We start from the raw sequence: 55,721 nt of genomic DNA on the forward strand, positions 1-55,721 counted from the left end.
GCCTGCAGTGACTTGCCGTTGACCTCGAGCCTGCCCTGCACCACGTGCACATAGGCCAGCCGCCCCGGCGCCAGCGGCAGCACGGCCGATTCCGCGCCATCGAACAGGCCGGCATACAGCGTGGCGTCCTGGTGGATGGTGACCGAGCCATCGCGGCCATCGGCACTGGCCACCACGCGCAGGCGGCCGCGCTTGTCGGCTTCGGCAAAGGCCTTCTGCTCGTACGACGGGGCGATGCCCTGCTGCTGCGGGAAGATCCAGATCTGCAGGAAGTGGGTGGTGCCGGCGTGGGCGTTGAATTCCGAATGCACCACGCCGGTGCCGGCGCTCATGCGCTGCACTTCGCCGGGGCGGATGGTGCCCTGGTTGCCGAGCGAATCGCGGTGGGCCAGCGCGCCGTTGATGACGTAGCTGATGATCTCCATGTCGCGGTGCGGATGCGGATCAAAGCCGCCACCGGCGGCCACGCGGTCCTCGTTGATCACCCGCAGCGGGCCGAAGTGCACGTGGGCCGGGTCCTGGTAACCGGCGAAGGAAAAGCTGTGCCAGGAATCGAGCCAGCCGTGGTTGGCATGGCCGCGTTCACCGGCCGGGCGCAGGGTGAGCATGGGCAACTCCAGGGAAGGGGGTTGCGCACAGTCTGCGTGGGCGGCGGTGGCGGGGAAACACCACGGCCACCACGAATCGTTCCAGAGGCGCTACAGCCAGCCCTTCTGCCGCGCGATGCGGTAGGCCTCGATGCGGTTGGCCGCGCCCAGCTTGCCGATGCACTCGGACAGGTAGTTGCGCACGGTGCCGTGCGACAGGCCGAGCTGCTCGGCGATCTCGTTGGCCGAGCGGCCGTCGCCGGCCAGGCGCAGCACGCGGCGCTCGCGGTCGTTGAGCGGATCGGCTTCCGACCACGCTTCCAGCGCCAGTTGCGGGTCGATCGCACGGCCGCCGTTCATCACCTGGCGCAGTGCTTCGGCCAGCTTCTCGGCCGGAGCGTCCTTGAGCAGGTAACCGGACACGCCCGCATCCAGTGCACGGCGCAGGAAGCCGCTGCGCGCGAACGTGGTCACGATCACCACCTTCACCGGCAGGCCGTGGCGCTGCACGCGCTGGGCCAGCTCCAGCCCGGTCAGGCCGGGCATCTCGATGTCGGTGACCAGCAGGTCGGGTTTGAGCCGCTGCAGCTCGCGCCAGGCGGCCTCGCCATCGGCGGCGGTGCCCACCACGTCCAGGTCGGCTTCCAGGTTGAGCAGGGCCGACAGCGCGCCGCGCACCATCGCCTGGTCCTCGGCCAGCAGGATCCGGATCATGCGGCCGCTCCGTGCGCCGGCAGGTCGGCCGAGGGCGTAGACCCGGGCGTGTCCGGCGCGGCCTGCGGCTGGCTGATCGGCACGCGCACGGTCACGCGCGTGCCCTGCCCGCGGGGTGATTCAATTGCCAGCGTGCCGCCGAGCGCGGCCACCCGCTCGCGCATGCCCGACAGCCCGTTGCCGTGTACCGAGGCACCGCCGCGGCCGTCGTCGACCACTTCCAGCAGCACCTCCCTGGCATCGACGCGCAGGCTGAAGGTGGCCTCATTGGCCTGGGCGTGGCGGGCGATGTTGGTCGCCGCCTCGCGCAGCACCATCGCCAGGCCATGCTCGATCCACGCCGGCACCGGCGGCGGCGGGTCGTAGCGCATGTGCACCGAGGACGATTCCAGCAACAGGTGGGCCGAGGCGAGTTCGGCGGCAAGGTCGACGGCGCGGAAACCGGTGACCGCGCTGCGCACCTGGGCCAGGGCGTCACGCGCGACCTGTTCGGCTTCGGCCAGCTCGCGCTGCGAGCGCTCGTCGTCTCGGCCATGCAGCTTGCGCGACAGCTCCATCTTCAGGGTGATCAGCGACAGGGTGTGGCCGAGCAGGTCGTGCAGGTCGCGGCCGATGCGCTCGCGTTCGGCGGTGGCGGCGAGCCGGCGCACTTCCTCGTGCGACAGCCGCAGCGCGGCGTCCTTCTCGCTGCTGGAGCGTTCGACGTTGACGATCAGGCCGATGATGATCGAGATCACCGGCACCCAGGCGATCACCTGCCACGGATAGCCGATCCACATTGCCAGCACCGCGAACACCGCGTTGAGCGCGAGCAGTTCCAGCAGGTAACGCAGCGTGGAGGTGGCGCGGTTGGTGCGCAACATCACGCAGCCGAAGATGAAGTAGGTCAGGCCCGAGGGATACACACGCAGCAGGACGACCGCCAGCACGATCATGCCCAGCGCGTACAGCCGGGCAACGCGCCGCGACGACACCAGGGTCATTGCGTACAGCAGCAGGAACAGCGGGTACGACCACGCGGTGTAGTACAGCCAGCGCAGGGTGTAGCCGTCTTCGAACAGCGGGGTGATGAAGATCCACACCGTCCACAGCAGGTGCACCGCGTCCAGCCACGCCCACTTGCCGAGCTTGATGTTGTCGGCCACCACCGAATCCGGTGCCGGGGTCAGCCAGTGGGGTAGATAGCGACTCAAGACACGGCTCCTGTGCGTGGCGTGCGCATGATGCCTCAGCCCATGCGCCGCAGGCGACGGGCAGCCAGCGCGGTGACCACGACGGTGAACACGGCCAGCCACGCCACGTGCGGCCACGGGCTGCCGGGCTCGCCGAAGCCGACCGCCGACTGGGCCAGCATGTTCAGGTGGTGGCTGGGCCACACCGGCGCCATCCAGCGCAGCAGCGGCGGCATGATCGACAGCGGGAACCACAGGCCCGACAGCAGCGCCATCGGGAGGTACACCAGGTTGACCACGGCCGGCGCGGCCTCGCCCTTGACCACGGTGCCCAGCAGCAGGCCGAGCGCGCAGAACGGCAGTGCGCCCAGCGTGCAGGTCACAGCCAGCCGCAGCGACTGGGCGGGGGACAGCTGCACGTCGGCCGCGAACACCGCCAGCATCTGCAGCAGCATGACCACCACCAGCGCCATCAGCATCGCCATCACCATCTTGGCCAGCAGGTAGGCGGCCGGCGGCATCGGCAGCGCACGCTTCAGCGTAAGCAGACCGTTGTGGCGTTCCAGCGCCAGCGACACGCCGAACCCGAACAGGGCCGGGGCCATCACCCCGAACGTGGAATAGGTACCGAGCAGGAAGCGCGCACCGTCGTTGCCACGGCCCATGCCCACCACCACCGCGAACATCAGGTAGAAGGTGGCCGGGAACAGCACCGTTGGCAGCACGAAGCCGGGACTGCGCAGGTAGCGCAGGATCTCGGCGCGCATTTCCTGCAGGTAGGCGCCGGCCAGGCGCGAGGCGCCCATGCCGTGGCCGGCAGATTCGGTGGTGGAAGCGATGGCGTTCATCAGGCGGCCTCGGCAGCAGCGTGGGAGTGGGTGAGATCGCGGAAGGCTTCCTCCAGCCCGGCCGGGCGGACCTCCAGCGCGGACAGTTGCGGGTCGGCCTCGAGCAGGCGCCGCACCACCGCTTCGACCTCGTCGCAGGCCAGCTGCAGGCCCTGGCCCTGCCGCACGGCACTGCGCACGCCCGGCCATGCCGCCACCTGTTCGACATCCAGCTGCGAGCGGCAACGCACGCTGCGCACCTGCACCCTCGAACGCAGTTCGTCGACGCTGCCATCGCTGACCACGCGGCCGCGCAGCATCACGCAGATGCGGTCGGCAAGCTGTTCGGCCTCCTCCAGGTAATGCGTGGTCAGCACCACCGACACGCCCTCGCCAACCAGCGTGCGGATGGTCTGCCACAACTGGCGACGCGCATCGATGTCCATGCCCACGGTGGGTTCGTCCAGGAACAGCAGGCGCGGGCGGCCGCAGATCGCCAGCGCGAACTGCACGCGGCGCTGCTGGCCACCGGACAGCCTTGCGTAACGGCGCAACAGCAGGTCCTGCACGCCGGCCAGCGCCGCGCATTCTTCCAGCGGCCGCGGGGACGGGTAGTAGCTGCAGGCCAGGCGCAGCAGCTCACGCACGCTCAGCGTCTCCTGCAGCTGCGCTTCCTGCAGCATCACGCCGATGCCGCGACGCGCGGCCAGCTGCTGCGGATCGCGACCGAACAGCCGCACCTGGCCCGCATCGGCGCGCAGCAGGCCCAGCAGCAGGCCGATGGTGGTGCTCTTGCCGGCGCCGTTGGGGCCGAGCAGCGCCAGCACCTGGCCGGCGTGCAGGTCCAGGTCCACTCCGTCCAGCGCCTTCACCGCGCCGTGGTTCCTGTGCACCGCGCGCAGGCTGGCGAGGATGTTGCCGTCGTTGTCCATTTACTGCCTCCCGTTGATCAACGTCGCAGACGTTAGGCGGCGCCGGCCAGGCCCGGCAGTGGCCTAGGTCAAGCAAAGTGAATGACAGTCGTCAGGTGCACGGGCGACAGGGCTTGCCTAGACTGCGTCCCTGTCGCAACGGACCGGCCGACACACGCCACCGGCGAAGTTCGGCTACCGTCCGTCACATTCCCGCACCGGCACCGTCTGGCATCCACATGAATGCATCCGCAGAACTGCTGAAGGAACTCCGCATCGACCGCAAGGCGCCGCCCCCGCCGGCGCCGCGGCGCTGGCCATGGATCGTGGCCGTGCTGGTGGTGCTGCTGGCCCTGGCGGTCGCCGCCTGGGCGCTGCTGGCCCGGGCCAAACCGGTGGAGGTCAGCACCGCGCCGGTGGTCGCGATCGGCCAGGGCAGCGCCAGCAGTTCGGTGCTCGATGCCAGTGGCTACGTGGTGGCGCGGCGCATGGCCACGGTGTCGGCCAAGATCACCGGCAAGGTGCGCGAGGTGATGATCGAGGAAGGCATGCGCGTGGAGGAGGGCCAGGTGATGGCCACGCTCGACCCGATCGACGCCAACGCCCAGCGCAGCCTCAACGCCGCGCAGCTGGCCGCCGCGCGCAGCCAGACCGAAGGCCTGCACGCGCAGCTGCGCCAGGCCGAGGCCGACGCCACCCGCCTGCAGGAACTGGTGGACCAGCAGCTGGTGTCGCGCTCGCAGTACGACCAGGCCATCGCTGCGCGCGACAGCCTGCGCGCGCAGCTGCAGACCGCCCGGCACAACGCGAAGGTCGCGCAGGACGCGCTGGCGATCGCCGACCTGGGCGTGGACAACAACGTGGTGCGCGCGCCGTTTGCCGGCGTGGTCACGGCAAAGGCCGCGCAGCCGGGCGAGATCGTCTCGCCGCTGTCGGCCGGCGGCGGCTTCACCCGCACCGGCATCGGCACCATCGTGGACATGGATTCGCTGGAGGTGGAAGTCGAGGTCGGCGAGGCCTTCATCGGCCGCGTGCAGCCGAAGATGCCGGTCGAGGCGGTGCTCAACGCCTACCCGGACTGGAAGATCCCGGGCGAGGTGATCGCCATCATTCCCACCGCCGACCGCGGCAAGGCCACGGTCAAGGTCCGCATCGCACTGAAGCACAAGGATCCGCGCATCGTCCCGGAGATGGGCGTGCGGGTGAGCTTCCTGGAGACGGCCTCGCAGCAGGAGGAACAGCCCAAGGGCGTGCGCGCCCCGGCCGCGGCCATCGTCGAGCGCGAGGGCAAGCCGGTGGCGTTCGCGGTCGGCCGCGAGCAGAAGGTCGAACTGCGCGAGGTGCGCACCGGCATCGCCCTGGGCGAGGACCGCCAGGTGCTGTCGGGCCTGTCGGCCGGGGACATGGTGGTGGTGGATCCACCGGCCACGTTGAAGGACGGCGACAAGGTCACGGAGGCAGCGGCAGGCAAGTGAACGCGGCGAGCGCCGCGGCGGCGGCGCCACCGTGGATGGCCGGGCAGCCCTTGGCGCCGCCATCGCAAAAGATTTTGAAGTGTCGATCTGATTGGTCTTCGTTCGTCGACATTGCAGCGACCATTTACTCCCACTTCGTCGTTGCGCTCCCGCTTCCCCGCTTGATCGCTCGCCGCTTGCTGCTAGTCGTTAGCGTCCGCCGTTCCCGTTTCCCGTTTCCCGTTATCTGTTTTTTCGTTCTTCGTTCTTCGTTCTTCGTTCTTCGTTTTTCGTTCTTCGTTCTTCGGTCTTCGGTCTTCGTTTTTCGTTTTTTCGCCTGTCGCCTCACGTCGTTGCTTTGCCGTTGCCGTTGCTCTGGCTGTTCCATCGCCGTGGAGCGAGCCGAGCACCGCAGTGGATCGGGGGTTCAAGGCGCACGTGTCTGAGCGCAGCGAGTTGTGCGCCGGCCCCCGATCCGCGAGGAGCGGAGGGGACCGGCGGGCGTAGCCCGGCGGCTCGTGACCGGCCGTGCTTTCTTTTGGCTAGCTTTTCTTTGCACGAGCAAAGAAAAGTAGCTCGCTCCCTGCAAGGGAGCGAAAGCCTTTGCAGTTGTCGTTGTTGTTGCTGTTCACCTTGTCACCAATCCTGGGCCAAACCAGTGAACGCGGAACAAGCAAATGCCGGAGCAGGAGCAAAAGCTTTCGCACCCGCTGCGCGGGGCGCGAGTCACTTCTCTTTGCTCGTGCAAAGAGAAGTAACCAAGAGAAAACACGGCCGGACGCACGCCGGTGCGATGAAACCGCACCGGTCCCCTGCGCTCCTCGCAGGACAGGGGCCGGCGCACAACTCGCTGCGCTCAGACACGTGCGCCTCTTCGCCCCTGCCCTGCTCCGGTGCTCGGCTTGCTTTACGGCATTGGGTTGGAGCAAAAGCAACTGCAACGACAACTGCAATTGCGACGGCGACGGCGACGGCGACGGCAACGACAATGACAACGGCAACAGGGGCAGCAGCAACAGCAACACCAGCGCCAGCGCCAGGAAGGCCAAAGCACGGGCGCAGCCGGAGCAAGGCGAAGCAGCTCGCTGCGCTTTCTGGTCACAACGCCCCGCCTGCGTCCGTCTGCACATTTACGCAGTAGCAGCACTACTCATCCGGCCGGCGGCGACTGTCGCGGCACCCATCCCATCGTTGAGGAACACCCATGAGTACCCTCGTTTCCCTGCGCAACATCACCAAGACCTACCAACGTGGCCCGGAGAAGGTGCAGGTGCTGCACGGCATCGACCTGGACATCGCCGCCGGGGACTTTGTCGCGCTGATGGGGCCGTCCGGTTCGGGCAAGACCACCCTGCTCAACCTGATCGGCGGTCTGGATACCGCCAGCAGTGGCGAGATCGAGATCGAGGGCGAGCGACTGGACCGCATGAGCGGCGCGCAACTGTCGACCTGGCGCAGCCACCACGTCGGCTTCGTGTTCCAGTTCTACAACCTGATGCCGATGCTGACCGCGCAGAAGAACGTCGAGCTGCCGCTGCTTCTGACCCGGCTCAACGCCGCGCAGCGCCGCCGCAATGCCGAGATCGCGCTGACCCTGGTCGGCCTGGCTGACCGCCGCAGCCACCGGCCCAACGAACTGTCCGGCGGCCAGCAGCAGCGCGTGGCCATTGCCCGGGCCATCGTCTCCGACCCGACCTTCCTGATCTGCGACGAGCCCACCGGCGACCTTGACCGGCAGTCGGCCGAGGAAATCCTGCAGCTGCTGCAGCAGCTCTGAGCCTGGAACGGCAGATCGCCGGAATCGATGGTGTGCGCGCAGCCTCCTACGGCAACTGGTTCGGCGGCATCTACCAGGATCCGAAGAACTTCTTCCCCAACTTCGTGATCGGCCCGGGCTACCTGCAGCTGTATCCGGAATACCGCATCGACCGGGCGCAGCTGGAAGCCTTCGAGGCCGACCGCACCGGCGCGGTCGTCGGCGAATCGCTGGCCAGGCGCTTTGGCTGGAAGATCGGCGACACCATTCCGCTGGAGGCGACGATCTTCCCGCAGAAAGACGGCAGCAACAGCTGGCCGGTGACCCTGCGCGGCACCTTCGCGGTGGAGGACAGCAAGCGCAAGGGCGAGGAGAACGCGCTGTACTTCCACTGGAAGTACTTCGACGAGGCCAATGCCTACATGAACGGCAGGGTCGGGTTCTACGTGGTGTCACTGCGTGATCCGGCGCAGGCCGACCGCGTCTCGCGTGCGATCGACGCGCTGTCGGCCAACTCGGCCAACGAGACCAAGACCCAGACCGAACAGGCCTTCAACCAGGCCTTCCTCAAGCAGTTCGCCGACATCGGCCTGATCGTCAGCGCAATCATGGGGGCGGTGTTCTTCACCCTGTTGCTGCTGACCGGCAACACCATGGCCCAGGCCGTGCGCGAACGCATCCCCGGAGCTGGCGGTGCTCAAGACCCTGGGATTCACCAACGGCACCGTGCTGGGCCTGGTATTGGCCGAAGCGGTGGCGCTGATCGTGCTCGGTGGCCTGATCGGCCTGGGCATCGCCGCGGCGCTGATCCCGGTGGTCAGTGCCGGCAGTGGCGGCGTGATCCAGTTGCCGACCGTGCAGCCGCAGACCTGGGGAATGGGCCTGGCCCTGATGGTGGGCATTGGCGTGGTGGTGGGACTGCTGCCGGCGATCCGCGCGATGCGCCTGAAGATCGTCGACGCACTGGCTGGCCGCTGAGCCGGGAGGACAAAGATGAAGATCAAGCAATGGCTGTGGAACGCGCTGACGGTGCTGGCGCTGGTGGTGGGCCTGGGGGTGTGGATCGCCCTGCCCTGGTACGCAGTGCTCGGCCTGGCGGCGCTGCTGGCGCTGTGGCTGGGGCTGACCCGCAGTGGCCGGCTGGCGCTGGCGGCGGCACGCATCGGCGTGTCCAGCCTGCCGCAGCGCTGGGGCGCCTCGTCGGTGATCGTGGTCGGCATTGCCGGCGTGGTCGGCGTGCTGGTGGCGATGCTGGCGATGGGCGAAGGCTTCGAGGCCACGCTGCGCCAGACCGGCAGCCAGGACACGGCGATCATCCTGCGTGGTGGCTCGCAGGCCGAGGTGAACTCGGTGATCAGCCGTGACCAGCTGCCGCTGATCGCCGCGCTGGGCGGGATCGCGCGCGATGCGCAGGGCCGGCCGGTGGTATCGGGGGAACTTTCGCAGGTGGTCAGCCTGCCGACCCGCGGCAGTGGCGAGGATGCCAACGCGCAGTTCCGCGGCGTCAGCGATGCGGCGTGGCTGATCCGGCCGAACCTGCGCATCGTGCAGGGCCGGCGCTTCACTCCCGGGTTGCGCGAGCTGATCGTCGGCCAGGGCGCGATGGGCCAGTACGGTGGGTTGGAGCTGGGCAAGCCGGTGCGGCTGGGCAGCGACGAGTGGACGGTGGTGGGCGTGTTCGCCTCCGGCGATGCGCATGATTCGGAGCTGTGGACCGACATCGACACGCTCGGCTCGGCGTTTCGCCGCACCTCGTTGCAGTCGGTCAGCGTGAAGCTGGAGAACGCGCAGGCGTTTGAGGGTTTCAGGGCCGCGCTGGCCGAGGACCCGCGGCTCAAGCTCGACGTGCTGACCACCCAGGACTACTTCGCCAAACAGTCCGAAGGCCTGACCAAGCTGATCCGGATCCTGGGCACGGTGATCGGCACGATCATGGCCATTGGTGCGGTGTTCGGCGCGCTCAACACCATGTACGCGGCGGTGGCCGGGCGTGCGCGCGAGATCGCGACCATGCGTGCGATCGGCTTCCGCGGCCTGCCGGTGGTGACCTCGGTGATGCTGGAGACGATGCTGCTGGCCCTGCTCGGCGGCGTGCTCGGCGGCGCGCTGGCCTGGGTGATCTTCAACGGCTACAGCGTGGCCACGCTGGGCGCGAACTTCAGCCAGGTGGTGTTCCAGTTCAAGGTCACGCCCGAACTGCTGTGGAGCGGGCTGAAGTGGGCCCTGGGTATCGGCCTGGTCGGCGGGCTGTTCCCGGCCCTGCGCGCGGCGCGGCTGCCGATCACCACCGCGCTGCGCGAGGTCTGACGACACACGCCACGGTCATCGCACGTTGAAAGGGCGGCTCCTGCCCGGGGCAGCCCGGTTTAAGCCCGCAATCAACGCGGGCGGCGCTGCAGCCGCCACATGCCTTCGCCGGCATACAGCAGCAGGCCCAGCCAGATCGCGGCAAAGCCCAGCGCGCGGCCGCCATCGAACGGCTCATGGAAGAACAGCACGCCCAGCAGCAGCTGCAACGTCGGGGCGATGTACTGCAGCAGGCCGACCAGCGACAGCGGGATGCGCTTGACCCCGTAGGCAAAGCCGATCAGTGGCACCGCGGTGACCACGCCACCGAGGATCAGCAGCGCATCGTTGCCCCAGCCCCAGCCGCTGATGAAGCCACCGCCATGGCCGCTCTCGCTCCACAGCGCAAAGCCAAGCGCCGGCAGGAACAGGTACAGGCTTTCCAGCCCGAGCCCGCCCACCGCATCGACCGCCACCAGCTTGCGCAGCAGCCCGTACAGGCCGAACGAGCTGGCCAGGCCCAGCGCAATCCACGGCGGGGTGCCGGCATCGATGGTCAGCCACGCCACGCCGAGCGCCGCGCATGCCACCGCCAGCCACTGGATGCGGCGCAGCCGCTCGTGCAGCACCAGCACGCCGAGCAGCACGTTGACCAGCGGATTGATGAAGTAGCCCAGGCTGGTCTCGATCACGTGGCCGGCGTTCACCGCCCAGATGTACAGGCCCCAGTTGAAGGCGATGGCGATGCTGGACAGTGCCAGCATCCACAGCGCGCGCGGCTGCGCGGCAATGGCGCGCAGCCAGCCCAGGCCGCTGGAGAACAGCAGCCAGGCCACCACCAGCAGGGTGCTCCAGATGATGCGGTGGGCAATGATCTGCGCCGACGGCACCTCCCTGAGCAGGTGCCAGTACACCGGCACCACGCCCCACAGCACGAAGGTGCCGGCAGTGATCGCCAGGCCGCGGCGTTGTTCGGCCAGTGCGTGGGCGTCGGCGCTCATGCCTTGCGCGCCCGTGCCAGGGTCAGTACCACCACGCCGGCCAGGATCACCGCCATCGCCAGCATGTCGTTGACGCTGAAGCGCTCGTGGCCGATCCACGCGCCCAGCATCACCGCGATCACCGGGTTGACGTAGGCATAGCTGACGGCCAGCGCCGGTCGCACGTTGTGCAGCAGCCACACGTAGGCGGTGAAGGCGACGATCGAACCGAACACGCACAGGTAGGCCACGGCCCACAGCCCATCCACGCTGGGCAGCGCGTGCGGACGTTCGCCACGCAGCAGGCCGCAGGCCACCAGCAGCACGCCGCCGCACAGCATCTGCGCCGCGGCCGTCATGAACGGGCTGGGCAGGTCGCGGCCACGCGACCACACCGAACCGAAGGCCCAGCCCAGCGGCGCAATCAGCAGCAGCACCAGGCCCAGCGGCGTGGCGGTCAGGCTGCTGCCGGCATTGAGCCAGACCACGCCGAGGAAACCGATCGCGATACCGGCCCATTCGCCACGGGTGGAGCGCTGGCCGCGCAGCGCCGAGAACAGCGCCATCCACAGCGGCACAGAGGCCACCGCGGTGGCGGCCAGGCCGGACGACACGTCACGTTCGGCCAGCACCACCATGCCATTGCCGAGCAGCAACAGGGTCAGGCCCATGAACGCGACGTTCTTCCACTGCGCCCGGGTCGGTGCCGGCACGCCGCGCCATCGCAGCACGGCGTACATCAGGCCGCCGGCGACGATGAAGCGCGCGCCGGAGACCATGGTCAGCGGCAGTGCGCCGCCTTCCAGCGCGAAACGGATGGCCAGGTAGGTCGACCCCCAGACCACGTAGACCAGGAACAGCGCGAGGACGACCAGCCCGCCGCGCGGGGGAGTGGCAGCAGGAGGGGACGACATGCGGGGAACCAGGCTGGGGAAGGCGGTGATTCTAGGCCTGCCGGACGACAGGCGTCAGGGCAGCGGCAGGGATGCTGTTTCTCCCTGCCGGGACAGTCGTGCCGGCAGGGCTGTGACGTGTTTCTCAGCGGCGGCTGGCGTTGCTGCGCTCGCGGATCGCGCCGAACTCCGAGCCTTCGTCCCAGTGCGGCCACTGCCGGCTGTTGGCCAGCTCCTCGCCCAGGTCGTAGACCAGCAGGGTGTCGGCGGCATGGCCAGCCGGATCCCAGGACGGGGTCCACGCATCGCAGGGCTGGTGGTAGCAGTCGGCGAAGTACTTCTCGCGCAGCGCCCGGCCGGCTTCCACCCCGCCCTCGAGCCTGTCCAGGCCGGGGCCGATGGTGATCGCCGGCACGCCCAGGCGGGCAAAGGCGAAGTGGTCGGCGCGGTAGAAGAAACCGGCCTCCAGGTTCGGATCCGGGCTGTAGGCGCGGCCGCGGGCCTTCGCCACGCGCTCGAGGTCACGCTCCAGCGAGACCCGGCCCTTGCCCCAGGAGGCGATGTCGCGGGTGGCGCCATCGGGGCTGAACATCTCGATGTTGAGCACCGCGGCGGTCTTCTCCAGCGGCGCCAGCGGGTGCGCGGCGTAGTAGCTGGCGCCGAGCAGGCCCTTTTCCTCGGCGGTGAGCGCGACGAAATACAGGCTGCGCTGCGGCTGCGGGCCGGCGGCAAACACCCGGCCCAGCTCGAGCACGGTGGCCACGCCGGTGGCGTTGTCGATCGCGCCGCGCCGGATGCGGTCGCCATTGGCGTCGGCCTGGCCGAAGCCGTAGGCATCCCAGTGCGCGGAGAAGATCACCGCCTCGTCGGCATGGACGCCGCCGGGCAGTTTCGCCACCACGTTGCGGGTGACCACGCGCTCGCGCTTGAGCGCGAAGTCCACCGACAGCTTCGCCTGGCCCAGCGGCTGCGGCTGGAAGTCCGGACGCATGGCCTTGCGCTTCTCCGCCTCGAAGTCGAGGCCGGCGTCGGTAAAGATCGCCTCGGCCAGGGCGCGCTGCATCCAACCACGTAGCGGCGTGTGCTGGGCCATGGCCTCGGCCTCGCCGCGCTCGATGTCGAATAGCGGCGAGGTGCCCGAGCTCTTGACCGTGGCCCAGCCGTAGGCCGCCGGCGCGGTCTCGTGCACGATCAGCACGCCTGCGGCGCCGCGGCGCGCGGCTTCCTCGTACTTGTAGGTCCAGCGGCCGTAGTAGGTGACCGCCTTGCCATCGAACGCGCCGGACGCATCGGCCTCGAAGTCGGCATCGTTGATCAGCACCACCGCGATCTTGCCGCGCAGGTCCACGTCCTTGTAGTCGTTCCAGCCGCGCTCGGGTGCGTCGATGCCATAGCCGACGAACACCAGCGGCGCATCACGCAGTTCGATGCGCGGGCGCGGCTGCAGGCTCTGCAGGGTCACGTCCTCGCCGTTGACCAGCTCGCGCACGCCGGAAGCCAGCCGCAGCGTCGCCGTGGCCGGGCCATCGAGCTGCGCACGCACCAGCGGCACTTCCTGCACCCAGCTGTCATCGCCGGCACCGGGCTGCAGGCCGTAGCTGCGGAACTGCTCGATCAGGTACTGCACGGTGCGTTCCTCGCCGGCGGTGGTCGGGGCGCGCCCTTCGAACTCGTCCGAGGCCAGCACCTGCACGTGGCGCGACAATGCCTGCGGGTCGATGCCACCGCCGGGCAGGTCGTTGGCCGCACAGGCGACGCCGCCAACGAACAGGCACGAGGACAACAACAGCATGCGCATCGGATTCACGGGTACGACCAGGTCGGGGAGAGGACGGCGATTCTAGCGCGCAGCCCGCAATCGCCGCGGCAGGATCAGCGACGGTCGCGGTCCAGCCAGCAGGCCAGGCCCTGGGCGTTGAGCTCGATGTCGGTGGCCAGCACCCGGACCACGGCCTCATCGTCCAGCGGGCAGCCGTGGGCATGGGCGCGTTCGAGGTACAGCTCGGTCAGGGCGGCGACCATGCAGCGGTGCCGGTCGGCACGGTCCGCACAGCCCCGGGCCAGCGCGGCCATGGCCACGATCAGCTCGTCCAGGTCGGCGGCCAGCCGCTGGACGTCGGTGACCTTGCCGTAGTGGGTCAGGTACATCGCCTGCGGCGAGTACGCCATCATCCGCCTGATCGAATGGCGCAGTTCCTCCGGCTCGAACTGCACCGGCGAGGAGGTGGGAATGATCATCGGCCCGCGCTCGCTGTCCAGCTCGCGGTAGGACAGGCCGAAGGTGTCGCCGGTGAACCAGCTGCGGCTGCGTGCGTCCCATACGCAGAGGTGGTGGCGCGCGTGGCCCGGAGTGTCGATGCACAGCAGTTCGCGCCCGGCCAGTGGCACCACGTGGCCATCGGCAGCCACGACCACGCGCTGCTCGGGCACGGCCAGCACGCTGCCGTAGCTGCGCTGCATTTCCTCTTCGCCGTAGACCTCGGTGGCCCCGGCCACCAGCCGTCCGGGCGCGATCATGTGCGGGGCCCCGCGCGGATGCACGACCAGCCTGGCATTGGGCAGCTGCTGGATCAGCAGGCCGGCACCGCCGGCATGGTCCAGATGCACGTGGGTAAGCACCAGCCAGTCCACGTCAGTGGTCGCCAGCCCGGCCTGCTCGAGCGCGGCGAGCATGTGTGGCACGGCAAGGCTGGTGCCGCAGTCGATGAAGGCGCCGCGGCCGTCCTCGACGACCAGGTAGGCCGCATCGAACTGGTCGCGCTGGAACGCGGTGTCGATGACATGGATGCCGGATTCAACGGACGTCACGGGCAGGGCGGTTCCTGGGACGGGAACGGCCATCGTAGCCGCGGCACCGGCTGGCCGGGATTGGGCTTTGGTCGCAGCCGGCGCCACGCGCCTGTTCAGCGCTGCAGCACCTTTGGCCGCAGCATCAGCGCCAGCACCATCACCGCCAGGAAGGCGCCATAGGCATAGAGCACGGCCAGCACCTGCCGCCAGATCGCCCCGGCATTCAGGTCGGCCACGCCCTCGGCATAGCCCCAGTGCATCGCGCCGATGCTGGCCAGGAAGGCCAGCGCCAGCGCGGCACCATCGAACAGCCGCCGCGAGCGGTGCCGGGGCTGGCGCGGAAACCACCAGTACAGGGCGCCGAGCAGCCCGAACCACGGCAGGAACAGCAGCAACGACAACCAGGCCATCGGTGGTCTCCTCGGGTGGATCAGTCCTTGGCAGCGGCCTCGCGCAGCGCCTGCAGCGCGGCGAGCACGGCGGGCACTTCGGCTTCCAGCTTGAACAGCTCGCTCTGCAGCGCATCACCCTGCTCGGCCTGCTTGAGCACGGCGATCAGCTGGCCGGCATCGCGCGGCGAATCAAAGCCTACGCTCTGGATCAGCAGCGTGCCTTCGCCATCGAGCAGCTTGAAGTAGAAGCGACCGTCCTTCTCTCGGTACTGCTTGAACAGCGGCAGCGCGGCCTTGGCGGCCACGGCGGCCTTGGGCTTGTCGCCCGCCGCCGACAGGTCGCGCAGGCCCACGGCATGGCGCAGCTGCTTCAGCAGCGGGATCGCGTACTGCTCGCGCAACTGCTGGCCGCGACGACGCAGCAGCGCCTCGATCTTCTCCGGCTCGGCCATCAGCGCGTTGTAGCGCTCGCGCAGCGGCGACAGCTCGGCGTCGATCCGCTCGAACAACTGCTGCTTGGCATCGCCCCAGCCGATGCCGTCGGCAAACGCCTGGGCAAACGCCGCGGTCTGCTCGGCGGTGGCGAAGGCCTGGTACATCTGGAACAGCGCCGAGCCTTCGGTGTCCTTGGGCTCGCCGGGCATGCGCGAGTCGGTGACGATGGAGAACACCAGCTTCTTCAGTTCCTCGCGCGGGGCGAACAGCGGGATGGTGTTGCCGTAGCTCTTGCTCATCTTGCGGCCGTCCAGGCCCGAAAGCGTGGCGACGTTCTCATCGATCACGGCCTCCGGCGCGACGAAATACTCGTGGCCGTAGATGTGGTTGAAGCGCTGGGCGAAGTCGCGCGCCATCTCGATGTGCTGGATCTGGTCGCGACCGACCGGCACCTCGTGCGCATTGAAGATCAGGATGTCGGCGGCCATCAGCACCGGGTACATGAACAGCCCGGCGGTAATGCCGGCATCGTCGTCCAGCTGCTCCTCGCGGTTCTTGTCCACCGCGGCCTTGTAGGCGTGGGCGCGGTTGAGGATGCCCTTGCCGGCGACCACCGTCAGGAACCACATCAGCTCGGTGGTCTCGGGGATGTCGCTCTGCCGGTAGAACCACACCTTGTCCGGGTCCAGCCCGCAGGCCAGCCAGCTGGCGGCGATCTCCAGGGTCGAACGCTGGGTACGCTCGGGCTCCTGCGCCTTGATCAGGCTGTGCAGGTCGGCCAGGAAGAAGAAGCTCTCGATGCCGGCCGCCTGGCTGGCGGCGATCGCCGGGCGGATCGCGCCGACGTAGTTGCCAAGGTGCGGGGTACCGGAAGGGGTGATGCCGGTCAGGACACGGGTAGTCATTCGGGGGATGGACGCTGTGTAAACCGCGCCAGTTTACCCCTGCGCGCACGGACCGGGCCCGCTGGCCCGCTGCGTCCCCAAAAAAAGACGGGCCCGAAGGCCCGTCGATCATGCGTCAGCCTGCCGGGCAGGCGCCGGTGCCGATCAGCGGTAGTCCGGATCGTCCATCAGCGCCTTCTCGAAGCGACGCACTTCTTCCTGTGCGCGGTCCTTGGCCCAGCCATAGCGTTCCTGCAGACGACCGGCCAGGTATTCAGCGTTGCCTTCGGCGACCTGCAGGTCATCATCGGTCAGGTCACCCCAGGTGGCCTGGGCCTTGCCCTTGAGCTGGGTCCACTTGCCGGAAATGATGTCTTTGTTCATCGCTTGCTCCTTTGCATGTCGTTTCGGTGCGTGGACAGCTTGACCAAGACCGCGTCGGCATGTGGTCAAGCGCAGGTAAAAACATGCTGATGAACTTGAACGCCGGTTCATCACGACACGCCGCAGAAACCCGCGCAAAAAAAGGGCCGGCAATGCCGGCCCGTTCTTCCTCGTCATGCATCGCGGGATCAGCGCGCTGCATCCTCCACCTTCTCGCCGACCTTCTGCACGTCCTTGCCGGCACCGGCCACGGTATTGCAGCCGGCCAGCATGGCCACGGAGAACATCGACAGCATTGCCAGGGCAATCACTCGCTTCATGGATATCTCCTCGCGTCCGCTCAGCACTTGCCGTCGCTGCAGTCCTGCGCCTTGTCCTCGACCTTCTCACCGGCGCCCTGCAGGTCCTTGCCCGCACCGGCCACGGTGTTGCAGCCGCTCAACATCGCTGCCGAGAACATGCCCAGCATCATCAGGATCATCACTCGCTTCATCGCTTCGCTCCTTCTGCCGAATAGCGGCGGCTTCCCCGGGTTATCCGGCACGGCTCGCCGTAGGTGGAGCGAATCTCGCTGCAACGGCGTGGAGCGAACGTGAACAGCATCGAGGCCCGTTCAGGCTGAGGCTCAGTCCCGCATCAGCGTGGACTTGCCGAACAGGCTTTCCACCAGGTCCACGGCCAGCTCGGCGGTGGCGTTGCGGTTGTCCAGCAGCGGGTTGAGTTCGACGATGTCCAGCGAGCCCATGCGCCCGGTGTCGGCGATCATCTCCATCACCAGCTGCGCCTCGCGGTAGTTGACCCCGCCCGGCACCGTGGTGCCCACGCCCGGGGCGATGCTGGGATCGAGGAAATCCACGTCGAAGCTGACATGCAGGTGGGTGTCGCCGTCGATGCCGTCCAGCGCCGCTTCCATCGTGCGCTTCATGCCCGCCTCGTCGATGTAGCGCATGTCGTAGACGTCGACGCGGTGTTCCTTGATCAGCCGCTTCTCTTCCGGATCCACCGAGCGGATGCCGATCTGACGCACCTGCTGCGGCGAGATCGCCGGCGCATCACCCCCAAGTTTCGTCAGCACGTCCGGGCCCAGTCCGCACAGGCAGGCCACCGGCATGCCGTGGATGTTGCCCGAGGGCGTGACGTCGGAGGTGTTGAAGTCCGAATGCGCATCCAGCCACAGCACGCGCAGGTCCTTGCCCTGCTCGCGGCACCAGCGCGCGACGGCGGTGATCGAACCCAGGCCCAGGCAGTGGTCGCCACCGAGCATGATCGGCATGCGGCCCCCGCACAGCTGCGTGTAGCTGGCTTCCATCAGCAGCCGGTTCCATTCGGCCACTTCCTGCAGGTGGCGATAGCCGCCGACCGGTGCCGTCCACGGATTGCGCGGGCCATCGAGGTTGCCGATGTCACGCACGTCCACGCCACGCGCGGCCAGGGCCTCGGGCAATCCGGCAATGCGCAGGGCCTCCGGCCCCAGGCGCGCGCCACGGTGGCCTGCGCCCACGTCGGTGGGTACGCCGATCAACGAAACAGGGGAAAACGCAGCCATCCAAGCCTCCTGCAAAGCGGCCCAGTCTAGCCAGCGTACCGCGCATGCTCCCGCCGCGCCGCAGCAGTACGCGCAGGTGTGCCATGATCCGCGCGCCCGGCGGGTGGCGAATACGCATCCACCCCAGGCCGCCAGTGTCCGTCCTCGTGACGGCGCCGGGCACCGGCAGCGAGGGCTGCCATGCGCCGCGATGCAGGACTTCCCTGCGCGGCAGGCGTCTGGCGCCAAGTGCCGCTGCCACCTCGTTGCACGCAACAAAAAACCCCGCTTTCGCGGGGTTCTGCGTGGATCGGCCATGCTGCCGGATCCATCGGATCAAGGTGGTGGTGCCGACACCCGGGTTCGAACTGGGGACCTACCGCTTACAAGGCGGTTGCTCTACCAACTGAGCTATGCCGGCAAACGCGGGAAGCAGGGCTTGCCGCGGGCTGGGCATTCTAGCGCAGGCGCGCGCAGTCCAGTGACTGATGGCCGCTGGCCCGGGCACGAGCCTGCAGCGTGGCCGGCGTGGTGCCGGCAGTGGTGGCGGCATCGATCCACCAGCGCGAACCGGCTTCACCGCCGCTGATTTCGGCCGGGAAGCCCGCGGCCACCAGCTCGGCACGCCGGCGTTCGGCACCCTCGCGGTGGCGGTACTGGCCCAGCGCAATGGCGTTGGCTTCCTCGCCCTGGCCAATGACGTAGTAGTCGCTGATGCCGGCGGCCACGATGCGGTCGACCACGGCCTGGGCCTGCGCGCGGCTGGGCGAAGCCGGCAGCATGACCCGGTAACTGCCACTGGCGGCGGTGGGCTGTTCACGCAGGCGGCCACGCGCGGAGACGCCGCCGATGCGCTGCAGCGCGGCCTGGGCGGTGTCGCGATCGGTGTACGGCCCCAGGCTCACGCAGCGCTCGCTGGTATCGGCACTTGCCGGCGCTTCCGCCTCGGCCTGCACGGCAGGTTCTTCCGACCCGGCGTTGTCGGTAACCGGTGGCTGGCCTGCCGGTTCGCCTGCAGGGGCAGATGGCAGCAGTTCCAGCGTGGCCACGCCGGCGCGCACCGCGGGTTCGTCAACCTCCACTGGCGCGTCGCCCCGGGTCATCCACCACATCGCCACGCCCACGTTGAGGACGGCCAGTACCAGGATCAGTGCACGTATCAGCATGGGTCGATCCTAGCCTTGCGCGACGGGCTGGTGCACGGCCCAGCGCGCGAGGCCGTCGAGCACCAGACTGGGGCGGAACCGCGCCTGCGGCAGCAACGGCAGCAGTGCCGGGCCGCCACCCCCGTGAAGGATCAGCTGCGGCACCTCATCCAGCACGGCCCGGGCCTGGGCCAGGCTGCGTTCGATCAGCGCCACCGCCGCGCCGTCGCAGCCGGAGGCCAGCGCATCGGCGGTGTCGTTGGCGAACTCGGCGTAGTCGCCGCCGCTTTCGGGCAGCTGCACCGCACGCGCGTGCAGGGCCAGACGCATCGTGGTCGGCGAGGCGGCGATGCGTCCGCCGCGGTGCAGGCCGTCGGCGTCGAGCAGGTCGATGGTCAGCGCGGTCCCCACCCCGGCCACCACCACCGGGGCACCGGCCTCGGCGGCAGCCAGCAGGCCGAGGAAACGATCCACGCCGAAGCGCTCGGGCCGGGCGTAGGCAATGCGCACGCCGGCGCACTCGGCGCTGGTCCGGGCCACGCGCACCTGGGCGAAGCGCGACTGCAGCACCTCCATCACCGCGGCGGTCAGTGCCGGTGCGGCAACGCTCGCCACCCAGGCCACCTCGCCGGTGGGCAGGGCCTGCAGCGCGGCGGTGGTCATGTCCTCGGCGCCGTGGGCCCAGGCCTGCACGTCGCCGGCCCGGTTGCCCTGCAGCGGCGCGAACTTGAAGCGGGAATTGCCCAGGTCGAACAGCCACTGGCTCATGCCGGCCTCACGCTGACTTCGCCGGCATGGAAGCTGCGCTCGCCGTCATCGGTGCGTACGCGCAGGGCACCGTCCTCGGCCAGCCCGCAGGCCAGCCCGTAATGCATCACGCCGCCATCCTCGACCCGAACCTGGCGCCCGGCCAGCGCATCGAGCGCGGCAAAGCGGTCGACGAATGCCGAGAGCCCGTGCTTCTCGAAAGTGGCCAGCGCCGGCAACAGCGCCGACAGCACCGCGGCGGCAACCTCGTTGCGCGATACCTCGGACCCAGCCAACGTCCACAGATCGGTCCACGGCTGGTTGATGCCCTCGGCCATCGCTGACGGCATGCGTACGTTGAGGCCCAAGCCGATCACCGCCCGCGCCGGTCCGGCGAATTCACCGCCGCCCTCCACCAGCAGGCCGCCGAGCTTGCGTTCGTCCACCACCAGGTCGTTGGGCCACTTCAGCCGGACCTGGGCAAAGCCCTGCGACTGCAGGGCCTCGGCAACCACGACCCCGGCCGCCAGGCTCAGTCCGCCCATCCGCGACAGGCCGCCGGAAAAACCGCGCAGCACCGACAGGTACAGGTGCGCGGCCAGCGGCGAGGCCCAGTGCCGGCCACGGCGTCCGCGGCCGCCGGTCTGGCGCTCGGCCAGCAGCACCTCGGCGCCGTGGGCCGGGGTCGGGCGGCGCAGCAGTTCGGTATTGGTCGAGCCCAGGCTCCAGGCGATGTCCAGCGCGGCCAGCTCGGCGTCAGCGCCGGCAGACAGGCCGTCGCCGATGCGCCTGGCCTCGAGCAGTTCCAGCGGCTGTTCCAGCCGGTAGCCGTCGCCGGCCCGGCCCTCGATGGCGATGCCGGCTGCGCGCAGACCCTGGATCCGCTTCCATACGGCCGCCCGGGTCTGGCCGAGTTCGCGCGCCAGCGCGTCACCGGACAGGCGCCCCGCCCCGAGTTTGGCCAGCAGTTCGCGATCGTCCACGGCAGGGTCCCGCCCGAATAAACGGCGGATTATGCGCCAGACCCCCGGACCGGCCCAATCGGCTTGCCAATTCATACAAAAAAGCAGGCTAGAATCGGGGTCCACCCGCCCCTCCTGGAATGACGATGCGCCGTATTGCCCATTGCCTGATCCTGTTGACGGCGCCGCTCACCGTGCAGGCCACCGAAGCGGCCTCCACCAGCCGGGGCGAGGGTTGCACCTACACGGCCAGCGACGAGCGGGGGAACGAATCGGCACCGGCCGGCCCTTCCGGCGGCGCCTCGGCCACGGCCCCGGCCAAGTCCGGCGTCGGCCACAGCGGCGGCGACGATGACCTGCTGCCGCGACTGCGCGCACCGAAATGGCATCGCTTCCTGCCGGGCATGTTCCGCTGATCCAGCGCCTGCTGGCGCGACTGCGCCGCCCGCCCACCCCGATCGACCAATCCACCTGGCTGGCCGTGCGCGGCCGCAGCCTCTGGCTGCAACGCCTGGATCGCGAGCACGACCAGCGCCTGCACCGGCTGGCCAGCCGCTTCCTCCACGAAAAGACCATCACCCCCGTCGCCGGCCTGGCGCTGGACGCGACCGAACGCGCCCTGCTGGCCGCGCTGTGCTGCCTGCCGCTGCTGGAGTTCGGTGGCGAAGGCCTGCATGGCTGGTCTGAACTGGTGGTCTACCCCGACGCCTTCCGCGTGCAGCGCAGCCATGTCGATGCCGCCGGCGTGCTGCACGAGTGGGATGACGAACTGGCCGGGGAGGCCTGGGAAGCCGGGCCGCTGATCCTGTCCTGGGCCGACGTGCAGGCCGACCTGGCCGAGCCCGACGCCGGCTTCTGCGTGGCGGTGCACGAGATGGCGCACAAGATCGACGTGCTCGATGGCGCGCTGGACGGCACGCCGCCGCTGCCGCGGGAATGGCAGATGCAGTGGGCCCGCGATTTCCAGCGGCAGTACGACGCCTTCTGCGAACAGGTCGACCGCGGCGAGGACGTCGCCATCGATGCCTATGCCGCCGAGGCGCCGGAGGAATTCTTCGCCGTGGCCAGCGAGTACCACTTCTCCGCCCCGGACCTGCTGGCCGCGCACATGCCGGAGGTGGCCGCGCACCTGCGCCGCTTCTACGGGCGCTCGCCGATGGCCACGGACTGACCGCCGCTTACAGGCTGGGCGGCAACCCGACCTCGAAACGCGCCCCCCCCAGTTCGGTGGAACGCTTGACCTGCAGTTCGCCGCGGTAGTCGCGGATCAGGTCCTGCACGATCGACAGGCCGATGCCGTGGCCCTGCACGCGCTCGTCGCCGCGCACGCCACGCTGCAGCACCTTGGCGATGTCCTCCGGCGCGATGCCCGGGCCGTCGTCGTCCACCGCCAGTTCCAGCCCGGCGCGGCGGCTGCCGGCGACCGGGCGCGAACGCACGGTCAGCAGCACGCGGCGCCTGGCCCACTTGAACGCGTTCTCCAGCAGGTTGCCCAGCAGTTCCTGCAGGTCACCTGGTTCGCCGTAGAACTTCACGCCCGGCTCGATCTCGAATTCGCACAGCACGCCCTTGGACGCGTAGACCTTCTCCAGGCCGCGCACGATTTCCTCGGCGTTGGATTCGATCGGTACCGGCGCGGAGAACAGCTTGTGGCCACTGCTGGCCGCGCGTGCCAGCTGGTAGGACACCAGGTTGTTCATGCGCTGCAGCTGCACGTCCAGCTCCTCGCGCAGCGCCGCATCGTCCGAGCCGCTGTCCAGCTGGGTACGCAGCACCGCGATCGGAGTCTTCAGGCTGTGCGCCAGATCAGCCAGGGTGTTGCGCTGGCGGTCCAGGTTCTCGCGCTCGCTCTCGATGAAGGCGTTGATGCTGGCGGTCAGCGGCTCGAGCTCGCGCGGATGCAGTTCGCTCATGCGCTCGCGTTCACCACGCTGGACCTTGGTCAGTTCGATGATCACCCGCTTGAGCGGGCGCAGGCTCCACTGCAGGACCAGGGTCTGCAGCAGCAGCAGGATCAGGCCGGTGACGCCCAGCCAGAACCACACCGCGCCACGGAACACGCGCAGCTGCGCGCCCAGCGCGCGCGAGTCTTCCATCACGTAGATCGTGTAGGGGAATTCGGCCTCGGGCAGGCCATCGCCGCCCCACACCAGGCCCAGGCCATAGCGGTAGACCTCGCCGGGGCTGCCGTCGATCTGGGTCATCGGCAGCGGGCCTTCGAACACTTCCTGGCGTGGCGCGAGGAGGCGGCCGCTGGCATCGGGCAGGATCGGCCCTTCGGCCGACATCGAATTGCCATAGCCGTTGGGCATCACCACCTGCAGGTACAGGCCGCTGCCGGGGACGTCGAAGCGCGGATCCGGCGGCTGCTCGCGGATATACAGCGAGCGGTCGCGGGTGAAGTCGATGCCACCGGCATAGGCGGTGGCATAGTTCTTCAGGCGTTCGCGCAGGTTGGCGCGGGCGGTGTCGGCAAACGCGGCATCAAGCGCATAGCCGGCCAGTGCCAGGAACGCGACCAGACCGAGCGAGGCGGCCAGCAGCTGGCGCGCCTGCAGTGAACGCGGCCGCCAGCGGGGAATGAACCAGAAACGGCCGCGCACGCCTTACACGCCTGACGGCGCTCAGCCCTCGTTGCGCGGGATCGCGAAGCGGTAGCCGCGACCGCGGACGGTCTCGATCGGCTTCAGTTCGCCGTCCGGATCCAGCTTCTTGCGCAGGCGGCCGATGAAGACTTCCAGCACGTTGGAGTCGCGGTCGAAGTCCTGCTGGTAGATGTGCTCGGTCAGGTCGGCCTTCGAGACCAGCTCGCCGGCGTGCATCATCAGGTACTCGAGCACCTTGTACTCGTAGCTGGTCAGGTCGACGTTGCTGCCGTGGACGCTGACGGTCTGCGCGGCCAGGTCGAGCGCGACGGGACCGCACTCCAGGGTCGGCTTGGACCAGCCGGCGGCGCGGCGCAGCAGCGCGTTGACGCGCGCCAGCAGCTCTTCCACGTGGAACGGCTTGACCAGGTAATCGTCGGCGCCCTGCTTGAGGCCCTCGACCTTGTCCTGCCAGCTCGAACGCGCGGTCAGGATCAGCACCGGAAACTTCTTGCCTTCATCGCGCAGCGCGCGGATCAGTTCCATGCCCGACATCTTGGGCAGGCCGAGGTCGATGATGCCCACGTCGAAAGGCACTTCGCGGCCCATGTACAGGCCTTCCTCACCGTCCTGGGCGGCATCCACCGCAAAACCTTCGCGCTTCAGACGGGCTGCCAGGGTTTCCCGCAGCGGGGCTTCGTCTTCGACCAGCAGGATACGCATGAACTCTCCCTAGTTTCTCTGGGCCGGCGTGCTGCCAGCCGTGTATTCACATTGACCCGGACGAATATCGAAGATCAGGGGTTATCGCCGTGTCGTGATGCTTCCCGCGGCGTACGCGGCTGGCTACGGCTGGGCGACGGGTCATCCATGTAGCGGACCCGGCCGCGATCATCCATGTACTTGACCCGGTTGATGTCGCGCCCGTCATAGGGAACGCGCTCGGCACCGAGGATGCGGCCACCGGTGGTGCGCTGCACGCGGCGCACCGCGTCGGACAGCGAGACATCCGAGGCCTGGGCGCGGACCGCGGCGCGGGCTTCGGAGCGGGTCATCGGGGTCGGCGGCTCCTGTGCCTCCACCCGCGCGGCGCTGCCCACGCCGAAGGCGAGGACCATCGCGGCGACAACTGGCATTCGGTGGGTGGTTACGGAAGCAAGCATCAATTCGATCCTAACGGACTGCGGCGAGACGTTCAAAAAACGTGAAGTGGAAGCCTCGGCAAACACTCCGGGGACCCCTCGAAAACGAGGCAAATTCTTGATTTACCGCGTTGAATCCGGTCTGAACCCTCTCGCGGGCGCTGGGCGCCTGTTCAGCAAGGTAACCGATCCGGCTGCCGTATTCATACAGTGCCGCGTCGCGCTCAGGCAGCCACGCGGGCGGCCTGATCCCGGGTCACCTGCAGCGCCTGTTCAACCAGCGACCAGTCCGCGCCCGGGCGGTGTGCGCCCTCGCTCAGCACTTGGCGGAAGCCGCGGCCGCCGGGCTGGCCGTGGAACAGGCCCAGCAGGTGTCTGGTGATGTGCTTGAGCGCCAGGCCTTCGGCCAGTCGCGCCTCGACGTAGGGACGCAGCTGCTGCAGCAGTTCCTCGCGCGGACGCAGCGGGCTGCCGGTCTGCGCCGCTTCCAGTGCATGCAGCACATAGGGGTCGTGGTAGGCGGCGCGGCCGAGCATGACCCCGTCCAGATGTTCAAACTGGGCCTGCGCGGTCTCGACCGAGGCGATGCCGCCATTGAGTACCACCTGCAGGTCCGGACGCTCGGCCTTGAGCCGGTAGGCCCAGTCGTAGCGCAGCGGCGGCACCTCGCGGTTTTCCTTCGGCGACAGGCCCTTGAGCCACGCGTTGCGGGCATGGACCACGAACAGGCCGCTGCCGGCGGCGGCGACACGGTCGATGAAGGCGCGGAACTGGTCGTAGTCCTTGTCCTCGTCCACCCCGAGCCGGCACTTCACCGTGACCGGGATGTCCACCGCGGCCGACATCGCGGCCACGCAATCGGCTACCAGTTCCGGCTCGCGCATCAGGCAGGCGCCAAAGCGCCCGGCCTGCACCCGGTCCGACGGGCAGCCGCAATTGAGGTTGACCTCGTCATAGCCCCAGTCGGCGGCAATGCGCGCGGCCTGCGCCAGCAGGGCCGGATCGCTGCCACCCAGTTGCAGGGCCAGCGGATGCTCGCTGGCATCGAAGCCCAGCAGGCGCTGGCGGTCGCCATGGATCACCGCATTGGCGTGGACCATCTCGGTGTACAGGCGCGCGCCCGGGGCGAGGATGCGGTGGAACATCCGGCAGTGGGTATCAGTCCAGTCCATCATCGGCGCAACGGACAGGCGCAGCGAGGCGGCGTAGCGGTCTTGGCCGGGGCTGGGGGTGCTGGACGAGGACATGCGGCGTTCGGTGGCGGGGTACGGAAGCGGCCATTATCCCCGGTTGCAGCTGTACGCCGCCGCTGCGGTGCCCGGAGCGGGCGGCTAAGCTGGCGGCTTTCCGCTTGGAGCCTGCTGATGCAACGCCTTGCCGATGATGTCGCTCTGGTCGTGGTCGACCTGCAGCCGGATTTCATGCCCGGCGGCGCCCTGCCCTGCCACGAGGGCGATGCGATCGTGCCCGGCATCGATGCCCTGCTGCGCTCGCGCCGCTACGCCACCGTGGTGGCGACCCAGGACTGGCACCCGGCCGACCATGCCTCGTTCGCCAGCCAGTACCCGGGGCGCGTGCCGTTCGGTCAGATCGAGCTGCATGGCCAGCCGCAGACGCTGTGGCCGGACCACTGCGTGGCCGGCACGCCCGGTGCGGCGCTGGATCCCCGGGTGGACTGGGACACGGCCAGCCTGGTGCTGCGCAAGGGCTCGCGGGGCGAGGTCGACTCCTACAGCGCCTTCTTCGAGAACCACGGCCCGGATGGCAGCCGCCCGGCCACCGGCCTGGCCGGCTGGCTGCGCGAGCGCGGCATCGCCGAGGTGCACGTGTGCGGGCTGGCCCGCGACTACTGCGTGCTGTGGACCGCGCAGGACGCGGCGGCGGCCGGTTTCCGGGTCCGTTTCCTGTGGGACCTGACCCGTCCGGTCACGCCCGAGGGCGACGGACCGACCCGCGCCGCACTGGCCGCGGCCGGGATCGCCATCGACGAATAGGCTGCGGCACCGGATACGGGAGCCACCTCGCTCCCGTCCTCCGGCGATCCTCAGCGGAACACCACCGTGCGGTGGCCGTTGAGCACGATACGCTGCTCGACATGGCGCCGCACCGCACGGGCCAGCACCAGCGATTCGGTATCGCTGCCCAGCTGCACCAGGTCGCGCGGGGTCATCGAATGGTCCACGCGGGCCACGTCCTGTTCGATGATCGGGCCCTCGTCCAGGTCGCTGGTCACGTAGTGAGCGGTGGCCCCGATGATCTTGACCCCGCGTGCGTGCGCCTGGTGGTACGGCTGGGCGCCCTTGAAGCTGGGCAGGAAGCTGTGGTGGATGTTGATCGCGCGGCCCGCCAGCGCTTCGCACAGCCGCGGCGAGAGGATCTGCATGTAGCGCGCCAGCACCACCAGGTCGATGCGCTCGCGCTCGACCAGGTCGATGATCTGCTGCTCCTGCGCATCGCGGTTGTCGGCGCTGACCGGCAGGTGGTTGAACGGCACGCCATAGGACGCGGCCAGCGGGCCGAAGTCGGCGTGGTTGGAGGCCACCGCGGCGATGTCGACCCTGAGCTGGCGGCTGTGCGCGCGGAACAGCAGGTCGTTGAGGCAGTGCCCCTGCTTGCTGACCAGCACCAGCAGGCGTGCGCGGCGGCGTGCGTCGTGCAGTTGCCAGTCCATCGCGAACGCCTCGCCCAGCGCGGCCATGGCCTGCTGCACCGCCTCGATGCCGGCACCGCTGCCGAGGTCGAAATGCACGCGAAGGAAGAAGCGGCCACTCTCCTCGTCGCCGTACTGCTGGGCGTCGAGGATGTTGCAGCCGGCCTCGTAGAGCACGCCGGAAACGCGGAACACGATGCCCGGGCGATCCGGGCAGGACAGGGTGAGGATGTAGTCGTGGTCGGTCATCCGGGCGAGTGTAGGCGCAGTCAATGCCGCACTGCACGATGATCCCGTCTGCAACCAATCCTCAGCCGGGCGAACGCACGCACAGCCGCACCAGCCGGGCCACCAGCGGCCGCACCAGCAGCACGCAGCCAAAGGCCATCGGCATCGCCAGCGCATAGGCCCGCAACACGCGCCCGGGCAGGCCGGCGTCGGCTCCGGTGTTGGCGGCAGTGATCACGGTGCACATCAGCAGGGCCATGATCGCCGCCATCCAGAACGCGAATACCAAGGGCGTCCAGCGGGCAGCCAGCCGCCAGTCGCCAGTCGCGCCGGCTCAACGGAACACACCGCGTGCGTCGTGCGGCTCGCAGCGCAGGTACTGCGGTGCCGGGGTCACGCTGTCGCCCAGCGCGGCGGCGGCATGCCACGGCCAGCGCGGGTCGTAGAGGATGCCGCGGGCCAGGGCCACGGCATCGGCCTGGCCCTGGGTGAGGATGGCCTCGGCCTGGGCCGGCCCGGTGATGAGGCCCACCGCGATCACCGGCATCGACACCTGCGCCCTGATCGCCTCGGCAAAGGGCACCTGGTAGCCGGGGCCGACCGGAATCTGCTGGCGCGGGTCCAACCCACCGCTGGAGACATGGATGAAATGGCAGCCGCGCGCATCGAGCACGCGCGCCAGCTCGATGCTCTGGGCCAGGTCCCAGCCGCCCTCGACCCAGTCGGTGGCCGAGATGCGCACGCCCACCGCGATGCCCGGCGACACCGCCGCGCGCACCGCGTCGAACACGCGCAGGACCAGGCGCATGCGGTTCTGCAGCGAGCCGCCGTATTCGTCGGCGCGGTCGTTGCTCAGGGGCGACAGGAACTGGTGCAGCAGGTAGCCGTGGGCGGCATGGATCTCGATCAGCTGCAGGCCCAGGCGCTCGGCGCGTCGGGCCGCGGCGACGAAGGCCTCGACCACCCCGTCGATGCCGGCCGCGTCCAGCGCCTGCGGCAGCGGATCGGAGTCGCGAAAGCCGCGCGCCGAGGCCGACACCGTCTGCCAGCCGTGTTCGTGGCCAGGGGCAACCGCACCGCCACCCTCCCACGGCCGTGCGGTCGAAGCCTTGCGCCCGGCATGGGCCAGCTGGATGCCCAGCGGCATCGGTGACCAGTGCCGCACCGATGCCAGTACCCGGGCCAACGCGGCCTCGGTAGCGTCATCCCACAGGCCCAGGTCGGCCCAGCTGATGCGTCCGCGCGGCTCCACCGCCGCCGCTTCCAGGATCAGCAGGCCGGCGCCGGACTGGGACAGCGTGCCCAGGTGCTGCGCGTGCCAGTCGGTGGCGCGGCCGTCCTCGGCCGAGTACTGGCACATCGGCGCGATGACGATGCGATTGGGCAGGGAAAGCGGGCCGAGCGACAGGGGAGTGAACAGCTGGCTCAAGACAGCACCTTGGCAGGACGTGGGGGCGTGCATTGCAGCGCGCACACGGGCACGGGGCAACCGCGCCGGTGGATCACTGTTTCGTGGCGATGCGTTACTGGACGGCGGGGGGCGCCGGCGCGGCGGCGTCGAGCAGGAAGGCCAGCGCCTGGGCGCAGTCGGCCTCGACCTTGAGCGAGAGCAGTTCGTCGGCGCGGGTGCGGCCGCGGTTGAGCGCGGCCACCGGCAGCCCGGCCCTGGCCGCGGCCTGGGCGAAGCGGAAGCCCGAATACACCATCAGCGACGAGCCCACGACCAGCATGGCGTCGGCCTGCTGCAGGTGCTGGTGCACCGCCTCCACGCGCTCGCGCGGCACGCTCTCGCCGAAGAACACCACGTCAGGCTTGAGCACGCCGCCGCACTGGCTGCACCCGGGTACGCGGAAACCGGAGAAGTCGGTTTCCAGGTCGGCATCGCCATCGGGCGCGATCCCGGCCTGCATCCTTTCCCAGCCGGGATTGGCATCGAGCAGGCGCTGCTGGAAGTCCGCGCGGTCGGTACGCGCCTCACAGCCCATGCAGCGGACGCGGTCCAGCCGGCCGTGCAGGTCGATCACCTGCCGGCTGCCGGCGGCCTGGTGCAGACGGTCCACGTTCTGGGTCAGCAGCAACTGCACGCTGCCCTGCGCTTCCAGTGCGGCCAGCGCGTGGTGGGTGGCATTGGGCCGGGCGCTACCAAAGCGCGGCCAGCCCAGCAGGCTGCGCGCCCAGTAACGCTGGCGCGTCGCAGGCTGGGCCATGAAGTCCTGGAAGTTGACCGGTTGCGGCCGCTTCCACTGGCCATCGACATCTCGGTAATCCGGGATGCCCGAATCGGTGCTGCAGCCGGCGCCGGTCAGCACCAGCAGGCGGCGGTGGCGCACGATGAATTCCCGCAGGGAATCAGCTTGCACGCCGTCGCCGCCCATCATCGGGCTCAGGCCTGGGGCAGGCGCGGCACGGCCACCGGATGGCCGGACTCGTCGAGCGCGATCATCACGAAGGTGCCGCGGGTGCAGAGCTTGCGCTCGCCGGTGTGCAGGTCCTCGGTGATCAGCTCCACTTCCACGGTCATCGAGCTGGTGCCGACCTTCACCACGCGGCCGACGGTCTCGACCATGTCACCGACGCGGATCGGCAGCTTGAAATCGACCTGGTCCGAACGGGCGGTCACCACGGTGCGACGCGAGAACCGGGCAGCGGCCAGGAACGCGGCCTTGTCCATCCACGCCAGCGCCTGGCCGCCGAACAGCGTGCCGAGGTGGTTGGTGTGGTTGGGGAACACGATCTCGGCCATGCGTACTTCAACGGGCGGATCGGACTGGGGAATGGGGGTCATGTTGGTACCAGGCGGGGGGGGTTAGCGGCGCGGATGATACGCCACGCCCCGTAACGCGGGCCTGAGCGCCACCCGGCCGATATGGCTATACGTATCGCGCCATTTCCCCCACTCCCCGCATCCATGGCCGGGTTCAGAACGCCATGTCGAAGGCGACCTCGCCCTGCACGCCGACCTGGTAGGCCGAAGGCCGGCGCTCGAAGAAGTTGGTCAGTTCCTGCACGTCCTGCAGTTCCATGAAAGGCAGCGGGTTGCGCACGTTGTACTTTTTCTCCATGCCCAGCTTGGCGAAATGGTTGTCGGCGCAGTGCTGCAGGTACTGGCGCATGTCGCGCGTTGAGATACCGGCCACGCCGCCGGACAGCACGTCCTCGGCAAACTGCACCTCGCATTCGATGGCCTCGGCCAGCATGTCGTAGACCTGCTGCTTCATTTCCTCGTCGAACAGGCCAGGCTCCTCCTCGCGCACCACGCGCACCGATTCGAAGGCGAAGTCCATGTGCGCGCTCTCGTCGCGGAACACCCAGTTGGTGCCGCTGGCCAGGCCGGGCAGCAGGCCACGCGAGCGGAAGTAGTACACGTAGGCGAAGGCGGCGAAGAAGAACAGGCCCTCGATGCAGGCGGCAAAGCAGATCTGGTTGAGCAGGAACTGGCGGCGCTGCGCGCGGGTCTCGATGCGCTTGAGGTCCTGGATCGAGTCGATCCACTTGAAGCAGAACGCGGCCTTCTTGCGGATCGAGTCGATGTTCTCCACTGCGGCGAACGCCTTGGCGCGCTGGTCCGGGTCCGGCAGGTAGTTGTCGAGCAGGGTCAGGTAGAACTGCACGTGCAGCGCTTCCTCGTAAAGCTGCCTTGACAGGTACATGCGCGCCTCGGGCGCGTTGAGGTGCTGGTACAGGTTGAGCACCAGGTTGTTGGAGACGATGGAATCGCCGGTGGCGAAAAACGCCACCAGGCGGTGGATCAGGTGCCGGTCGGCCGGGCTCATCTTGCCGTGCAGGTCGGAGATGTCGATCTGGAAGTTGATCTCCTCCACCGTCCAGGTGTTCCTGATCGCGTTGCGGTACATCTCGTAGAACTGCGGATAGCGCATCGGCCGCAGGGTCAGTTCAAAGCCGGGGTCGAGCAGCATCTGGCGGGTGTTGTTGGACATGGAAGGTTTGCTCTGTGGGCCGGCGAAGGCCGGCATGGGTTCAGCGCTCGTAGTCGTCGTGCGCGTGCTGGCTGATGTAGGTGCTCAGGCCCTGTCCGGCCTCGGCCAGCTGCTTCATCCGCGCCACCTTGCGCGGACCGGCACGGCCAAGACTGCTGTACTGGTAGGGCTCGTCGCGGTTGCGGAACTTCACGAAGATCGCGGTGTCGGTGATCCGGTAAGCCTCTACTCCCGAGTTTTCCGAACGGTTGCCGTAACGTTTCATTCCACCCTCCTGCCACTGTCCGGTACCGATTGGATCGGCACGGTACTCAGCGGCAGGTGAAGCGGCGTTACTGGCAGGCCTCGCAGGCTTCGGGGTTTTCCAGCGAACAGGCCACCGCCTGCGCTGGCGTATAGGCCGACACCGTGGTCTTGGCGATCTTCGTGGCCGGGCGCGAGCGCAGGTAGTAGGTGGTCTTGATGCCGCGCTTCCACGCGTACATGTACATCGAGGACAGCGCGCCGATGTTCGGGCTCTCCATGAACAGGTTGAGCGAGGCCGACTGGTCGATGAAGGCGCCGCGCCCGGCGGCCATGTCGATCAGCGAGCGCATCGGCAGTTCCCAGGCGGTGCGGTAGACCTGGCGCAGCGCTTCCGGAATCTGGCCGATGCCCTGGATCGAGCCGTCGGCCAGCTTGATCGCATCGCGCATTTCCGCGGTCCACAGGCCCAGGCGCTTGAGCTCCTCGACCAGGTAACGGTTGACCTGCAGGAAGTCGCCGGACAGGGTCTCGCGCTTGAACAGGTTGGACACCTGCGGCTCGACGCATTCGTAGCAGCCGGCGATGGAGGCGATGGTCGCGGTCGGGGCGATGGCCACCAGCAGCGAATTGCGCAGGCCCTGGGCCTTGATCCGCTCGCGCAGTGCATCCCAGCGCGCGGTGTCGTCCGGTACCACGTTCCAGGCGTCGAACTGCAGCTCGCCGGTGGCGGCACGGGTGTCGGCGAAGGCCGGGTGCGGGCCGCGCTCGGCGGCCAGCTCGCACGAGGTTTCCAGCGCGTGGAAATAGATTTCCTCGGCGATCCTGGCCGACAGCGCACGCGCCTCGGTCGAATCAAAGGCCAGCCGCTGGCGGAAGAACACGTCCTGCAGGCCCATGCAGCCCAGCCCGACCGGCCGCCAGCGCAGGTTGCCGCGGCGCGCGGTTTCGATCGGATAGAAGTTCAGGTCGATCACCCGGTCGAGCTGGCGCACGGCCAGGCGCACGGTCTCGGCCAGCCTGTCGAAATCGAACTTGCCGTCGGCGTCCAGGTGGTTGCCGAGGTTGATCGAGCCCAGGTTGCACACCGCGGTTTCATCGGCCGAGGTGATCTCCAGTATCTCGGTGCACAGGTTGGACAGGTGGATGACGTTGCCCGCGCGCAGGGTCTGGTTGGAGGCGCGGTTGCACTTGTCCTTGAAGGTCATCCAGCCGTTGCCGGTCTCGGCCAGGGTGCGCATCATCCGTGCGTACAGCTTGCGCGCCGGGATGGTGCGCGCTGCCTTGCCCTGCGCCTCGGCCTGCAGGTAGGCCGCCGCGAACGCGTCGCCATACAGGTCGGTCAGTTCCGGCACCACGCGCGGATCGAACAGCGACCATTCCTGGTCGGCCTCCACGCGTTGCATGAACAGGTCCGGCACCCAGTTGGCCAGGTTGAGGTTATGGGTGCGGCGCGACTCGTCGCCGGTGTTGTCGCGCAGCTCGAGGAAGTCCTCGATGTCGGCATGCCAGGTTTCCAGGTAGACGCAGGCCGCGCCCTTGCGCTTGCCGCCCTGGTTGACCGCGGCCACCGAGGAATCCAGCGTCTTCAGCCACGGCACGATGCCGTTGGAATGGCCGTTGGTGGAGCGGATCAGCGAGCCGCGCGAGCGCACCCGGGTATAGCTCACGCCGATGCCGCCGCTGAACTTGGACAGCTGGGCGATGTCGCCGTAGCGGGCATAGATCGATTCCAGCGAGTCCTGCGGCGAATCGAGCAGGAAGCACGAGGACAGCTGCTCGTGGGTGGTGCCGGCATTGAACAGCGTCGGCGAGCTGGGCAGGTAGTCGAGGTTGCCCATGCGCCGGTACAGCGCCAGCGCCTCCGGCACGTCCTCGCTCAGCGCGCAGGCGATGCGCAGGAAGAACTGCTGCGGGGTCTCGATCACCTTGCGGCTGTGCGGGTGGCGCAGCAGGTAGCGGTCATACAGCGTGCGCAGGCCGAAGTAGTCGAAGCCCAGGTCCAGCGCCGGGTCGATGGCGTCGTTGAGCTTGCGCGCATTGGTCTGCACGAAATCCAGCAGGCGCTCGTTGATCAGCCCGACCTCATGGCCGCGGGTAACCGATTGCGAAAAGGCATGGATCTCCTGGCCGGAAACTTCCTTGGCGATGAAGCGTGCCAGCAAACGCGCGGCCAGGCGGCCGTACTCCGGCTCCTCGCCAATCAGCAGCGCGGCGGTGCGGATCGACAGTTCGTCCAGTTCGGCCGTGGTGGCACCGTCGTACAGGCCGGAGATGGTGCGGGTGGCCACGCGCATCGGATCGACCGCATGCAGACCCTCGCAGCAGCGCTGCACCGCGCGCACGATCTTGTTGAGGTCGACCAGCTCGACGGCGCCGTTGCGCTTGGTCACGCTCATGGTCGTGGCCGTTGGCGGCTGGGTGAGTGCAAAGCCGGTCTCGGCCGGTTCGATGACGGCGGTTGCGTCGGTCATGGCGGTGTCCCTCATGGCGTGTAATGCACGCAGGCCCTGCCCTCGCAGGAATCCCGGGGCCGTGCTGGGCGATGAGTGTGGACAGGCGGCGTCGCAAGGACCGCGACTGCGCCGGCAGGCGCATCCACGATGCCTTCGTCACCAGCCGTCTTCCCCTCGAAGACACCGCAGCCGGCACCGCGCGTTGTGCTTCGCGCGGCTGTCGGCAGGTCTTCGGACTCATGGGCGCGGAAGGCAGCGCCTTCCTCCTACCCGCCGCTTCCCAAGGCCGGGGTGGCCTCAGTGCTGTGTGGCGGGGTCGTTCCCAATTACCGCTGCGGGGCAGTGCCGGACTGGCCAAGAGGCGTCACCGGCTTCCCTTTCAATCCCGCGGGCAGCAAACCCGCCGGAACCGACGACCACAAGATAGTGGGCAGCTCCCTCATGGTCAACACAAAATACGGTGATGGTCCGCGAATGCTTTGTGGCACAGGGATGGCAGGCGTGAGCGCCTCGACGCCACCCGGGAGACCGCCCCAACCGCTGCGCATGCTGTGCAGGATCCCCTGCCGGCCAATGCCACGCAGCAACTGTCGGTCGACCGGTCCGTGTGGCAACCGACCACGGCCTGCGCATCGATGCGTGCGGCAGTTGCCTCTGTCCGACCGGGCGTTCGACCAGTAGCGCAGTGATCGCGCCAGGGCGGATCTTCCGTCACGCCTTGGGCTTGGGCCTGGGAGCCGGCATCGCCGCGGCGGTCTGCTGCAACAACGCCTTCAACGCATCGCCGTCGTCGAGCAGTTCATCGGCCACCGGGTAGGGCTTGGCCCCCGGATAGGGCGGGCACTTCGGCAGCTCTGCCGTCAGCGCCGCGGTGACATCACTGGCCTTGACGAACAGGCTGTTGTCACAGGCGAACGCGATCACCTTGCCATCCAGGTACACGCCGTACTCGCCAAACATCTTCCGGAAGGTCAGGGCCCCGCCCAGTCCGGCCTGCTCTGCCAGGTACTCGAGGAAATCGGAACTGGTTGCCATCACCGCACTCGCCTGCCTGGTGCCGACAGACAATCTGCCATCCCGCCGCCAGCGCGGCCAGACCCATGGCCCCGGCATACAGCCGCCTGGGCGGTTGATACACACGCCGCTGCATCTGGCCCGCATCCCCCGGGGCGCGCGGACAAGCGCAACTTCCTGCCGGAGCCAACCCGGCCAGCCAACAGCGATGCTGATGGCACGCGGATGGACGACCCTGCCATGCGACCATCGCCCTCGTGCAACCAGGTGCAGGGGCTGGACCAGCTGCCAGCCTTGCTGACGTCCCACCAGGATGACCAGCCACTGCAGGTGCGGGTCAGTGGCGATGGTGTGGCGGGTGAGCGCGAAGCAAGCGTCGGCAACAGCATCCCGGTGCGCCACCCCAGGTCAGGGATCCGGTACGGATCCTTCCAGGCAGGCGAGCAGCGCCGGCAAGGCGGTTGCCGCGGTGGCCCGCCACGCCCAGTCCACCGAAGGAGCCAGCGCGGTCGGGGCGGGATTGATCTCGACCACGCGTGCACCATGGCGCCGTGCCAGCGCTGGCAGGCCGGCGGCGGGATGCACCAGGCCGGAAGTGCCGACCACCAGCATCAGCTCGCAGTCGCTGGCTGCCTGCACCGCCGCATGCCACGCATCCGCGGGCAGCGCCTCGCCAAACCAGACCACGCCCGGCCGCACCTGGCCACCGCAGTGGCCGCACACCGGTGGTGCGAGGCGCAGCGGTGTGCTGTCCGGGGCGCACGGCGCCAATGGCGCGTCATGCGGGTGTCCGCAGTCGAAGCAGCGCAGCGCGAACAGGTTGCCGTGGACATGCGCAGCCACCGTGCTGCTGGCGCGCTCGTGCAGGTCATCCACGTTCTGCGTCACCAGCGCCACACTGCCGTGCCGCGCCGCCAGGGCGGCCAGCGCGCAATGACCGGCATTGGGCTGTGCGCGCTGGACACCGGCCATGCGCCAGCGGTACCAGCCCCACACCAGTTCGCTGTCCGCGCGCCAGGCCTCGGCGGTGGCCAGTTGCTGCGGATCGAAGCGCGACCACAGGCTGTCATCGGTGCCGCGGAAGGTCGGGATGCCACTTTCGGCCGACATCCCGGCGCCGGTCACCACGCAGACGTGGCGCGCCTGCGCCAGCCATTGCGCGACCTGTGCGGCCGTATCGGCCTGCGCACTGGAAACTGTGGTTCCGTGGTGGGGTTCACGCTGGGACATGCGGCCTCCGTTGCGGGATGGGCTGGCCCACCGCTCAGCTGCGGTGCGGCGTACCCAGGTATTCGGCGCTCTGCATCTCGATCAGGCGGCTGGCGGTGCGCTCGAACGCGCCGGCCAGGCGGGTGCCCGAATACAGCAGCGGCGGTGCGTCCTGCGCGGTGCAGACCAGGTTGACCTGGCGGTCGTACAGCTCGTCGATCAGGTTGACGAAGCGGCGCGCCGCGTCCTCGTTGAGCCGGTCGAAATGCGGGATGCCACCGACCAGCACGGTGTTGAACTCGCGCGCGATCTCGATGTAGTCCGCCGGCCCGCGCGGGCCTTCGCACAATGCAGCGAAATCGAACCAGGCAATGCTCTTGCCGCGGCCGCGTACCGGGATCTTGCGACCCTCGATCTGGATGTTGCCGCCGTGCGCCTCCTCGCCGCCGCTGAGGTCCTTCCAGCGTCCGCACATCCACCCGTCGCTGCCATCGTCCAGCGGCGCGCGGTATACCGGCGAGCGGGTCAGCGCACGCATGCGGTAGTCCTCGGTGCCCTCGGCGTACAGCTCCACGCAGTACTTCTGCAGCAGGCCGATGGCCGGCAGGAAGCTGTCGCGCTGCAGGCCGTTGAGGTAGAGGTTCTCCACCGCGGTGTTGGAGGTGGTGACCAGGGTCACGCCCTCGGCGAACAGGCGCTCGAGCAGGCGCGCCAGCAGCATTGCATCGCCGATGTCGGTGACGAAGAACTCGTCCAGCACCAGCACGCGCAGGTTGTTGCGCCACTCCTGGGCGATCTTCGCCAGCGGGTCGCTCTGCCCCTGGTGTTCGCGCAGGCGCTCGTGGATGCCGCGCATGAAGCGGTGGAAGTGGGTGCGGTACTTCTGCTCGATCGGCAACCCGTCGTAGAACAGGTCGACCAGGAAGGTCTTGCCGCGGCCGACGCCGCCCCAGAAGTACAGGCCGCGCACCGGATCGGGTTTCTTCCAGAACGCCGACAGCCGGTCCAGCCACCCGTCCTGCTGCGAGTCGACCAATGCTTCGTGGATGCGGTCCAGTTCGGCCAGCGCCGCGTGCTGGGCGGGGTCGTTCTGCCAGTCGCCACGCTGCACGCCGGCCGCGTAGCGCTGGGAAGGAAGCAGTTCGCTCATGCCGCGCCCGCGCCGGGCAGCCAGGCCTTGACGCCATGGCTGACCGCGCCGCGCAGGTCGATCAGCTTGCGGTGGAAGAAGTGGCTGGTGTCGGGCATGCGCACCAGCTCCGGCTGCTGCGGCATCGTCGCCAGCCAGTCGTAGACGGCCTGCGGATCGACGATCTCGTCCTCGTCGCCCTGCACCACCAGCCACTGCGCCGGCGGCTGCAGGTTGCTGAAGTCCCAGCGGCCGGCCGGCGGCGCGATCGAGACCAGCACCTGCGGCTGCAGTTCGCCGGCCATGCGCAGCGACACGAACGCGCCGAAGCTGAAACCGGCCAGCCACATTTCATGGTCCGGCCGCTGTTCGCGCACCCAGGCCGCGACCGTGCGCAGGTCATCCTGCTCGCCGTTGCCGTGGTCGAACTCGCCGGCCGAGGCACCGACGCTGCGGAAGTTGAAGCGCACCGTGGTCACGCCAAGGTCGCGCAGCGCGCGCGCGACCATGGTCACCACCTTGTTGTGCATGGTGCCGCCCTCGGTGGACAGCGGGTGGCAGATGATGGCGGTCACCGGACGCGGCGTGGCCTCGCCCTCGGGCAGGTCGACGGCCACTTCCAGTGGGCCAACCGGCCCCTGCAGGGTGAGGGTGCCGGACTCGGTGGGGAATGCGGGGGTAGTCATGCGGCCATAATACCGGGCTGCCCTGATGGCTTCATCGCCACGCCCTCACCGAGGAACGACGTCGACCATGCATTTCCTGATCCTCAGTGTGCTGTGCTCCGTGGCGGTGTCGGTGCTGCTCAAGCTGGCGCCGCGGCGTGGCATCGACATCGCCCAGGCGGTGAGCTGGAACTACCTGGCCGCCAGCGTGCTGGCACTGTGGCTGCTCAGGCCGTCACTGGCCACGCTGCAGTCGGGCAATGCGCCGTGGCCGGCCCTGCTGGCGCTGGCGGTCGCGCTGCCCGGCATCTTCCTGGTGCTGGCGCGTGCAGTGCGCGAGGCCGGCATCGTGCGTACCGACGTCGCCCAGCGCCTGTCGCTGCTGCTGTCGCTGCTGGCGGCGTTCGCGTTGTTTGGCGAAACCCTCAATGCGCTGAAGCTGGCCGGCCTCGTCCTGGGCCTGCTGGCCATCGTCGGCATCAGCACCCGCGCCCGCCACGGTGCGGCCGGCGACGGCACGCGCAGCTGGCCGTGGCTGCTCGGGGTATGGGCGGGCTTTGCGCTGGTCGACGTGCTGCTCAAGCACGTGGCCCAGGCCGGCACGCCATCCAGCTCGGCGCTGCTGGTGAGCTTTGCGCTGGCCTTCGTCGGCATGCTGGTCTGGCAGCTGCTGCGCCACCTGCGCGGCAGCGCACGCATGCAGTGGCGCAACCTCGGCGCCGGGCTGCTGCTGGGCACGATCAACTTCGGCAACATCCTCTTTTACGTGCGCGCCCACCAGGCGCTGCCGGACAGCCCGGCGGTGGTGTTTGCCGGCATGAACATCGGCGTGGTGGTGCTGGGCGCGCTGGTCGGCACGCTGGCGTTCGCCGAGCCGCTCAACACCCGCAACCGGCTCGGCCTGGCCCTGGCGGTGGTCGCGATCGTGCTGATCGCCCTGGGCGCACGCGCCTGAGACGATCAGCAGGCAAGCTCAGCGGGCGATCCCGATCAGCAGCGGGTCGTGGTCGGAGCTGCGCCACGGGCCGGCCACGTTGCCTTCGGCATAACCCACGCTATCGGCCTCGTCGGCGTTGATGTGCCATTCGGCCGCACCGCGCAGGCGAGTGGCCATGCCCGGACTGAGCAGCGCATGGTCCAGCCGACCGGCCAGGCCACCGTAGACATAGCTGTAGGGGCGCTCGATGCCGGCCACGACGAAGGCGTCCTGCCAGCCATCGGCATGCAGCTGGCGGATCGGCGGCTCCATCGCATAGGCGTTGAAGTCACCCAGCAGCACCATGTCCTGGCTGCGGCTGCCGGTGGGATCGGTCTGCAGCCACTGGTGCAGCAGCCGCGCCGACTCGGTGCGGGTGGCCGTCCAGCAGGCCTGGCCGTCGCCCTGGTCGGCGTCGGCGCCGGTCGCGCCGGAGCAGCCCTTGGACTTGAAGTGGTTGGCCACGACCACGAACGGCTGGCCGCGACCGGCGCGGAACGCCTGGACCAGCGGCACGCGGCTGCGCTCGCCGAACGGCTCGCGCTCGAGCACGGCCGGCGTGCCGACCGGCTTCACCCGCCTGGCGCGATAGAGGATGCCCACGCGGATCGGGTTCGTGCCCGGGCCCTTGCCGGCATCGACGAAGCGCCAGTCGCCGCGCTTGCCCTCGGCCCGGTTGAGCGCGGCCACCAGCTGGGCGATGGAGGCGTCCTCGTCGTAGCCGTCGTTCTCCAGCTCCATCAGCGCGGCCACGTCCGGGTCCAGGCCACGGATGGTGTCCACCAGCTTGGCCAGCTGCGCGCGCATGGCCGCCTCGGTCTTCGCACCGCGGGCGGTCGGGAAGCCGGCACCGCGGCCATTGCCGTTGAAGAAGTTCTCCAGGTTGAACGCGGCGATGCGCACGTCGCCCTCGACCTGCGGCGCGGCCGGGCGTTCGACCGGCGGCACCGACAGCGGCGCGGTCAGCTGCAGGCGGTGCTGCCCGTCATGGCGCTGGTCGACGATGCCCTGCACACCACGCAGCTCCATGCCGGTGCGCAGTTCGCTGCCGGCAGGCAGGTAGGCCACCTGCTTCGGGTCGCGCTCGCTGCTGCCATCGTCCAGGCGCAGGCGCCGGCGCTGGTTGTCGGCCACGACCGCGGCATGCTCGTCGCTGCCCGGCACGGCGACCTCGCTCGGTTGCCACAGGCGCCCACCGAAGGCCACGACCAGTTCACCGAAGCGCGGCAGCTGGTCCTGGCCGACGAGGGTCAGCGGGGCATCAATGCGTACGTGCATGCCTTCCAGTGCCTCCCACGATTCCGGCACATCGGACAGCGCCTGCACCGGCACCGGCGCAAGCGCCGGCATCGCGGTGAAGCGTGCATCGGCCAGCGTGGTCAGCGACTGGCCGTCCTTGCCGGCAGGCTGCTCGACGACGGTGCCGGTGATGCGCCACCACTGGCCCGGCAGCAGCGACAGCTCCCCGCCCGCCTGCACGAACAGCCCATCGGAGGTCCGCGCATCGCCATCGCCGGCATCCTGCACGAACACGCCGCCCAGGCCCTGCCGCAGGTCAGCGGTGAGCATCGCTTCGACGGTGACCTGGCGGCCTTCCAGCGGGCTGCGCTCATCCGGTCCCTGCACCTGGCCGATCGGCACGACCCGGGGCGAAGCGGCAACGGTGGGCAGCGCCGCCAGGGCGATGGCAAGGGCAAGCACAGAAACGGGACGACGCATTACGGACGACTCCAGTGGTCGGAAACGACAGCGCCGCCCACAGGCGGCGCTGTTACTCGGGTGCGGCAGCTTACGCCGATCGGCGTGCCACCGCGTGGGTGCGGGTCACTTCAGGTTGCCGACCATCCAGTCCACCGTGGCACGCACCTGTTCCTCGCTCAGCGACGGATTGCCACCCTTGGGCGGCATGATCCCGGCCGCGCCGGTGAAGCCTTCGATGGCGTGCCTGTAGAGGGTGTCATTGCCCTGGGCGATGCGCGCATCCCAGTGGCCGTGGTCCAGGGTCGGGGCCCCGCCCACGCCATTGGTGTGGCAGGCGCCGCACAGGTTGTCGTAGATCACTTTGCCGTCGGTAGTGCCGCCGTAGGCGACCTGCCCGGCCGCCTTGGCAGCGGCGGCGGCCTGTGCGGCAGCCTGGGCGGCGGCGCCGGTGCTGCCGGCATACACCGCACCGGACGGGGCAATGCGCTGTTCGGTGCGCTTGGCCGCCGTCGGCGAGACTTCAGGGGGAATTGAGCGATGCAGGAAGGCTGCGAAAATGATCAAACCCAGCGTGATCAACACCAACAGACCGATCACCATGGAGAACCGCTTGAGGAACTCTAGGTCGTAATTCCGCACGTCCGATCACCCTGACAGGAAGTCGCTTGGAAGACAGCAGTCGGGCGAGTATAGACCAGCGATGAACGGGGCCTGCAACGGCGCTTTCGTGCGGCAGCGCAGCAACGCCCAGAACTATCCGCGGCCCTTGCCCGTGCCGGCGCCCACCGCACGCAGGCAGAACGCGCAGATCGAATCGATCAGCATCTCGTCGTTGGCGATCGCCTCGCGGCTCGGCGCGGTCGGCCCGACCAGCGCCTCGGTGTAGGCGCCGACGATGCACGCGGCGGCCACGTCCAGGTCCTGCGGCGGCAGCTCGCCGCTGGCCACGCCCTCGGCCACGATGCGACGGAACACGTCACCGAACAGGCGCCGGCAGCGGATGCGCTCGGCGTCCACTTCCGGATCCACCGGCTCGGCGATGAAGGCATAGGCCAGGCCGGGGCCGGCCAGCGCACGACGCACGAACGAGGCCACCGCCAGCTTCAACCGCTCGGCGGCCGGCAGCGGGCGCGCCGCGATCTCCTCGAGGATCCCGACCTCATGTGTCACCGCCGCGGTCAGCACCTCGACGAACAGCTCCGCCTTGGACGGGAAATGCCGGTAGATCAGCCCGGTCGACACCCCCGCTTCGGCCGCCACCGCGGTGACCGGCGCATTGCGGTAGCCGCCGGCGGCCACCAACCGGCGGGCGGCCTGGAGGATGCGCTCGCGCGCTCCGGCCAGGCGTTCTTCCATCAGTGCGGAGCGTTTGTAGGCCATTTCCTGATTCTAATTTCAATTTTTGAATTTGTATTCACTTCTTGCGGAAAGCCCGCTAGGCTGGGCCCCTCGCCCGTCTGACGCCCAACGTCATCCCCACCCGGTGCGCCCTTCCACTGCCGTTGCGGAGCCACCCATGCACGTGCCATCGCTTGATTTCGATCTCGGCGAAGAGATCGACCTGCTGCGCGAAAGCGTAGCCGCCTTTGCCGCCCACGAGATCGCCCCGCTCGCCGCCCAGGCCGACGAGGAAAACCGTTTCCCCAACCCGCTGTGGCGCAAGCTCGGCGAGCAGGGCCTGCTCGGCCTGACCGTGGAGGAGGAGTACGGCGGCAGCGGTATGAGCTACCTGGCCCATGTGGTGGCGATGGAGGAGATCTCGCGTGCCTCCGGCAGCATCGGCCTGAGCTATGGCGCGCACTCCAACCTGTGCGTGAACCAGCTGCGCAAGAACGGCAACGAGGCACAGAAGCAGAAGTACCTGCCGAGGCTGTGCAGCGGCGAGCACGTTGGCGCGCTGGCGATGAGCGAGCCCGGCGCCGGTTCGGACGTGGTGTCGATGAAGCTGCGTGCCGAGCACCGGGGCGACGAATTCGTGCTCAACGGCAACAAGATGTGGATCACCAATGGTCCCGATGCCGACGTGCTGGTGGTCTACGCCAAGACCGACCCGGAAGCCGGCCCGCGCGGCATCACCGCCTTCCTGATCGAGAAGGGCATGCCCGGTTTCTCCACCGCGCAGAAGCTGGACAAGCTCGGCATGCGCGGCTCCAACACCTGCGAGCTGGTGTTCGAGGACTGCCGCGTGCCGGCGGAAAATGTGCTCGGAGAAGTGGGCGGCGGCGTTCGCGTGCTGATGTCCGGCCTGGACTTCGAGCGGGTGGTGCTGTCCGGCGGCCCGCTGGGGCTGATGGCCGCGGCGATGGACGTGGTGATGCCCTACGTGCACGAGCGCAAGCAGTTCGGCGAGCCGATCGGCAGCTTCCAGCTGATGCAGGCCAAGCTGGCCGACATGTACGTCGGCCTTGGCGCCTGCCGCGCCTACGTCTACGCGGTGGCGCGCGCCTGCGACAAGGGCCGCACCACCCGCCAGGACGCCGCCGGCGCGATCCTCTACGCCGCCGAAAAGGCCACCTGGCTGACCGGCCAGGCGATCCAGGTCCTCGGTGGCAACGGCTACATCAACGAGTACCCGACCGGCCGCCTGTGGCGCGACGCCAAGCTGTACGAGATCGGCGCCGGCACCTCGGAGATCCGCCGCATGCTGATCGGCCGCGAACTGTTCCAGCGCACTCTCTAAGGCCCCGCCATGACGGTCATCAACAGCCAGCTGCAACCGGGCAGCGAGTCCTTTGAAACCAACCGCGCCGCGATGCAGGTGGTGGTCGACGACCTGCACGCCACCCTGGCGCAGGCCACTATGGGCGGCAGCGAGGCGGCGCGGGCCAAGCACACCGCGCGCGGCAAGCTGCTGGTACGCGAGCGCATCGACGCCCTGCTCGACCCGGGCAGCCCGTTCCTGGAGATCGCGCCACTGGCCGCGCACGGCATGTACGGCGGCGACGTGCCCTGCGCCGGCGTGGTCGCCGGCATCGGCCGCGTCTCCGGCGTGGAATGCGTGATCGTGGCCAACGACGCCACGGTCAAGGGCGGCACCTACTACCCGGTCACGGTGAAGAAGCACCTGCGCGCGCAGGAGATCGCCCAGCAGAACCGCCTGCCGTGCATCTACCTGGTCGATTCGGGCGGTGCCTTCCTGCCGCTGCAGGACGAGGTGTTCCCCGACCGCGACCACTTCGGCCGCATCTTCTACAACCAGGCCAACCTGTCGGCGGCCGGCATCCCGCAGATCGCCTGCGTGATGGGCAGCTGCACCGCCGGCGGCGCCTACGTGCCGGCGATGAGCGACGAGACGGTCATCGTCAAGGAACAGGGCACGATCTTCCTCGGCGGTCCGCCGCTGGTGAAGGCCGCCACCGGCGAGGTGGTCACCGCCGAGGAACTGGGCGGTGCCGACGTGCACACGCGCATTTCGGGCGTGGCCGACCACATGGCCGACAACGACCTGCAGGCGCTGGCGCGGGTGCGCTCGATCATCGCCAACCTCAACTGGCGCAAGCCGGCCAGCGCGCTCGCCCTGCAGCCGCCGCAGGAGCCGCTGCATCCGGCGCAGGAGCTGTACGGGGTGATCCCGGCCGACACCCGCAAACCGTTCGACGTGCGCGAGGTGATCGCGCGAATCGTCGACGGTTCGCGGCTGGACGAGTTCAAGCCGCGCTACGGCAGCACCCTGGTCACCGGCTTTGCCCACCTGCACGGTTACCCGGTCGGCATCATCGCCAACAACGGCATCCTGTTCTCCGAGTCCGCGCTCAAGGGCGCGCACTTCATCGAGCTGTGCTGCCAGCGCGGCATCCCGCTGGTGTTCCTGCAGAACATCACCGGCTTCATGGTCGGCCGCAAGTACGAGCACGGCGGCATCGCCCGCGACGGCGCCAAGCTGGTGATGGCCGTGGCCAACGCGCGGGTACCGAAATTCACCGTGGTCATCGGCGGCAGCTTCGGGGCCGGCAACTACGGCATGTGCGGCCGCGCCTATTCGCCCAACTTCCTGTGGATGTGGCCCAACGCGCGGATCAGCGTGATGGGCGGCGAGCAGGCCGCCAGCGTGCTGGCCACGGTCAAGCGCGACGGCATCGAATTGCGCGGCGGCCACTGGCCCGCCGAGGAGGAGGAAGCGTTCAAGGCGCCGATCCGCGAGCAGTTCGAACAGCAGGGCCACCCCTACTACGCCAGCGCGCGGCTGTGGGACGACGGCGTGATCGACCCCGCCGACACCCGCCGGTTGCTCGGCCTCGCCCTGTCGGCCAGCCTCAACGCGCCCGCGCATGAAACACGCTTCGGCGTGTTCCGCATGTAACGGCGCCGCCCCATGAACGAGCCTTCCACCATGTTCGACAAGATCCTGATCGCCAACCGCGGCGAGATCGCCTGCCGCGTCATCGCCACCTGCCGCCGGCTGGGCATCGCCACCGTGGCGGTGTACTCCGACGCCGACCGCGATGCGCGCCACGTGCGCCTGGCCGACGAGGCCATCCACATCGGCCCCGCCGCGGCTGCCGAGAGCTACCTGCGCGGCGAGGTGATCCTGCAGGCGGCGCAGCGCAGTGGCGCCCAGGCCATCCATCCCGGCTACGGCTTCCTGTCCGAGAACGCCGGCTTTGCGCAGGCCTGTGCGCAGGCCGGCATCGTCTTCATCGGCCCGCCGGTAAGCGCGATCCAGGCCATGGGCGACAAGAGCGCGGCCAAGGCGCTGATGCAGCGCGCCGGCGTGCCGCTGACGCCCGGCTACCACGGTGACAACCAGGATCCGGCGTTCCTGCGCGAACAGGCCGATGCCATCGGCTACCCGGTGCTGATCAAGGCCAGCGCCGGCGGCGGCGGCAAGGGCATGCGCAAGGTCGAGCGCAGCGCGGACTTCATCGAGGCGCTGGCCGGCTGCCAGCGCGAGGCGCAGTCGGCGTTCGGCAATCCGCACGTGCTGGTGGAGAAGTACGTGGAGCGTCCGCGCCACATCGAGATCCAGGTGTTCGGCGATGCGCACGGCAACGTCGTGCACCTGTTCGAACGCGACTGCTCGGTGCAGCGCCGCCACCAGAAGGTCCTGGAGGAAGCGCCGGCCCCGGGTATGACCGCCGAACGGCGCGCGGCGATGGGCAAGGCCGCCACCGATGCCGCGCGCGCAGTCGGCTATGTCGGCGCCGGCACGGTGGAGTTCATCGCCGGCCCGGGCGGCGATTTCTACTTCATGGAAATGAACACCCGGCTGCAGGTCGAGCATCCAGTGACCGAACTGGTGACCGGCACCGACCTGGTCGAGTGGCAGCTGCGCGTGGCCGCCGGCCAGCCGCTGCCGAAGTCGCAGGAACAACTCGCGCTCAACGGCCACGCCATCGAGGCGCGGCTGTATGCCGAGGACGCCGACCGTGGCTTCCTGCCCTCGACCGGCACCCTGCGCCACCTGCGCCTGCCGTCGAACGATGCGCACGTGCGCGTGGACGCGGGCGTCGAGCAGGGCGATGCGATCACGCCCTACTACGATCCGATGATCGCCAAGCTCATCGTCTGGGACGTGGACCGCGACGCCGCGCTGCGGCGCATGCAGGCCGCGCTGGCCGACTGCGAGATCGCCGGTGTCACCACCAACGTCGCCTTCCTGTCGCGCCTCGTACGCACCGGCTCGTTCGCCAATGCAAGGCTCGATACCGCGCTGATCGAACGCGAGCAGCCGGCGCTGCAGCCGCAGGCGATGGACGAGGCGGGCTGGCAGCTGGCGGCACTGGCCGCAGTGCTGCAGTCACCGGCCCCCGCGGTGGATCCGCTAGATCCGCATTCGCCGTGGGCGGCCAGCGATGGCTGGCGCATCGGCGGCCCGGCCTGGCGCCAGCTCGAACTGGAGCATGGCGGGCAGCGCCGCAGGCTGCGCCTGCGCGCGCTCGGCGGGGCCTGGGAGATCGAGCTCGACGGCCAGCGCAGCACCGCGACCTGCCAGGCGCAAGGCCCGCACCGCCGCGTCTGCATGGATGGCCGCCAGCTGCAGTTGCGCGTGCTGCGCGACGGTCCGCGCCTGCACCTGTTCGGCCACGACGGCGGGCGTCCGTTCCTGCTGCACGATGCCATTGCCGAGGCCGATCACCCGCCGGTGGAACAGGGTGGCCTTGCCGCCCCCATGCCCGGGCGCGTGGTCGCGTTGCCGGTGGTTCCCGGCAGCCGCGTGACCCGCGGCCAGCCGCTGGTGGTGCTGGAGGCGATGAAGATGGAGCACAGCCTCAGCGCGCCGGCCGATGGCGTGCTCAGGGCCTATCGCGTGGCCGAAGGCGAACTGGTGGCCGAAGGTGCGGCGCTGGTGGAGTTCGAGGCCGACTGATCACGGCCCAGCCGCAGCACCACCGTGCTGCGGCTGCGTGGTCAGGCCCAGATCCGGCAGGCCGGATCCAGCTCGGCCACGGTCATCTGGCTGGCGCGCCAGCCAAAACCACAGATCGCCACCACGCCCTGGGTGACCGGATCCAGTCCCAGCGCGCGCTCCAGGTGCTTTTCATTGATCGCACCAGTGATGAAGGCGCCCAGCCCCAGGTCGGTGGCGGCCAGGTAGAGCGTCTGCGAGACGTGCCCGGCCTCCAGCGCCACCACGCGGTAGCCCTTGGCGTGGTGCCGGTATTTCCAGAACGTGCGGTCGAAACGCGGCGCCAGCGCCACCAGAACGTGCGCGTCGCCAAACCAGTGCTGCTGCGCCACCGCTTCCATCACGAACTCCGGCAGCCCGCCTTCCGGTGCCGGCAGCGCCTCCAGCGCATGCACGTCGGCGCGGTAGTGGTACAGCCCCGGCGCCAGGCCCTCGACGTTCTGCACGACCAGGTAGGCCTCCATCGGATGCAGGCCACCGCCGGAGGGCACGTTCTTCTTCAGGAACACCAGGTCGCCGGTCACTTCCACCTTCGCCTGCGCGGCCAGTGCGCGCTCGATGACCTTGGCGAACACCGGCAGCGGCACCGGACGCGAGGCGTCGAAGTTCCGGCAGGTCACGCGCCGGTGCATCAGCGCGTCGAAATCACTGTGCGGCACCTCGGGCAGCCGGATCAGCTCGTCGTCCGCGGTCACCAGCCTGCGCGCCTCGGCCGGCGGCTCACCCAGCACCTGGCGCATTTTCGAGGCGGTTTCGGTGCCGGACTCGTGCATGTTGCGCACCGCATCCACGCCGTCCCAGCGGGTAAACGCATGCAGTACCGCACCCAGCGGATGCCAGTAGCCCTGGCGCAAGCGCTCGTCACGCTCGCGGTGCGCGTCGTGCAGGCCGGGCGCCCTGGCTACCAGCAGGCCGCTGTCGAGCAGGGCCTGGGCGGTGCCACGCTCTTCGCCCAGCGAATCCAGCGCGGTCCATGCCGACGGGCTGATCCGTCCCAGCAGTTCGCGCTGCCGCGCATCGACGGCCACCGGTTCACCCAGGTGCGGTGCCAGCGCCTGCCAGCGCAGGGTGCGGCGCAGGCCATCGCCACCGCCCACCAGCTCCTGCAGGTCGAACTCCACCGTTTCCTGCGGCTCGAACACCAGCACTGCGCAGCGACGGATCAGGACCTTGGATTCATCGATGGACATGCAGGGCTCCGGTTGTCGGTAATCGGGACGCGGGCGGCGTGTTGCCCGGCATATCGGGAATGCTCCGCCGCCAGCGCGCCCATCGCAGGCATGCCGTTCCGTGCTGCATCCGGAGTCCCCTTTCAGTGCGCCGCCTTTCTTCCCCCGGCCGGCGCGGGCCCATTCTAGCGGTGGTGCCGGCTGCTAACATCGCCGCGCAGCAAAGGAACAGCAGTCCGCAGGACCCTCATCTCAACGACATCCACAGGGAAGAAAACGCAATGTCCAAGCTCCAGCTCGACACCGCTACCGCCAACAAGCTGATCGACCTGCTTTCCACCGACGATGACTTCCGCAAGCTGTTCGCCAGCGACACGCTGGCCGCACTGCAGAAAGCCGGTGCCGAGCCCAACGATGACCTCAAGGAATTCGTCGCCAGGGACTGTGCCAAGGTGACCCTGGCCGACAAGGAAACCATTGCCGGGGCGCGCAAGGAGATCACCACGATGCTGACCAGCGGCGTCGGTCATAGCGTGCCGATGCTCGATGCCGACCACGCCGGCACGCGCCCGCTGAAGTAAGCGCTAACCCGGCGCGAGGATCGCGCCCACTGCCGTCGCCCCGCGGGTGTTTCCCGGGGCGGCGGCGATGGCCTTGTTCACTTCCAGCACGTTCAGCGCCTGCAGGCAGTAGACGCATTCGATCTCGGCATAGGCCATGCCGCGCCGCTCGCGCAGCCACTTGAGCTGGGCCTCGGCCAGCGCGGCATCACCGGCGGCGGTCGCCGCATGCAGCAGCTCCACCCGGGTCTGGATGCGTGATTGTCCGTCCACGAAGGGCTTGAGCAGCTCCAGCGCCTGCTTCGGATTGCCCGACAGCCGGGCACTGCCGGCGGCCACCACGGCCCGGAATTCCTGCAGCACCCGGCCGGCCGGGAGGTTCTGCGCCCGGCCCAGGCGTGCGCTCACCTGCTCGGCAAGTGCACGGTCGCCGGCGCGCTGTGCCACGATCGCCGCCGCCAGCGCGATCGTCGCCGCCAGCGCGATCGTCGCCCGGTCGGTGGCCTCCTGCGGCACCGCGTTGTCGATATCGGTCATGGCCATGCGGACGGCCTCGCGCGCAGTGGCGATGGCATCGCTGCGGCAGCCATCGGCCAGGTATGCGGTTGCCAACGGCACGAAGTAGGCCAGCCCTTCGACGCCGGGGGTCTTGCCATGTTCGCGCACCGCGGCCTCGGCGCGCTCCACGGCGTGGCCGGGGCGGCCCTCGTCCAGCGCGATGGAGACCCGCACGGGCTCGCCAAGATCCGGTCGACCTGACGCTTCGATCAGGCCATAGGCACGGCCGAATTCACCCTTGGCGGCCACGGCCGTGGCCTGGCGCACCATCGAACTGCGCCAGCCCAGTTCCACCGCCTTGCGGAAGGCGGCTTCGGCACCGGTGTAGTCACCCAGCGCCAGCAGCACGCGCGCATGCTGGTCCACGCCCACGCTGGACAGCTCATAGCGGCTTTCGGCAACCCGCGTGGAATAGACCTTCGCGTCCTGGAAGCGGTTTTCCTCGAAGTAGTTCAGTGCGGCGTTGTGCGCGGCGGGAACGAAGTCCGGGTACAGGTCCGCCATCCGTGCCCAGCCATCGCCGGCCTGGTCGGGCTGCAGCATCTGCAGTTGCCAGTTGCGCGCATACATCGCCTCGCGCGGCGGCAGGTGCTCGGACAGCGTGGTCGCCTTCTTCAGCGCGTCGGTGGCGCTGCGGAAATCCAGCGAGGCGTAGTACGCCCTGACCTTGCCCAGCCATGCCAGGGCAAAAGCGTTGTCGATATCGATGGCGCTGTCATAGAACGCCAGCGCGGCGACGTAGTCGCCCTGGGCGTACTTTTTCTGGCCCAGCGCGTAGGCCCGCAGCGCATCGAGGCTGGCGGTGGTGACCTCCGGCAACGGCTGGCTGTCCTGGCGGATGTTGGCCGGACTTTCGCCCAGCTTGTCGCGCAGCTCGGCCGTCACCGTGTCGATTGCGGCCAGCATCGTCGCGTTGCTGGCGTAGGCGGAACTGACCAGCAGGGTCTGGCGCTGCGTTGGATCCATCATCTCGACGGTGAAGCGCTTGCGCCCGCCAACGTCGGCCACCGAGGGCAGCAGCACCAGGCGCACGCCCAGGCGCTGCGCGACATCGGCCGCGGTTTCGCGGTCCAGCCGGGTGGCCAGGGGATTGCGGCGCATCATGTCCAGCGTCCGCCGCGTGCGTTCGTCGCTCACCACGTTGACGTAGCGCGACTGCTCCAGGCTGATGCGGAATGCCTGCTGCAGCGAATCGTCCAGCAGGCTGTCACCGGTGAGGTTGCGCAGGTCACCGACCACCACCCAGTCGCGCTCGCTGAAGGCGATTGCCGGTTGCGGTCGGCTGACGAACCAGACGCCGATACCCAGCAGGGCCACCAGCGCCACCTCGGCCACCAGCGCGGCCGGACGCCGCCACAGCGGCAGGTCACGCCAGGCCTTGGGCGAATTGCGCGGCGCGCGCAGCGGCGCCACGCCGATCTCGCCGGCTTCGTAGACCTCCTGCACGGTGGGCACGCCCTTGAAGCGCCAGCGCCCGTGCGATTTCCACAGCAGCCGCTCGTTGCGCTCGCCCAGCTCGTCGCGCGCGGCGCGATGGGCCAGCGACTCGGCCACCGCCGAAAGCAGGATCTGGCCGGGCCGGGCCAGGCTCATCAGGCGCGCGGCCAGCGGCTTGGCCAGGCCTTCGACCTCCAGCGGCTTGGCCCCGGCCTGCACCGCCGGCACCGAGTTGTGCCAGGTGACCACCTCGCCGACGTGGATGCCGGCGCGGGCGCGCAGCTTCAACTTGCGCTCGCGGCCCAGCTCCTGCAGCCCGCGCATGTAGTCCATGGCGAAGGCCAGCGCGTTGACCGGTCGGTCGAACAGCAGCAGCAGGCCATCGGACCGGTCGATCAGGCGGCCGCGCCACTGCTGCTGGAGCATCAGCACGAGCCGGTCGTGGTGCTGGAACAGTTCCGCCGCCGCGCTGTCGCCGAGCTTTTCCACCAGCGCGACGGAATCGCACAGGTCGGTCAACAGTACCGTCTGCAGTTGTGGTGCAGAGGGGGCCGTGTCATCGGCCGGCGCTGGAGCCGCCTGTTCGTTCAACATGCTCAGTCACCCCGGTTCCCTGGTACGGCCCAGTGCATGCGGTTGCCCCCCAGGCGCTTGGCCTCGTACAGCGCGCTGTCGGCCTGGGCGTACCAGTCGCTCCAGTCCTGCGCCGGGTCGAGCAGGCTGACGCCGATGCTGACCGGGCAGATGCGCGGCACGGGCTGCGTGCGTTCCAGCAGGCCATGGACCGCCTGCAGGATGAATTCGGCGATGTGTTCCAGCGATTCGACCGTGGCATCGGTGACCAGCAGGCAGAATTCGTCGCCGCCGAGCCGGCAGGCCAGGCCATCGGGCTGCACCACCGAACGCAGGATGTTGGCCAGCGACTGCAGCACGCGGTCGCCGGCCAGGTGGCCGTGCTGGTCGTTGACGTGCTTGAAGCGGTCGCAGTCGATCAGCAGCAGGCCGTGCGGCAGCGAGTGCAACGGCGTGCGGCAATCCTGCAGGTACAGGGTCAGGCCGCGGCGGTTGTGCAGGCCGGTCAGCTCATCGGTCCGCACCAGCTCCTCGGTATGGGTGAGCTGGTGGGTGGTGGTGTAGAGGTTGTCCAGCGCCGTTTCCAGGTCGTGGTTGCGGCGGCGCAACTGCCGGATCAGAATCTGTTCGTTGGACACCACGCGGATGATGGTGCGGCGCAGGAAGTAGGACACCAGGCCAGGGTCGTGCTCGACCAGCCGCTGGAAGTCCTCGTGCTCGATCTCCAGCAACTGCAGGTCGGTGGAGGCGCGGGCGTCGGCGGCGCGGCGGTGGTCGCCGATCAGCAGGCCAAGCTCGCCGAAGAATTCATTCGGGCCCAGGTACTTGATGACCAGGTCCTCGCCGAAATCCAGGTCGACGATGCCGGACTGGATGACGAACATGGAACTGCCGCAGTCGCCGCGCTGGAACAGCAGCTCGCCGGCGGCGACGCGTCGTAGACGGCCAAAGCGCGCGAACAGCTCGAACTCGTCCGGGGACAGGATGGCGTGCACGATCTGCGCCGTCGCCAGGGCGGCGCCAGTCCTGTCGACTGCATTGGCTATGGAAGCAGCGTTGGCGCCACTCATTTCCCTGCCCATCCCCTACGCCCATCCCGGCTAGCGTCGGAGCATACCATCGGATAAAACCGTACGAATATCACGTTTCCGTACGGGTTCAGACCGCCCATGCAAACGCAAGACGGGCGCCCGACAGGACGCCCGTCTTGCTTGGTGACGGCTTGCGGTCGTCCTTAGTGGACTTCTTCGCCGTGGAACTGCTCTTCCTCGGTGGAACCGGTCAGCGCCGTGGTCGAGGACTGGCCCTGCTGGATGGCCTGGGTCACCGCGTCGAAGTAGCCGGTGCCGACCTCGCGCTGGTGCTTGACCGCGGTGAAGCCCTTCTCGGCCGCGGCGAACTCCGCTTCCTGCAGCTCGACGAAGGCGCTCATCTGGCGGCGGGCATAGCCGTGGGCCAGGTTGAACATCGAGTAGTTCAGCGAGTGGAAACCGGCCAGGGTGATGAACTGGAACTTGTAGCCGTAGCTGGCGATTTCCTTCTGGAATTTGGCGATGGTTTCGTCGTCCAGGTTCTTCTTCCAGTTGAAGCTCGGCGAGCAGTTGTAGGCCAGCAGCTTGCCCGGGAACTTCGCGTGGATGGCCTCGGCGAACTTGCGGGCGAACTCCAGGTCCGGCTTGCCGGTCTCGCACCACACCAGGTCGGCGTAGGGCGCGTAGGCCAGGCCGCGGCTGATGGCCTGATCCAGGCCATTGCGGGTGCGGTAGAAACCTTCCGGGGTGCGCTCGCCGGTGGTGAACGACTGGTCGTTCGGGTCGATGTCGCTGGTCAGCAGGTCGGCAGCCTCGGCGTCGGTGCGGGCGACCAGCAGGGTCGGCACGCCCATCACGTCGGCGGCCAGGCGCGCGGCGTTGAGCTTCTCCACCGCCTCGCGGGTCGGCACCAGCACCTTGCCACCCATGTGGCCGCACTTCTTCACCGAGGCCAGCTGGTCCTCGAAGTGCACGCCGGCGGCACCGGCCTCGATCATCGCCTTCATCAGTTCAAAGGCGTTGAGCACGCCGCCGAAGCCGGCTTCGGCATCAGCCACGATCGGCTGCAGGAAATCGATCCCGTCCTTGCCTTCGGCGTGGTGCAGCTGGTCGGCGCGCAGCAGGGTGTTGTTGATGCGCTTGACCACCGCCGGCACCGAGTCGGCCGGATACAGCGACTGGTCCGGGTACATCTGCCCGGCCAGGTTGGCGTCGGCGGCCACCTGCCAGCCGGACAGGTAGATCGCGTTCAGGCCGGCCTTGACCTGCTGCATGGCCTGGTTGCCGGTCAGCGCGCCCAGCGCGTTGACGAAGTCCTTCTCGTGCAGGTACTTCCACAGCTTCTCGGCACCCAGCCGGGCCAGCGAATGCTCGATGTGGACGGTGCCGCGCAGGCGCACGACGTCCTCGGCGGTGTAGTTGCGGGTGATGCCCGCCCAGCGCGGATTGGTGTCCCAGTCCTTCTGGATTTCGGCGGCGGTCGGCAGCTTGCTCATGGTGTTTCTCTCCAACTTTCAAGGGGGGAAATGCACGTTCGGGGCACGGGCCGGCGCGGGCGCCGGTTCCGGAGTAGCGGTCAGTCGATCTGTCGGTAGGCGGGAAGGGTGAGGAAGTCGGCCAGCTCGTCGGCGCGACTGAGCTCATCGAGCAGGGCGATGGCTTTTTCGATGCGGTCGCCGCCCGGCAGGCCGCTGGTATCGCCCAGGCGGGCCGGCAACGCACGCAGGGTCGACTCCAGCAGGGCCAGATCGATGGCGGTGCCGTCGTCCAGGTGCAGCCCACCGACGTGCAGCCACTGCCAGATCTGGCTGCGGCTGATTTCGGCGGTGGCCGCGTCCTCCATCAGGTTGTGGATCGGCACGCAGCCGTTGCCGGCCAGCCAGGCGGCCAGGTAGCGCACGCAGACCTCGACGTTGTTCTCGAAGCCGGCGCGGGTGATGGTGCCGGCCGGCGCGGTGATCAGGTCATCGCGGCTGACCTCCACGTCGCGGCGCAGCACGTGGTGCTGGTTCGGCGTGGGCATGTGCTCGTCGAAAATGGCCTTCGCCACCGGGATCAGCGCCGGATGCGCAACCCAGGTGCCGTCGTGGCCGGCAGTGACCTCGCGCAGCTTGTCCGCGCGCACCCGGGCCATCGCCTGCTCGTTGGCGGCGGCGTCGTGGTTGATCGGGATCTGCGCGGCCATGCCGCCCATGGCGTGGGCGCCACGGCGGTGGCAGGTCCTGATCAGCAGTTCCGAGTAGGCCTTCAGGAACGGCTGGGTCATGGTGACCTGGCCGCGCTCGGGCAGCACCTTGTCGGCGTGGCGACGGAAGGTCTTCAGGTAGGAGAAGATGTAGTCCCAGCGGCCGCAGTTCAGGCCGACGATGCGGTCACGCAGGACGTACAGGATCTCGTCCATCTCGAACACCGCCGGCAGGGTCTCGATCAGCACGGTGACCTTCATCTGGCCGTGCGGCAGGCCGAGCATGCCCTCGATGTGCGACAGCGCGGTTTCCCACAGCGCGGCTTCTTCCATCGACTGCAGCTTGGGCAGGTAGAAGAACGGGCCGCGCTGCTTGCACATCAGCGTGCGGGCGTTGTGGAAGGCGAACACCGCCGCATCGAACAAGCCACCGGCGATCGGCTGGCCGTCGACCAGCACGTGCTTCTCGTCCAGGTGCCAGCCGCGCGGACGCACGATCAGCACCGCCTGCTCCTCGAACGGACGCAGGCTGTAGTGCTTGCCATTGGGGGCGGTGTACTCCAGGTCGCCGCGCACCGCACCGATCATTGCCTGCTGCCCGGCCAGCACGTTGGCCCAGGTCGGCGAGGTCGAATCCTCGAAGTCGGCCATGAACACCTTGGCACCGGAGTTCAGGGCGTTGATCACCATCTTCGGGTCGGTCGGGCCGGTGATCTCGACGCGGCGGTCCTGCAAGGCCTCCGGCAGCGGGGCCACGGTCCAGTCAGCCTCGCGGATGGCGGCGGTATCGGCGCGGAAGTCCGGCAGGCCGCCCTGGTCGAAGAACGCCTGGCGCTCGCGGCGCGCCGCCAGCCGGGCCTGGCGCTCCTTCTCCACTGCGCGGTGCAGCGATACCAGAAGCGCGAGCGCACCGGCCGGGAGCAGCGTGGCCTGACCGGCGATCTGCTGGGTCAGGGTGATGCCCGGGGTCGGACTCTCGGCGACCGGGCCGGCGGGGGCTGCAACGGCTGACATGGCGGACTCCTTGTGTTTCGGGCTTCCAAGGTGCCGTCGCGGCTGAGTATTTGACAAAACAGTTTTTG

Annotated in this window: 52 protein-coding genes, 1 tRNA gene, 2 pseudogenes and 1 riboswitch (1 of these 56 running past the window's edge); of the genes and pseudogenes, 12 read left to right on the plus strand and 43 right to left on the minus strand. The window is 68.9% G+C overall.

Annotated elements, in window-relative coordinates; all coding sequences use genetic code 11:
- From LG380_RS11605 to LG380_RS11625, 5 genes are all read right to left on the minus strand, one after another.
- On the minus strand, nucleotides 1–608 hold the 5' portion of the coding sequence (locus LG380_RS11605) for a pirin family protein (protein ID WP_225765292.1). The gene continues 97 nt to the left of window position 1, outside the view; 608 of the gene's 705 nt are visible here — the first part of the coding sequence; the start codon lies at nucleotides 606–608; the stop codon falls past the left edge of the window.
- Nucleotides 609–698: 90 nt separating this feature from the next.
- Nucleotides 699–1,301, minus strand: a complete 603-nt coding sequence (locus LG380_RS11610) for a response regulator transcription factor (RefSeq protein WP_225765293.1) — start codon at nucleotides 1,299–1,301, stop codon at nucleotides 699–701.
- Nucleotides 1,298–2,494 carry a sensor histidine kinase gene (locus LG380_RS11615; protein ID WP_225765294.1) on the minus strand — a complete coding sequence of 399 codons (1,197 nt, stop codon included), beginning with the start codon at nucleotides 2,492–2,494 and terminating at the stop codon, nucleotides 1,298–1,300. The genes LG380_RS11610 and LG380_RS11615 overlap by 4 nt, the downstream gene beginning before the upstream one ends.
- 35 nt (nucleotides 2,495–2,529) lie before the next feature.
- Nucleotides 2,530–3,321 (minus strand): ABC transporter permease, encoded by a 792-nt coding sequence (locus LG380_RS11620; protein ID WP_225765295.1) that lies wholly within the window; start codon nucleotides 3,319–3,321, stop codon nucleotides 2,530–2,532.
- Entirely contained in the window at nucleotides 3,321–4,232 is a 912-nt protein-coding gene (locus LG380_RS11625) for an ABC transporter ATP-binding protein (RefSeq protein ID WP_225765296.1), read from the minus strand. Before LG380_RS11625 ends, LG380_RS11620 begins: the two co-directional genes overlap by 1 nt.
- Nucleotides 4,233–4,450: 218 nt before the next feature.
- On the opposite strand from LG380_RS11625, the gene LG380_RS11630 reads away from it, so the two are divergent.
- The 4 genes and pseudogenes from LG380_RS11630 to LG380_RS11645 all read left to right on the plus strand — a co-directional run bounded on the left by LG380_RS11630 (nucleotide 4,451) and on the right by LG380_RS11645 (nucleotide 9,728).
- Nucleotides 4,451–5,686 carry an efflux RND transporter periplasmic adaptor subunit gene (locus tag LG380_RS11630; protein WP_225765297.1) on the plus strand — a complete coding sequence of 412 codons (1,236 nt, stop codon included), beginning with the start codon at nucleotides 4,451–4,453 and terminating at the stop codon, nucleotides 5,684–5,686.
- Nucleotides 5,687–6,869: 1,183 nt separating this feature from the next.
- A pseudogene (locus LG380_RS11635) lies at nucleotides 6,870–7,439 on the plus strand (ABC transporter ATP-binding protein); the annotation flags it as partial.
- Nucleotides 7,439–8,399: pseudogene (locus LG380_RS11640) on the plus strand (FtsX-like permease family protein); the annotation flags it as partial. The pseudogenes LG380_RS11635 and LG380_RS11640, both read left to right, overlap by 1 nt.
- Nucleotides 8,400–8,414: 15 nt before the next feature.
- Nucleotides 8,415–9,728, plus strand: coding sequence for an ABC transporter permease (locus LG380_RS11645; protein ID WP_225765298.1), 1,314 nt, complete (start codon nucleotides 8,415–8,417; stop codon nucleotides 9,726–9,728).
- A 71-nt stretch (nucleotides 9,729–9,799) separates the two neighbouring features.
- Here the strand turns inward: LG380_RS11645 and rarD are convergent, their stop codons facing one another.
- The 14 genes from rarD to birA form a co-directional block, all read right to left on the minus strand.
- On the minus strand, nucleotides 9,800–10,708 hold the full coding sequence (gene rarD / locus LG380_RS11650) for an EamA family transporter RarD (protein ID WP_225765300.1): 909 nt from the start codon (nucleotides 10,706–10,708) through the stop codon (nucleotides 9,800–9,802).
- On the minus strand, nucleotides 10,705–11,601 hold the full coding sequence (gene yedA / locus LG380_RS11655) for a drug/metabolite exporter YedA (protein WP_225765302.1): 897 nt from the start codon (nucleotides 11,599–11,601) through the stop codon (nucleotides 10,705–10,707). Before yedA ends, rarD begins: the two co-directional genes overlap by 4 nt.
- Nucleotides 11,602–11,725: 124 nt before the next feature.
- Nucleotides 11,726–13,378: a M28 family metallopeptidase gene (locus LG380_RS11660; RefSeq protein ID WP_225766586.1), complete on the minus strand. Its 1,653-nt coding sequence runs from the start codon at nucleotides 13,376–13,378 to the stop codon at nucleotides 11,726–11,728.
- A 74-nt stretch (nucleotides 13,379–13,452) separates the two neighbouring features.
- On the minus strand, nucleotides 13,453–14,421 hold the full coding sequence (locus LG380_RS11665) for an MBL fold metallo-hydrolase (RefSeq protein WP_225765304.1): 969 nt from the start codon (nucleotides 14,419–14,421) through the stop codon (nucleotides 13,453–13,455).
- A 62-nt stretch (nucleotides 14,422–14,483) separates the two neighbouring features.
- Nucleotides 14,484–14,780 carry a hypothetical protein gene (locus LG380_RS11670; RefSeq protein WP_225765306.1) on the minus strand — a complete coding sequence of 99 codons (297 nt, stop codon included), beginning with the start codon at nucleotides 14,778–14,780 and terminating at the stop codon, nucleotides 14,484–14,486.
- A gap of 20 nt (nucleotides 14,781–14,800) precedes the next feature.
- A complete protein-coding gene (locus LG380_RS11675) occupies nucleotides 14,801–16,102 on the minus strand; it encodes a tryptophan--tRNA ligase (RefSeq protein WP_225765312.1) in 1,302 nt (433 codons plus the stop codon).
- A 144-nt stretch (nucleotides 16,103–16,246) separates the two neighbouring features.
- Nucleotides 16,247–16,465, minus strand: coding sequence for a CsbD family protein (locus LG380_RS11680; protein WP_225765313.1), 219 nt, complete (start codon nucleotides 16,463–16,465; stop codon nucleotides 16,247–16,249).
- Between the two features lie 188 nt (nucleotides 16,466–16,653).
- Entirely contained in the window at nucleotides 16,654–16,785 is a 132-nt protein-coding gene (locus tag LG380_RS11685; RefSeq protein ID WP_225765314.1) for an entericidin A/B family lipoprotein, read from the minus strand.
- Nucleotides 16,786–16,805: 20 nt separating this feature from the next.
- Nucleotides 16,806–16,958: an entericidin A/B family lipoprotein gene (locus tag LG380_RS11690; RefSeq protein ID WP_225765315.1), complete on the minus strand. Its 153-nt coding sequence runs from the start codon at nucleotides 16,956–16,958 to the stop codon at nucleotides 16,806–16,808.
- A gap of 132 nt (nucleotides 16,959–17,090) precedes the next feature.
- The gene (gene rocF, locus LG380_RS11695; protein WP_225765316.1) at nucleotides 17,091–18,011 is read right to left on the minus strand and encodes an arginase; all 921 of its coding nucleotides are present in this window, start codon (nucleotides 18,009–18,011) and stop codon (nucleotides 17,091–17,093) included.
- Nucleotides 18,012–18,335: 324 nt separating this feature from the next.
- Nucleotides 18,336–18,411, minus strand: a tRNA-Thr gene (locus LG380_RS11700).
- A 37-nt stretch (nucleotides 18,412–18,448) separates the two neighbouring features.
- Nucleotides 18,449–19,156, minus strand: coding sequence for an SPOR domain-containing protein (locus tag LG380_RS11705; RefSeq protein ID WP_225765317.1), 708 nt, complete (start codon nucleotides 19,154–19,156; stop codon nucleotides 18,449–18,451).
- A gap of 9 nt (nucleotides 19,157–19,165) precedes the next feature.
- Entirely contained in the window at nucleotides 19,166–19,903 is a 738-nt protein-coding gene (locus tag LG380_RS11710; RefSeq protein ID WP_225765318.1) for a type III pantothenate kinase, read from the minus strand.
- Nucleotides 19,900–20,940: a bifunctional biotin--[acetyl-CoA-carboxylase] ligase/biotin operon repressor BirA gene (gene birA, locus LG380_RS11715; RefSeq protein WP_318780081.1), complete on the minus strand. Its 1,041-nt coding sequence runs from the start codon at nucleotides 20,938–20,940 to the stop codon at nucleotides 19,900–19,902. The genes LG380_RS11710 and birA overlap by 4 nt, the downstream gene beginning before the upstream one ends.
- A 50-nt stretch (nucleotides 20,941–20,990) precedes the next feature.
- On the opposite strand from birA, the gene LG380_RS11720 reads away from it, so the two are divergent.
- Together LG380_RS11720 and LG380_RS11725 are read left to right on the plus strand one after the other, a co-directional pair.
- Complete coding sequence (locus tag LG380_RS11720; protein ID WP_225765324.1) at nucleotides 20,991–21,260, plus strand: hypothetical protein; 270 nt, start codon at nucleotides 20,991–20,993, stop codon at nucleotides 21,258–21,260.
- The gene (locus LG380_RS11725) at nucleotides 21,227–22,015 is read left to right on the plus strand and encodes a M90 family metallopeptidase (protein ID WP_225765326.1); all 789 of its coding nucleotides are present in this window, start codon (nucleotides 21,227–21,229) and stop codon (nucleotides 22,013–22,015) included. The genes LG380_RS11720 and LG380_RS11725 overlap by 34 nt, the downstream gene beginning before the upstream one ends.
- Before the next feature lie 7 nt (nucleotides 22,016–22,022).
- Here the strand turns inward: LG380_RS11725 and LG380_RS11730 are convergent, their stop codons facing one another.
- The 4 genes from LG380_RS11730 to dusA form a co-directional block, all read right to left on the minus strand.
- Nucleotides 22,023–23,447, minus strand: a complete 1,425-nt coding sequence (locus tag LG380_RS11730; protein WP_225765328.1) for an ATP-binding protein — start codon at nucleotides 23,445–23,447, stop codon at nucleotides 22,023–22,025.
- A gap of 21 nt (nucleotides 23,448–23,468) precedes the next feature.
- Nucleotides 23,469–24,152 (minus strand): response regulator transcription factor, encoded by a 684-nt coding sequence (locus tag LG380_RS11735; protein WP_225765330.1) that lies wholly within the window; start codon nucleotides 24,150–24,152, stop codon nucleotides 23,469–23,471.
- A 74-nt stretch (nucleotides 24,153–24,226) separates the two neighbouring features.
- Entirely contained in the window at nucleotides 24,227–24,592 is a 366-nt protein-coding gene (locus tag LG380_RS11740) for a hypothetical protein (protein WP_225765332.1), read from the minus strand.
- Between the two features lie 203 nt (nucleotides 24,593–24,795).
- Nucleotides 24,796–25,818, minus strand: coding sequence for a tRNA dihydrouridine(20/20a) synthase DusA (gene dusA, locus LG380_RS11745; RefSeq protein ID WP_225765333.1), 1,023 nt, complete (start codon nucleotides 25,816–25,818; stop codon nucleotides 24,796–24,798).
- A 117-nt stretch (nucleotides 25,819–25,935) separates the two neighbouring features.
- Between dusA and LG380_RS11750 the strand changes: the two genes are divergently transcribed.
- A complete protein-coding gene (locus LG380_RS11750; protein WP_225765334.1) occupies nucleotides 25,936–26,565 on the plus strand; it encodes a nicotinamidase in 630 nt (209 codons plus the stop codon).
- Nucleotides 26,566–26,615: 50 nt separating this feature from the next.
- Here the strand turns inward: LG380_RS11750 and purU are convergent, their stop codons facing one another.
- The 12 genes from purU to LG380_RS11810 all read right to left on the minus strand — a co-directional run bounded on the left by purU (nucleotide 26,616) and on the right by LG380_RS11810 (nucleotide 38,124).
- Nucleotides 26,616–27,470 (minus strand): formyltetrahydrofolate deformylase, encoded by an 855-nt coding sequence (purU, locus tag LG380_RS11755; RefSeq protein ID WP_225765335.1) that lies wholly within the window; start codon nucleotides 27,468–27,470, stop codon nucleotides 26,616–26,618.
- A gap of 61 nt (nucleotides 27,471–27,531) precedes the next feature.
- Nucleotides 27,532–27,720, minus strand: coding sequence for a DUF2798 domain-containing protein (locus tag LG380_RS11760; RefSeq protein WP_225766588.1), 189 nt, complete (start codon nucleotides 27,718–27,720; stop codon nucleotides 27,532–27,534).
- A 63-nt stretch (nucleotides 27,721–27,783) separates the two neighbouring features.
- Nucleotides 27,784–28,911 carry an NADH:flavin oxidoreductase/NADH oxidase gene (locus tag LG380_RS11765; RefSeq protein ID WP_225765336.1) on the minus strand — a complete coding sequence of 376 codons (1,128 nt, stop codon included), beginning with the start codon at nucleotides 28,909–28,911 and terminating at the stop codon, nucleotides 27,784–27,786.
- Nucleotides 28,912–28,972: 61 nt separating this feature from the next.
- On the minus strand, nucleotides 28,973–29,809 hold the full coding sequence (locus LG380_RS11770; RefSeq protein WP_263973782.1) for an NAD-dependent protein deacetylase: 837 nt from the start codon (nucleotides 29,807–29,809) through the stop codon (nucleotides 28,973–28,975).
- A gap of 23 nt (nucleotides 29,810–29,832) precedes the next feature.
- Complete coding sequence (locus LG380_RS11775) at nucleotides 29,833–30,234, minus strand: acyl-CoA thioesterase (protein ID WP_225765338.1); 402 nt, start codon at nucleotides 30,232–30,234, stop codon at nucleotides 29,833–29,835.
- 133 nt (nucleotides 30,235–30,367) lie between these two features.
- Entirely contained in the window at nucleotides 30,368–31,387 is a 1,020-nt protein-coding gene (locus LG380_RS11780) for a ribonucleotide-diphosphate reductase subunit beta (RefSeq protein WP_225765339.1), read from the minus strand.
- 40 nt (nucleotides 31,388–31,427) lie between these two features.
- On the minus strand, nucleotides 31,428–31,652 hold the full coding sequence (locus LG380_RS11785; protein ID WP_225765340.1) for a hypothetical protein: 225 nt from the start codon (nucleotides 31,650–31,652) through the stop codon (nucleotides 31,428–31,430).
- A gap of 67 nt (nucleotides 31,653–31,719) precedes the next feature.
- A complete protein-coding gene (locus LG380_RS11790; RefSeq protein ID WP_225765341.1) occupies nucleotides 31,720–34,104 on the minus strand; it encodes a ribonucleoside-diphosphate reductase subunit alpha in 2,385 nt (794 codons plus the stop codon).
- 186 nt (nucleotides 34,105–34,290) lie between these two features.
- Nucleotides 34,291–34,515: riboswitch (cobalamin riboswitch) on the minus strand.
- A 282-nt stretch (nucleotides 34,516–34,797) separates the two neighbouring features.
- Nucleotides 34,798–35,121: a TfoX/Sxy family protein gene (locus LG380_RS11795; protein WP_225765343.1), complete on the minus strand. Its 324-nt coding sequence runs from the start codon at nucleotides 35,119–35,121 to the stop codon at nucleotides 34,798–34,800.
- A 387-nt stretch (nucleotides 35,122–35,508) separates the two neighbouring features.
- Nucleotides 35,509–36,330 (minus strand): NAD-dependent deacylase, encoded by an 822-nt coding sequence (locus LG380_RS11800; protein ID WP_225765345.1) that lies wholly within the window; start codon nucleotides 36,328–36,330, stop codon nucleotides 35,509–35,511.
- Between the two features lie 34 nt (nucleotides 36,331–36,364).
- On the minus strand, nucleotides 36,365–37,459 hold the full coding sequence (gene zapE, locus LG380_RS11805) for a cell division protein ZapE (RefSeq protein WP_225765347.1): 1,095 nt from the start codon (nucleotides 37,457–37,459) through the stop codon (nucleotides 36,365–36,367).
- Nucleotides 37,456–38,124 carry an alpha/beta hydrolase gene (locus tag LG380_RS11810; RefSeq protein WP_225765348.1) on the minus strand — a complete coding sequence of 223 codons (669 nt, stop codon included), beginning with the start codon at nucleotides 38,122–38,124 and terminating at the stop codon, nucleotides 37,456–37,458. Before LG380_RS11810 ends, zapE begins: the two co-directional genes overlap by 4 nt.
- 67 nt (nucleotides 38,125–38,191) lie before the next feature.
- Here LG380_RS11810 and LG380_RS11815 point away from each other — a divergent pair, with 67 nt between their 5' ends.
- The gene (locus LG380_RS11815; RefSeq protein WP_225765349.1) at nucleotides 38,192–39,058 is read left to right on the plus strand and encodes an EamA family transporter; all 867 of its coding nucleotides are present in this window, start codon (nucleotides 38,192–38,194) and stop codon (nucleotides 39,056–39,058) included.
- A gap of 18 nt (nucleotides 39,059–39,076) precedes the next feature.
- Here LG380_RS11815 and LG380_RS11820 read toward each other — a convergent pair whose 3' ends face one another.
- The 3 genes from LG380_RS11820 to LG380_RS11830 form a co-directional block, all read right to left on the minus strand.
- Nucleotides 39,077–40,798: an ExeM/NucH family extracellular endonuclease gene (locus LG380_RS11820; protein WP_225765350.1), complete on the minus strand. Its 1,722-nt coding sequence runs from the start codon at nucleotides 40,796–40,798 to the stop codon at nucleotides 39,077–39,079.
- A gap of 105 nt (nucleotides 40,799–40,903) precedes the next feature.
- The gene (locus LG380_RS11825) at nucleotides 40,904–41,419 is read right to left on the minus strand and encodes a c-type cytochrome (protein WP_225765351.1); all 516 of its coding nucleotides are present in this window, start codon (nucleotides 41,417–41,419) and stop codon (nucleotides 40,904–40,906) included.
- Nucleotides 41,420–41,533: 114 nt separating this feature from the next.
- Nucleotides 41,534–42,160, minus strand: a complete 627-nt coding sequence (locus tag LG380_RS11830; protein ID WP_225765352.1) for a TetR/AcrR family transcriptional regulator — start codon at nucleotides 42,158–42,160, stop codon at nucleotides 41,534–41,536.
- Nucleotides 42,161–42,296: 136 nt separating this feature from the next.
- Here LG380_RS11830 and LG380_RS11835 point away from each other — a divergent pair, with 136 nt between their 5' ends.
- The 3 genes from LG380_RS11835 to LG380_RS11845 are packed head-to-tail and all read left to right on the plus strand — an operon-like array spanning nucleotide 42,297 to nucleotide 47,087.
- Nucleotides 42,297–43,460 (plus strand): isovaleryl-CoA dehydrogenase, encoded by a 1,164-nt coding sequence (locus tag LG380_RS11835; protein WP_225765353.1) that lies wholly within the window; start codon nucleotides 42,297–42,299, stop codon nucleotides 43,458–43,460.
- Between the two features lie 9 nt (nucleotides 43,461–43,469).
- Entirely contained in the window at nucleotides 43,470–45,080 is a 1,611-nt protein-coding gene (locus tag LG380_RS11840) for a carboxyl transferase domain-containing protein (RefSeq protein ID WP_225765354.1), read from the plus strand.
- 30 nt (nucleotides 45,081–45,110) lie between these two features.
- Nucleotides 45,111–47,087 (plus strand): acetyl/propionyl/methylcrotonyl-CoA carboxylase subunit alpha, encoded by a 1,977-nt coding sequence (locus LG380_RS11845; protein WP_225766592.1) that lies wholly within the window; start codon nucleotides 45,111–45,113, stop codon nucleotides 47,085–47,087.
- Between the two features lie 41 nt (nucleotides 47,088–47,128).
- Here LG380_RS11845 and LG380_RS11850 read toward each other — a convergent pair whose 3' ends face one another.
- Nucleotides 47,129–48,316 (minus strand): putative peptide maturation dehydrogenase, encoded by a 1,188-nt coding sequence (locus LG380_RS11850; RefSeq protein WP_225765355.1) that lies wholly within the window; start codon nucleotides 48,314–48,316, stop codon nucleotides 47,129–47,131.
- Between the two features lie 260 nt (nucleotides 48,317–48,576).
- On the opposite strand from LG380_RS11850, the gene LG380_RS11855 reads away from it, so the two are divergent.
- Nucleotides 48,577–48,876: an NHLP-related RiPP peptide gene (locus LG380_RS11855; RefSeq protein WP_225765356.1), complete on the plus strand. Its 300-nt coding sequence runs from the start codon at nucleotides 48,577–48,579 to the stop codon at nucleotides 48,874–48,876.
- A 3-nt stretch (nucleotides 48,877–48,879) separates the two neighbouring features.
- Here the strand turns inward: LG380_RS11855 and LG380_RS11860 are convergent, their stop codons facing one another.
- The 4 genes from LG380_RS11860 to aceB all read right to left on the minus strand — a co-directional run bounded on the left by LG380_RS11860 (nucleotide 48,880) and on the right by aceB (nucleotide 55,653).
- Entirely contained in the window at nucleotides 48,880–51,444 is a 2,565-nt protein-coding gene (locus LG380_RS11860; RefSeq protein ID WP_225765357.1) for a putative peptide modification system cyclase, read from the minus strand.
- Between the two features lie 2 nt (nucleotides 51,445–51,446).
- Nucleotides 51,447–52,493 (minus strand): GGDEF domain-containing protein, encoded by a 1,047-nt coding sequence (locus LG380_RS11865; protein WP_225765359.1) that lies wholly within the window; start codon nucleotides 52,491–52,493, stop codon nucleotides 51,447–51,449.
- Nucleotides 52,494–52,657: 164 nt separating this feature from the next.
- The gene (aceA, locus tag LG380_RS11870; RefSeq protein ID WP_225765361.1) at nucleotides 52,658–53,950 is read right to left on the minus strand and encodes an isocitrate lyase; all 1,293 of its coding nucleotides are present in this window, start codon (nucleotides 53,948–53,950) and stop codon (nucleotides 52,658–52,660) included.
- Between the two features lie 80 nt (nucleotides 53,951–54,030).
- Nucleotides 54,031–55,653 (minus strand): malate synthase A, encoded by a 1,623-nt coding sequence (gene aceB, locus LG380_RS11875; protein WP_225765363.1) that lies wholly within the window; start codon nucleotides 55,651–55,653, stop codon nucleotides 54,031–54,033.
- Nucleotides 55,654–55,721: the final 68 nt, after the last annotated feature.

This window comes from Stenotrophomonas sp. Marseille-Q4652, assembly GCF_916618915.1.
GTDB lineage: Bacteria > Pseudomonadota > Gammaproteobacteria > Xanthomonadales > Xanthomonadaceae > Stenotrophomonas.

Coding starts and splice junctions, on each gene's coding strand:
- aceA (WP_225765361.1), bottom strand. CDS start 53,950: ATGAGCAAGCTGCCGACCGCCGCCGAAATCCAGAAGGACTGGGACACC.
- LG380_RS11775 (WP_225765338.1), bottom strand. CDS start 30,234: ATGACCCCCATTCCCCAGTCCGATCCGCCCGTTGAAGTACGCATGGCC.
- LG380_RS11750 (WP_225765334.1), top strand. CDS start 25,936: ATGCAACGCCTTGCCGATGATGTCGCTCTGGTCGTGGTCGACCTGCAG.
- birA (WP_318780081.1), bottom strand. CDS start 20,940: ATGAATTGGCAAGCCGATTGGGCCGGTCCGGGGGTCTGGCGCATAATC.
- LG380_RS11720 (WP_225765324.1), top strand. CDS start 20,991: ATGCGCCGTATTGCCCATTGCCTGATCCTGTTGACGGCGCCGCTCACC.
- LG380_RS11835 (WP_225765353.1), top strand. CDS start 42,297: ATGCACGTGCCATCGCTTGATTTCGATCTCGGCGAAGAGATCGACCTG.
- LG380_RS11740 (WP_225765332.1), bottom strand. CDS start 24,592: ATGCTTGCTTCCGTAACCACCCACCGAATGCCAGTTGTCGCCGCGATG.
- LG380_RS11660 (WP_225766586.1), bottom strand. CDS start 13,378: ATGCGCATGCTGTTGTTGTCCTCGTGCCTGTTCGTTGGCGGCGTCGCC.
- LG380_RS11680 (WP_225765313.1), bottom strand. CDS start 16,465: ATGAACAAAGACATCATTTCCGGCAAGTGGACCCAGCTCAAGGGCAAG.
- LG380_RS11840 (WP_225765354.1), top strand. CDS start 43,470: ATGACGGTCATCAACAGCCAGCTGCAACCGGGCAGCGAGTCCTTTGAA.
- dusA (WP_225765333.1), bottom strand. CDS start 25,818: ATGTCCTCGTCCAGCACCCCCAGCCCCGGCCAAGACCGCTACGCCGCC.
- LG380_RS11685 (WP_225765314.1), bottom strand. CDS start 16,785: ATGAAGCGAGTGATTGCCCTGGCAATGCTGTCGATGTTCTCCGTGGCC.
- LG380_RS11645 (WP_225765298.1), top strand. CDS start 8,415: ATGAAGATCAAGCAATGGCTGTGGAACGCGCTGACGGTGCTGGCGCTG.
- LG380_RS11860 (WP_225765357.1), bottom strand. CDS start 51,444: ATGTTGAACGAACAGGCGGCTCCAGCGCCGGCCGATGACACGGCCCCC.
- LG380_RS11630 (WP_225765297.1), top strand. CDS start 4,451: ATGAATGCATCCGCAGAACTGCTGAAGGAACTCCGCATCGACCGCAAG.
- LG380_RS11735 (WP_225765330.1), bottom strand. CDS start 24,152: ATGCGTATCCTGCTGGTCGAAGACGAAGCCCCGCTGCGGGAAACCCTG.
- LG380_RS11780 (WP_225765339.1), bottom strand. CDS start 31,387: ATGTCCAACAACACCCGCCAGATGCTGCTCGACCCCGGCTTTGAACTG.
- LG380_RS11815 (WP_225765349.1), top strand. CDS start 38,192: ATGCATTTCCTGATCCTCAGTGTGCTGTGCTCCGTGGCGGTGTCGGTG.
- yedA (WP_225765302.1), bottom strand. CDS start 11,601: ATGTCGTCCCCTCCTGCTGCCACTCCCCCGCGCGGCGGGCTGGTCGTC.
- LG380_RS11725 (WP_225765326.1), top strand. CDS start 21,227: ATGGCATCGCTTCCTGCCGGGCATGTTCCGCTGATCCAGCGCCTGCTG.
- zapE (WP_225765347.1), bottom strand. CDS start 37,459: ATGAGCGAACTGCTTCCTTCCCAGCGCTACGCGGCCGGCGTGCAGCGT.
- LG380_RS11620 (WP_225765295.1), bottom strand. CDS start 3,321: ATGAACGCCATCGCTTCCACCACCGAATCTGCCGGCCACGGCATGGGC.
- LG380_RS11850 (WP_225765355.1), bottom strand. CDS start 48,316: ATGTCCATCGATGAATCCAAGGTCCTGATCCGTCGCTGCGCAGTGCTG.
- LG380_RS11670 (WP_225765306.1), bottom strand. CDS start 14,780: ATGGCCTGGTTGTCGTTGCTGCTGTTCCTGCCGTGGTTCGGGCTGCTC.
- LG380_RS11810 (WP_225765348.1), bottom strand. CDS start 38,124: ATGACTACCCCCGCATTCCCCACCGAGTCCGGCACCCTCACCCTGCAG.
- LG380_RS11625 (WP_225765296.1), bottom strand. CDS start 4,232: ATGGACAACGACGGCAACATCCTCGCCAGCCTGCGCGCGGTGCACAGG.
- LG380_RS11765 (WP_225765336.1), bottom strand. CDS start 28,911: ATGCACGCCCCCACGTCCTGCCAAGGTGCTGTCTTGAGCCAGCTGTTC.
- LG380_RS11795 (WP_225765343.1), bottom strand. CDS start 35,121: ATGGCAACCAGTTCCGATTTCCTCGAGTACCTGGCAGAGCAGGCCGGA.
- purU (WP_225765335.1), bottom strand. CDS start 27,470: ATGACCGACCACGACTACATCCTCACCCTGTCCTGCCCGGATCGCCCG.
- LG380_RS11665 (WP_225765304.1), bottom strand. CDS start 14,421: ATGGCCGTTCCCGTCCCAGGAACCGCCCTGCCCGTGACGTCCGTTGAA.
- LG380_RS11675 (WP_225765312.1), bottom strand. CDS start 16,102: ATGACTACCCGTGTCCTGACCGGCATCACCCCTTCCGGTACCCCGCAC.
- LG380_RS11705 (WP_225765317.1), bottom strand. CDS start 19,156: ATGCTGATACGTGCACTGATCCTGGTACTGGCCGTCCTCAACGTGGGC.
- rarD (WP_225765300.1), bottom strand. CDS start 10,708: ATGAGCGCCGACGCCCACGCACTGGCCGAACAACGCCGCGGCCTGGCG.
- LG380_RS11785 (WP_225765340.1), bottom strand. CDS start 31,652: ATGAAACGTTACGGCAACCGTTCGGAAAACTCGGGAGTAGAGGCTTAC.
- LG380_RS11690 (WP_225765315.1), bottom strand. CDS start 16,958: ATGAAGCGAGTGATGATCCTGATGATGCTGGGCATGTTCTCGGCAGCG.
- LG380_RS11830 (WP_225765352.1), bottom strand. CDS start 42,160: ATGGCCTACAAACGCTCCGCACTGATGGAAGAACGCCTGGCCGGAGCG.
- LG380_RS11865 (WP_225765359.1), bottom strand. CDS start 52,493: ATGAGTGGCGCCAACGCTGCTTCCATAGCCAATGCAGTCGACAGGACT.
- LG380_RS11845 (WP_225766592.1), top strand. CDS start 45,111: ATGTTCGACAAGATCCTGATCGCCAACCGCGGCGAGATCGCCTGCCGC.
- LG380_RS11790 (WP_225765341.1), bottom strand. CDS start 34,104: ATGACCGACGCAACCGCCGTCATCGAACCGGCCGAGACCGGCTTTGCA.
- LG380_RS11710 (WP_225765318.1), bottom strand. CDS start 19,903: ATGAGCCAGTGGCTGTTCGACCTGGGCAATTCCCGCTTCAAGTTCGCG.
- LG380_RS11760 (WP_225766588.1), bottom strand. CDS start 27,720: ATGGCGGCGATCATGGCCCTGCTGATGTGCACCGTGATCACTGCCGCC.
- aceB (WP_225765363.1), bottom strand. CDS start 55,653: ATGTCAGCCGTTGCAGCCCCCGCCGGCCCGGTCGCCGAGAGTCCGACC.
- LG380_RS11800 (WP_225765345.1), bottom strand. CDS start 36,330: ATGTCCCAGCGTGAACCCCACCACGGAACCACAGTTTCCAGTGCGCAG.
- LG380_RS11820 (WP_225765350.1), bottom strand. CDS start 40,798: ATGCGTCGTCCCGTTTCTGTGCTTGCCCTTGCCATCGCCCTGGCGGCG.
- LG380_RS11855 (WP_225765356.1), top strand. CDS start 48,577: ATGTCCAAGCTCCAGCTCGACACCGCTACCGCCAACAAGCTGATCGAC.
- LG380_RS11610 (WP_225765293.1), bottom strand. CDS start 1,301: ATGATCCGGATCCTGCTGGCCGAGGACCAGGCGATGGTGCGCGGCGCG.
- rocF (WP_225765316.1), bottom strand. CDS start 18,011: ATGGCTGCGTTTTCCCCTGTTTCGTTGATCGGCGTACCCACCGACGTG.